Source organism: Flagellimonas oceanensis, from assembly GCF_003992595.1.
GTDB lineage: Bacteria > Bacteroidota > Bacteroidia > Flavobacteriales > Flavobacteriaceae > Flagellimonas > Flagellimonas oceanensis.
The window spans coordinates 79208-136293 of record NZ_RZNA01000048.1 but is presented as its reverse complement, the minus strand read 5'-3'; the positions used below and the strand labels follow the sequence as shown (position 1 = coordinate 136293).

Below are 57086 nucleotides of genomic sequence, written 5' to 3'. Positions count from 1 at the left end.
ATGGCCCTAGACGATTATCAAAAAGGGGAACATACAGAGGACATAAAAACCTATTCATCTTTAGATGAAGAAGATGTGATTCCCGTTCCCTATCTGTTTCGAACCTTTGACGAGATGCCATTAGTAGAGCAAAAAGCCTTGCAAAGGGCTCGTGGAAAAATCCTTGATATTGGTGCTGGAGCAGGAAGCCATGCGCTTTACCTTCAGAACAAGGGTTATAAAGTGACGGCCTTGGACAATTCCGAAGGATGTATCGCTGTCTGCAAGGAAAGAGGGGTGGAATCCACCGTATTGAGCAATATTCTGGATTACTCAGAAGAAAGATATGACACGCTGCTATTATTGATGAACGGCATTGGGTTAGCGGGCAAACTGAAAAATTTAAGTCGGTTTTTACAGCATTTGGCCTCATTATTGCTGCCCAATGGTCAGGTTTTATTGGATTCCAGTGATATTGTTTACATGTTTGAACAAGATGAAGATGGTGGCTATTGGATTCCTGATGATGGGACTTATTATGGCGAAGTAACTTTTGAAATGGAATATAAAGGACATAAAAGCAAACCTTTTGATTGGGTTTACGTAGATATCAATACGTTACAAAATGCTTGTGAATCCAATGGTTTCAACTGTGAACTTGTAATTTCTGGGGAACATTACGACTATTTGGCCAGGCTAACGTTAAAAAAATAATAGATTCCAATATGGAACGTTTTTAGTAGACACTCACTTATTATGAAAAAAATTGCGCTTTACACGCTTCTCAGTTTTGGATTACTGCTAAGCTGTTCCAAGGATTCGGATATCTCTTCCCCGGATTCCAATACAAACCTAAAAGCTGGAAACTTATTATCCACGGGTGCATCGGCAAGGGATATATTGTCCAACGATACGTATGACAAACTTTTGATCGAGATTGATTATGTCACGGGATTTGCTCCTACTGCTGGTGCCATAGCCAATTTTGAAGAATTTTTATTGGCACGCACCCATAAAGAAACCATTGAATTCAACTACACGGCACTTTCATCTCCGAATGAAGAAGCTTTGACCCTGGATGAGGTGGTCGAATTGGAAAGTGAGAATAGGGACGAATATAATGACGGTAGCACCTTGGCCATCCACATCTATTTTGCCGACGCACCTTCGGAAAGTGATGAAGAAGGTGAGAACCTTGTTACCTTGGGAGCTGTTTATCGCAACACTTCCATGGTAATTTATGAACAGACTATAAAAGAGTTGACCCAAAACAGCACCGTTAGTACCGAAGAGGTGGAAACAGCCACTTTATTGCATGAATTTGGTCATTTGTTTGGTTTGGTGAACCTTTCAACTCAGGCAGTTCACCCAGAACATGAAGAGACAATCATTAATGAAAATAATGAGGAAGAAGGAACAAACCATTGCAATGTGGATGGTTGCTTGATGCGTTCTGAGCTTGAATTTGGAGGATCTTTACTGAAGCAAATGGAAAAAAATGCCTCCAAAGGACTAGAGTCCATACCTAACATTGGACCTGAATGTCTTTTGGACCTTCGAAAATATGGTGGACGTTGATTCCTAAGATTTAAGGAATATTCAAATACTTATGCGTTTGTAGGGAAACCTTCCATTTGGGATGTTTCATCACATATTCCACGATTTGCGGCATCATTTTGTCGCGAACACTCCATTCCGGCTGTAGGTAGAGAATGCAATCATCATTCACTTTAGCAGCTTGTTCCTCAGCGAAAACAAAGTCATGCTTGTTGTACACGATTACCTTGAGTTCGTGGGCCTTCTCATAAATATCGTCCACGGGAAGCTTGTTCTTTTTGGGCGATAGGCATATCCAATCCCAGACACCCGTCAACGGATAAGCGCCCGAAGTTTCAATATGAATGGTCATACCCTTGGCCTTGAGACCTTCAGTGAGTGGCCCCATATCCCAAGTAAGTGGTTCTCCTCCCGTAATCACAATGGTGTCCGAGTACTTTTCAGCATTGGCAATAATACGATCTATCTTGGTAGGCGGATGCGTTTCGGCATTCCAGCTTTCCTTCACATCACACCAATGGCAGCCTACATCACATCCGCCGACCCTTATAAAATAAGCGGCCGTACCCTTGTGATAGCCTTCCCCTTGAATGGTATAAAATTCTTCCATCAGAGGCAGCATCAAGCCCTTTTCCACCAAATCCATCACGTTTTCTTCTACCATGGTGCAAAGATAGTGCGAAGAAATTGCATTACCGTGCAACTTCTCGATTATTGCTTTAGGGTAAAGTGTCCCTTTTTTTGATGGACCTCTCCATGGATATCAACCAGTTCCAGAACATACCAATAGTCGGTGGGAGGCAATATTTTACCATTGAAAATACCGTTCCATCCTCCTTTCATTGGGTCCCGTTGTGCAAGCAATTTTCCGTAACGATCAAAAATGTAAAAAACACCCTGTTCGTAAAACTCTTCTGTAACCCCTAAAACCTTGACCTCATCGTTGATACCGTCATTATTCGGAGTGAAGAATTTGGAGACACCAATGACACCTACACTGATCCTATCGATTCCACAACCATTCCTGTCCATGGCATACAGCGTATGTAGACCAGGGGCCACATTCGTGAAAACTGCTTCTTCCTGCATATTCAAGGAGTCGTCCAAGGAAAAGACATAATTGCCAAGACCCAATTCCCCATTTTGATGCATCACTGTGATGGTTCCGCTTTCCCCATCATCTTCCACTTGCACAAACTGCGGCAGCAACTCGGGAGGTCCCGATTCGTCTACCCGAAATAATCGAGGTTCGGAAACACAACCATACTCCGAAGTGGCCACAACAGTATACGAACCTTGCTGTGAAATTCTGATGGTGGCATCAGTTCCTATGGACTGACCGGTTTCATCAAACCATTCATATTGATGGTTCCCATTCGCAGCCGACGGGCTTACCAAAACACTTTGTCCGGTACAATACATATAGTCCTCTCCTATATCAAAAGAAGGAATGGGATACACTTCCAATTTTAAGTGGGGTCCTACTCCATAGCAAGTTCCAGATGCTTCGTCTTCCACCCTAACAAAAAGTGTTTCAGTAAAAGGTATTGAGTTGCTATAATTGTCGGTGTCCATAATCGCATTGCGATTGAAGTAAGCATCATCTTCATTTTGATAAAAGGACACGGACAAATTTTGATTATTGGGAAACTCTGCAAGGATGGCATTCGTTGCTTCTCCCAAATCAAATGCAGCTATTCCATCCGCAGCACCCTGATCACAGGTTTGTTGCTCGTATTGGTAATTGGATGGCAGCGAAGTCGTGCTTACATCCAAAAACAAATTACCTACTGAATAACAGTAAATCCCTGACCCTTCAGCCCTAAAATAAAGTTCACTTGCGACACTGTTGTTGAAAAGCGTATCAGGCAACGGATTGATACTGTTTTCCGCATCACTTTCGGACAAATAAAAAGTAATGTCCAGATTCACATAATCCGCTCGGATCAAATATAAATATGATGTCAAGTCAAAATCCGTAAAACCATCAAGCGTACCATCGGAATCACAATTGGTAATCGTGAAACCTTCGTTGATTACCGGTTTCAACTTTACTTCTGCTTCCACAGCCACTCTTTCGCCCGATAGGCAGCCATTGTATGAGGCCAAAGCGTAAAATGTAGTATTTGACACCAACCATGGTGTTTGAAATGTGTCTCCTGAACCAATTGGACTTCCCCCTGTTTCCGAATCGAACCAAAGAACATCCCCTATAGTTGATGCGGCTTGCAAAGTCACTGTTCCCGGTCCGCAAACAGTCCCTGATACAACATCTGATATTTTAGGCGTAGTGATTTTGGTGCTGGCAGAAAGAGTCAAAGTAGGATCTCCAGGCATTCCACCATATTCAACAATGTAGCCTTGAGGCTCATATATTCCATCGCCACCTGTTATGGGCAAATCGTTCCATGATCCCGTTATCCCCAAACTTGGAGCTGTGATATGGGCATAGTCTTCACCATTCAAATCATTGGGTTCGTTGGTGTTCCAAAAAGCAAAGTTCGGTGTACTTCCATTGCCGGCACCATTCCAAAAAACCGTACCCGCCTCAGGACCTGTCACCCATCTCCATTGCCCCTCTGTCGCTTCATCTGTGCCTCCAATCCAACCCGTTCCCGAAGCCTGCTCCCCTGTGAGTTGGGCCTCAGCATCAGAGGTTATGGTGGCCAAATACCCTTGGAGCCCAAAAAAGCTGCTGTTCTCGGCAGCGACCACAGCATCATCCCATCGTATGCCCAAATCAGGAATATATTCATAGTAGTGACCTGTTTCCGGCAAATAATTGGCGCTACCAATCGTGAATGAAAAATATTTTTCTTCCGTAGGTGATGTTGATGAGCTCTCGAACACCACATCGTTTACAGCAGCGATCAAATCCGAATAGGCCACTGCACTACCAGAGGGCCCTGTAAGAGTTAGTTTGCCCTCTTGGTCATTCCAACTTGTGGCAACATTGGGATGACTTTTCTCCAAACGCAAAATATCCGACCCTCGCTGATAGCCCGTGGAAATTTGGATGTAAAAAGCATCGATTTCCGTATCGTCGGGGTCTATGATGTTAAAGGAAGTGGCAATGGGAATTGACGTTTGCGGACAATACATCTGATCTCCGACCGCAGATACCTCTGGGGCTATATTGGTCTGTGAATGAACCATGCCTGGAATCAACAAAAAGAAGCATACCGCAAAAATGTATAGCCTTCTTTTTTCGACAGCAAACAACCCGAAAAAATATCTGTATTGCATTCCCATAAATCCGTAAGGTTTGAAGATGAAGAAACAGATTGATGCTTCCAATTATTCAAGTCCATTGCCCCATATCTTCGACAAGTCAGTATGATATCCCTATTTTATCGCAATAACGTCAATCTCGATATTTCCATTAGCAGGAACCGCCTTGGCTGCAAAAGTGGTTCGGGCAGGTTTTTTGGTAAAATATTGGGCATAGATTTCGTTGAAAGCTGCAAAATCCTCAATATCGGCCAAGATCACGGTGCATTTCACCACATTGTCCAAAGTCATGCCGTGTTGGGCCAACACAGCTTTAATATTTTCAATGGCCTGTTCCGTTTCCTTTTGAATACCTCCATCAACTACGGTGCGGGTGGTATGGTCCATTCCCATTTGCCCCGCCAAAAAATACATGTTGCCCGCTTGTACGGCATCACTATATGGAGCACTTTGCTTTTTGGGCTCGTGCGATTTATGGAAAATAACATCCGTACTTTCTTGGGCTTGGGATGTGGTCATTGTCCCAATCATTAAAATAAAGAACAACACATACTGGAAAGGTTTCATAATCTGGTTTTTAGTTTTGCCTAAAATTACCCTATTTTTATCGCAAATTGAACAGGATGGGCAACAAAGAAGAATTCTTTGAACATATAGAGCAAGGCTACGCCATGAAAGGCGATTACATTACCGTAGGTGCTGGAATGCTGGATGGCGAAACCATGACCAATGCCTATATTAAGATTCCCCTGAAAACAATGAACCGCCACGGGCTTATCGCAGGCGCCACGGGTACAGGTAAGACCAAGACCCTTCAGGTTTTGGCGGAAAACCTATCCGATAAGGGAATTCCCGTTTTGCTCATGGACCTCAAGGGGGACCTGAGCGGTATTGCCCAGCCCAGCCCTGGTCATCCCAAAATCGATGAGCGCCAAGAAAAAATAGGCCTCCCTTTTGAGGCCAAAGGATTTCCAGTGGAAATTATGTCCTTATCGGAACAGAACGGGGTTCGTTTACGGGCCACGGTCTCCGAATTCGGCCCTGTCCTATTATCCAGAATCTTGGACCTGAGCGTTACCCAAGAAGGTATCGTCGCAGTAGTCTTTAAATATTGTGACGACAACAAGTTGCCTTTGCTGGATTTAAATGATTTCAAAAAGGTTTTGCAATATGCCACTGGCGAAGGAAAGGACGAGTTCCAGAAAGCATACGGGCGGATTTCCACGAGTTCCACAGGAACCATTTTGAGGAAAATCATTGAATTGGAACAGCAAGGGGCCGATCTTTTCTTTGGGGAAAAATCCTTTGATGTGGACGATTTGGTCCGGATTGATGAAAAAGGACGTGGATATGTGAACATCATCCGCTTGACGGACATCCAAGATCGTCCAAAGTTATTCTCAACATTTATGTTGAGCCTATTGGCGGAAATCTATTCCACTTTCCCTGAACAAGGCGATAGCGAACGCCCGGAACTGGTTCTTTTTATTGATGAGGCCCATTTGATTTTTGACAATGCCAGCAAGGCACTTTTGGATCAAATTGAAAGTATCGTAAAGCTGATACGCTCCAAAGGTATTGGGCTATATTTTGTGACCCAGAACCCTACCGATGTGCCCGATGATGTACTGGCGCAATTGGGGTTGAAAATTCAGCATGCGCTACGTGCCTTTACCGCAAAGGATAGAAAAGCCATCAAATTAACGGCACAGAACTATCCTATTTCCGATTATTACGATACCGCAGAGGTATTGACTTCATTGGGAACGGGAGAGGCATTGGTGTCCGCATTGGATGAAAAAGGGCGCCCGACCCCTCTGGCCGCCACCATGATGAGAGCTCCTATGAGCCGCATGGATATTTTGAGCGACTCCGAGATCAAGGACGTATTGGACAATTCCAAACTGATCAAAAAATACAATGAGGAAATAGACCGCGAAAGCGCATACGAAATCCTAACGGAGAAAATAGAAAAGGCCGAAAAAGAGGCCGAGAAAGAAAAAGAAGAAAAAAAATCAACAAGTCGACGGTCATCGAGCCGAAGGAGTACCCGAATGAACCCCGTGGTCAAAGTTTTAACGAGCGCCACATTCATAAGAGGCGTTTTGGGTGTATTGAAAAAAGTGATTCGATAGATATTATATGAAAAAGACAAACAGCCTTATTGCCCTAGTTCTAGGAATGGTATTGATTCATTCTTGCCAAAAGGACACCAAGTTTTTGATTACCGAAACCAGCGTTGGACCGTTGACCAAATCTACATTGGTCAAAGAAGTGCAATCCACTTTTGCCCAGGATTCCGTTGTGGGGGACACTGCGCAAATCAATTTAGGCATTTCGCCTAAAAAAATTGATGTTTTTGAAAAAGGCGGCAATCATCTTTTAATGCTCACAGCGAATTCCGATAGTATCCCCACCATCCAAAACATAAGGATTATGGATCCTAGATATGTCACTGAAAAAGGGGTGGGACTGAAAAGTACTTTTAAGGATATTCAGGCTAAATACGATATTAAAAAAATCGTAACCACTTTGAACAGCATAGTTATTTTCCCAAAGGGAAGCGATGTTTATTTCACGATTGACAAGGAGGAGCTTCCTGAAAATTTGCGTTTTTCAACTTCGGATATCGAAGCGGTTCAAATTCCAGATGATGCCAAGATCAAATATTTGATGCTGGGCTGGGAATAATCTTAAGTACATTCCCCAATGAAAAAATTGCTCAACAAAATAATTCCGCTGGCCTACGGACAGTATTTCAATGCTTACAGCCTCATTGCCCCCAAAAAAGTGGCGGATGATGCTTTTCATGTATTTTGTACTGTGCGAAAAGGGAGAATCAAACCTGAACAAGCTGCCTATTTGGATGATTTTAAGCTAGCCACGGAAGAAGTGGCGGGACACACCATACAATCATACCACTGGCCAGGCAACAAAGAAACGGTATTGCTTGTCCATGGTTGGGAAAGCAACACCTTTAGGTGGCGCAATCTTATCAAAAAACTTCGGGAGGCCGATTTCAACATCATTGCTTTCGATGCACCTTCGCATGGCTATTCTTCAGGAAAGCATTTATATGTTCCGTTATATGAGGAGGCAGTGAACCATATGGTAAAAAAGTACAATCCGAAACACCTTATCGGACATTCAGTCGGAGGAATGACCATTCTTTACAACCAATACAAAAATCCAAATGATACGGTTGATAAAATGGTTACCATTGGTTCTCCATCTGAATTTTATGAGATCATGGAGCACTTTCAAGATTTATTGAAGTTCAATAATCGGGTCATGAAGCATCTGGATGACTATGTGTATGATCGGTTTGGCTTCAAGATTGATGAGTTTTCAACCTCCAAATTTGCACAATCCATCAGCAAGAAGGGATTGCTCTTTCATGATAAGCATGATAAAATCACGCCATACCATGCTTCTGTGGCGGTCAACAAAAACTGGAAAGACAGCAAATTGGTAAGCACAGAAGGGCTTGGACACTCCATGCACCAAGACGATGTAAATGATCAAATCGTCTCATTTTTGGAAGCTTGATAAAGTTGTCCTAATTTTCAGAAAAAATAAACCATGCAAAAAACAACCCCGTTCCATGTTGCCGTTCCCGTCCATAATTTAGATGAATGCCGTACCTTTTATCGGGATGTACTCGGTTGTAAAGAAGGGAGAAGTGCTGAACAATGGGTAGACTTTGACTTTTTTGGGCACCAATTCGTGATTCATTACAAGCCAAAATCCGAAGAGGAAACCCACACCAATCCAGTTGATGGAAAAAATGTACCCGTACCCCATTATGGTGTGGTGCTGCCATGGGAAACCTTTCAAACATTTTCCAAAGAACTGATTGAAAAGGGAGTTGATTTTGTCATCGAACCCTACATCCGTTTCAAGGGAGAGCCTGGGGAACAAGCTACCATGTTCTTTTTGGACCCAGCGGGAAATGCATTGGAATTCAAAGCTTTCAAGGATATGGGACAGCTGTTCGCCAAATAATCCAGGACCATGAAAAAATACAACAAACTAATTGCATTCATCGCCATCTCCGTCACACTATGCTGCCTTTTGTACAGTTTTACCACCAAAAGGGATATAGCCAACAACTCTGGCTGGGTTCAGTTGTTCAACGGAAAGAATCTTGATAATTGGACGGTAAAAATCCATCATTATGAAGTTGAAGATAATTTTGGCAATACATTCAGGGTAGAAGACGGTATTTTAAAAGTACGATACGATGAATATGAAGGTGATTTCAACGATCGTTATGGTCATTTGTACTATGATGAACCCTTTTCCAGCTATCATCTTGCAGTTGAGTATCGATTTGTGGATGGTTGGTATGATACGGCTCCAGAGTATACCTTGTTGAACAGTGGAATTATGTTTCACTCCCAAGACCCGCGTACCATGCCAAAAGAACAAGATTGGCCTATTTCGGTAGAGCTACAATTACTTGCTGGCATTACCGAAGGTGTACCCAGACCTACCGGAAACATGTGCTCTCCGGGAACGGATGTAGTATTTGAGGGCCAAGTAGACCCACGGCACTGCATTGAATCCACCAGTGAAACCTACCCTGTCGACGAATGGGTTCGTGCTGAACTTATCGTACATGGAGATTCTTTGGTCACACATATGATCAATGGCAAAAAAGTGTTGGAATACACTAAACCACAAATTGGGGGTGGTGTGGCCAATGGCTATGATGAGAAAATAAAAATTGATGGTACTCCGCTAAAAAAAGGATTCATCGCACTTCAGAGTGAAGGACAGCCTATAGATTTCAGAAAGGTTGAAATAAAAATCCTAGAGGATTGACCACTTATTCCAAGATAAGTCCTTTTCGCCTTACCCAAAAGTAGGCAAAAACCATGTTGGGCACCCAGCATAGCCAAGCAACTATCTTGTAGGCCAACAAGAATTCGCCAAACACAATGGTCAGGAAAGGCAACCAAATCCGTAAGGTCACTGCTGCAAAACAAGCGGCATAGCTGTAAATCATCATACCTTGATGAAGTGAAAGGTCTTTATTTTTTACCGCGATATAGGCCCTGGCCGTTGTGAAAAGCCAAATTACCCCAAGGCTAATAAAGCCCAAGGATGAAACCAATCCGCCTGTGGCAAAAAACCCAAGGTACACACCGCACAATCCACTTATCAAAGTGGACACCACATATATTTTTCCAATATTTCTATGCCATTTCAGGTGCTGCGTCCTCCACTTTTTCACAAACTGAGACCAACCTACCAACAAGGCCAAGCCTCCAAAACTGATATGACCGTAGAAGGCCGTTTTCCAAAGTACACTGGCCAATAGCTCATTGGACTTGTTCATTAAAAGTCCAAAATCGTCCGAAGCAAACAAGTAAACCAAAGGATAGAGACCTATGCCTATGGCCAGAAAGACGAAAACCACCCAAGCCACTTTGTTTCTTGCCGTTTGAGCCATAATGCTGGATTTAGCAGGAAGTAAGTTATCGATATTTTGATGACAAAAACAAGAAAATAAGCTGTAATTCGTTATAAGTGTACAAATTAGGCTCTTAAGCCATACCCAAATCCTACTGTTATGAAGACAATTTTACTCTTGGTTACCCTTATTTTTTCCGCTATGGCCGTATCCAGTTGCACCAATGATGAAAGTGAAACCGAGTTTGAATACATCAATCCGGATGAGGAGCAACAGACTGCCTTAAAAACCGAAGTGGAACAAGAAAGAAAGTAAAGTTTTATGCATTGTGGCGCTCTCGCGCCAACAAGGTGTTCTTGAGCAACATGGCAATCGTCATCGGCCCTACTCCACCTGGCACTGGGGTAATGTATGATGCTTTTTTGCTTACATTCTCAAAATCCACATCCCCTGTGATGTAATATCCTTTTTCTTTGGATTCGTCAGGTACACGAGTAATTCCCACATCAATGATGGTCACTCCATCCTTGACCATATCCGCCTTTAAAAACTTTGGAACTCCCAAAGCAGAAATCACAATATCCGCTTGAAGTGTCAATTCCTTTAAGTTTTTGGTTCTACTGTGAGCCAAGGTCACGGTCGAGTTTCCTGGATTACCCTTTTGGCTCATTAAAATACTAATGGGCCTACCTACGATATGACTTCTCCCGATTACAACGGTATGTTTTCCTTCGGTATCCACCTTGTATCGCTTCAGTAGTTCCATAATACCAAATGGGGTGGCTGAAATGAAGGTTTCCATATCCAAGGCCATTTTACCAAAATTGGTGGGATGGAATCCGTCCACATCTTTATCGGGGTCCACGGCCATGAGTACTTTTTCCTCATCAATATGCTTGGGCAATGGAAGCTGTACTATATACCCATCAATGGCAGGGTCATTGTTCAATTGGTGTACTTGCTTTAGCAAATCTTCTTCAGTGGTCTCTTCGGGAAGATGAATCAAGGTTGATTCGAACCCTATTTTTTTGCAGGAACGCACCTTGCTGCCCACGTAAGTAAGACTAGCGCCATCGTTACCTACCAATACGGCTGCCAAATGGGGGACTTTTTCGCCCCGCTCTTTCATTTGGGCCACCTCAACGGTGATTTCTTCTTTAATCTGGTTCGATACTTTTTTTCCGTCAAGGATTTCCATGGGTTGTGTTGGTTTTACTTCTGACTTCTGACTTCTGACTTCTGACTTCTGACTTCTGACTAAAGTTATCTCATGTTCTGCATCATCTGCATCATTTTTTTGCCTCCGCCACCTTGCATCATCTTCATCATTTTGCTCATTTGGTTGAATTGCTTGAGCAACTGATTTACTTCTTGGATGGAAGTTCCACTACCTGTGGCAATCCGTTTTTTGCGACTTGCGTTCAACATAGCAGGGGTAGATCGTTCTTCGGGCGTCATGGAATGGATAATGGCCTCAATGTGTTTGAAAGCATCATCATCAATATCCAAACCTTTTAGGGCTTTTCCTGCTCCAGGAATCATTCCCATGAGGTCCTTCATGTTCCCCATTTTCTTGATTTGCTGAATCTGGCTCAAGAAATCATCGAACCCGAATTTATTTTTGGCAATTTTCTTTTGAATCTTACGTGCCTGTTCTTCATCGAACTGTTCTTGGGCACGTTCCACCAAGGATACCACATCCCCCATTCCGAGGATACGATCGGCCATTCGGGATGGATGGAAGACATCAATGGCTTCCATTTTTTCCCCGGTACCGATAAACTTGATAGGCTTATCCACTACGGATTTAATGGAAATGGCAGCACCACCTCGGGTGTCACCATCGAGCTTGGTCAAAATGACCCCGTCAAAATTCAGGACATCGTTAAAGGCCTTAGCAGTGTTCACGGCATCCTGACCGGTCATGGAATCCACAACAAACAAAGTTTCTTGCGGCTCAATGGCCTTGTGGATGTTGGAGATTTCCGTCATCATCTGCTCGTCCACGGCCAAACGACCCGCGGTATCGATAATCACCACATTACATCCCGCACTTTTGGCGTGCGCTATACCTGCTTTGGCAATGGCAACGGGATCGTTGTTATCACGATCGGAATATACTTCCACTCCTATTTGATCGCCTACTACGTGCAACTGATCTATCGCAGCAGGACGGTACACATCACAAGCAACAAGTAAAGGCTTCTTTGTTTTTTTGTTTTTGAGATAATTGGCAAGTTTACCGGAAAAGGTGGTTTTACCCGAACCTTGCAAACCGGACATCAGGATTACCGAAGGGTTTCCGGAAAGGTCGATTCCCTCGGCATCGCCTCCCATAAGCTGGGTAAGCTCGTCCTTGACCAACTTGACCATAAGCTGCCCTGGCTGAAGGGTGGTCAAAACGTTCTGGCCGAGTGCTTTTTCCTTTACCGTGTTGGTAAATTCCTTGGCTATTTTAAAGTTAACATCGGCATCCAACAAAGCTCTTCGAACTTCCTTAAGGGTCTCTGCTACATTGATTTCCGTAATCTGGCCATGTCCTTTGAGGACGTGGAATGCCTTATCTAATTTTTCACTTAAATTATCGAACATGTGTTCTTTGTTTTAAAGGAGGGACAAATTTAAGAATAATATAAAAGAAAAAGGACGGCTTTGGGGAGAGCCGTCCTTCTTTTGGAAAAAAGAGTGGGGAAAATTTTTATGGTTTCTCAAAAACCAGGGTTTCTGTAGTGCCATCGTCACTTTCATCTGAAAGTTCGATTCGGGTGGAAGTGATGGAAACCACCCTCCAGTCTTCGGTCAACTCACCCAGATCATCATCCGAATCAAAATTGATATAGAACTTCAAGCCTTCCTCGGAATCCCGGAGCACTCTCCAGAGGCCGCTGGCCATTGGAGCTGCATTCACGGATACCTCCACTTGATTCATAGTTGCGAAATCAAAATTCATTCCTGCATAGGAGGTCGTCAAATCCGTTTCTTCTTCTTTGTACAAGGCAACATTCCAAGGGCCTTCCATTGCAATGCTTCTAATTTCAGCAACATCACCATCGCTGGCACTATCGTCGCAAACCCGCAACAAAATCATTTCATGGTCTGTCTCATCGATTTCGAACTTTAATCGGGTCTCCAACATTTCCCTGATGGGCCACTCAAAACTAACACCTGGTTCATCCCCTATGGTAATCATAAGCGATAGTTGGAACTGACTATTGAGACCTGTTTCCCAATTACCTTCCATAGTGTTCACTCCATTGGTCAAGGTTACGGTGCCACCGGCTGCAAATTGAAATTTGTAGCCTAACAATCTTTTGATTTCATCTCCTTGATTCTTGACTTTTTTGATGACCCATTCGCAATCGTTAAGCAATGTTACAAATGCGTCCCTATCAATTTCAGTGGAGTCTTCCAGATCACATCGTTTTTTCAGCACAATTCTGTTACCACCATCTATATATAATTTGATGACACCTTCTTCCAATTTGTACACTCTCCATTCGGAAGTAAAGTCTGTGAAGTTTTCAAACTCGAGGTTCAACATAACGCCATTATCAGACATACTGGTGTTCCATGTACCTGTAATTTCATCTGCAGTAAAGGTGGAGAAAACCACGGTTCCGTCTTCATTGAATGTCATTAAACGCTCAACGTATTGTTCGGTATTATCGATTTCATTTCGAATAACCTCTCTTACTTGTAATGGACAGGCCATCAAGTACTCATCCAGCTCCAACTCGGAAAAATCATCGTCGTTATAATCATCGTCGTCATCTTCATCACATTCGTTTTTGGCCATTTCCAGAGCAGCGGCCAATTCTGTATTGCTGTTGATGGTCACTTCTGTGCCATCATATTTTTTTAGGGTGATGGGAAACTCAATACTGATCAATTCATTGTCCTCAATCTCGCCAAAAAACCTTCTCATTTCTTGGTCACTCTTAACCTCAACCTCATTGGCCTGTTGATTATCAACACCGAAAGTGAACAGGGTTATCGGGTATACAAAATCAATACATTCAATATCATCATCATCGCCTCCTTCCAAGCATTCCCTAGCCATAGCCGCAAGCTCATCCTGGTTTTCAATGTTTATTTCGCTAAAATCGGAAAGTGTAATGGTAATCGGGAATACGATATCAAGAATATCATCATCGTCGTCCAATTCATCAAAAATTTCTTCTATAAGGTCTAAATCTTCTTTGGAGTCTATACTGATCTCAACTCCATTAACATTTACGGTGTAGGGAAACTGAACGGCAAAACAACTGGCTCCATCAACAATATTATCGTAAGAACCATCATTGGAAGAGGTGTTTTTAATCAGTGTTGCCGTGGTGGAGCTAGCGGAAATGGATTCGCTTTCAGGTCCTCCACCGATTTCTTCGTACTCTTCTTGACAAGAAGATAAGCTAAGAACAAATACAACCAATGCTGCGCGCATTATGTTGCTAATCAACTTTTTCATAACGTTTGAATTTTGGGGTTATAATTCAACTTTAAAACAACGCTCTCCAAAAAAACCCTACTTTTCCTTAAAATTTTTCAAATATATTTGAGTCCTAAACAAACTTTCTTTCATGAGCAACGTATGTGAAGACCACGTTTTCAGCAAAGTTTTCAAGACCCATTCCAAAACGGTCTTCAATTATATTTTCTACAAATTCGGAAATGAAGAAAAAGCCCATGATGCCGTGCAGGAAGCTTTTGTGAAACTGTGGCAGAACTGTGCAAAGGTAAGTCCCGAAAAAGCCAAGTCCTACGTTTATACCGTGGCCAACAACCTATACTTGAATGTAATCAAGGCTGAAAAAGTAAGGCTAAAGCATGCAGACCGCCATGTAAAAGATAGAACCAATGAGTCTCCAGAGTTCTTAATGGAGGAAAAAGAATACAAGGATAAACTGGACAATGCCCTAAACGCCCTCCCCGAAAACCAACGAACCACCTTTTTACTTAATAGAATTGATGGTAAAAAGTATGCAGAGATTGCCGAAATGGAAGGGGTAAGCGTAAAAGCGATAGAAAAACGAATGCATTTGGCGCTCAAGAGTTTGCGCGAACACATTGATGGAATTTAAAAATTCAATTATTTTGATTTTACGGTAGGGTAAATCAGCAAGTAGTTGTTTGTATAATGTAAAGCAGAACCCATGCAAGAAAATTATTTGGCAAAATGGCTGAGCGGAGAGCTTTCCGGTGAGGAGCTTCGAGAGTTTGAAAATTCCGAAGAATTTGCCTCGTACCAAAAGCTCAAGGATGTCTCAAGCAAATTGATGGCTCCCGATTTTGATTCGGAAAAAGCCTTGATGCGCTTGAAAGATGAGCATATTGCCAATGCCCCAAAAGTGATTTCCTTGAACCCTTTCAAGAAATTCCTCAGGGTCGCTGCGGTTATCGCTGTGCTTCTTACCGGTTCTTATTTCTACATAAACACTTTGAACGAAAAAGTGAGCACTGAATTTGCCGAACGTTCTGAAGTAGTACTCCCAGATGATTCCGAAATTTTCCTGAATGCTGATTCCCAAATATCTTACAGCGAAAAAAAATGGGATAAAAACCGAAACATCGACCTAAAAGGCGAAGCTTTTTTTAAGGTGGCCAAAGGAAAAAAATTCACGGTCTCCACCGACCACGGAACGGTTGCCGTTTTGGGTACACAATTCAATGTGGAAAACAGAGAAGGCTTTTTTGAAGTGACCTGCTACGAAGGCTTGGTCAGTGTTACCCATAAGAATGAGGAAATAAAACTGCCCGCAGGAAACTCTTTTTTGGTCATCAATGGTAAACTAATCAGTACTGGAACACCCAGTGGCACCTTACCATCCTGGATGAACAACGAAAGTAGTTTCGAAAGTATTCCTTTAAAATATGTTTTTGCCGAACTCGAAAGACAGTTCAACGTAAAGGTATCAACAGAAAATATAGACACAAACCTCTTATTTACAGGGTCTTTCAACAACACAGACCTGAATATGGCGTTAAAAAGTATAAGTACCCCCTCCAAAACACATTTTACAATAGACGGAGACAACGTACTTTTTTATGCTGGGAACACACAACAATAAACATTTAGGCTTCGCCCTCGGTTTTATGTTTTTCCTGCTATGCAACATCAATGCACAGGAAAAGCAACGGTCTTCCATTGACCTTGTGTCCTATTTGAAGTCATTGGAAACCCGCTATGATATCAAATTTTCATATATCGATGAGGATTTGGATGGACTTACCATTGTTGTTCCCGAAAACCTCAACTCCATTGAAGAAATTCTGAGCTACATCGAGGATACATTCCGTATCGAAACAGAAAAACTAAACAATCGCTACTACACCCTTTCCAAAAATGATCGAGTGAAAATCTGCGGAATTGTCTTGGACAATTTTGCGGACAACACCGTAATGGGTGCCACAGTAGAGGTTTTGGGTACCGATATCGCAAAAATCACAGATAACAACGGTACATTTTCTTTGGAAAACATCCCCCGTGAAGCATCTCTGCAAATTCGTTATTTGGGATATGTGACCAAATACGTGAAAGTTGAGAGCCTATTGAAGCAAAACGGATGCCCCAAAATACTGATGTCCCCATATTATGAACAGTTGGATGAAGTGTTCGTGTACAAATACCTTACCTCGGGAATTATCAAGGAAACCGATGCAAGCATCACATTGAATACCGCCGAGTTCGGAATTCTCCCAGGGTTGATTGAACCTGACATCCTGCAAACGGTCCAAGCCTTGCCAGGCATCAAAAGTATTGACGAAACCGTATCGGACATCAATGTCCGTGGAGGGACCAACGACCAGAACCTTATCCTCTGGAACGGAATCAAAATGTATCAATCAGGACATTTTTTCGGACTGATTTCCGCTTTCAACCCCTATCAAACCGATAAAGTGACCGTGTACAAAAACGGGACACCCGCCAACTTTGGCGATGGGGTAAGCAGCGTCATCCAAATGGAAACGGGCAACAAAGTGCCAGAATTCTTTAAAGGAGGCGGCGGATTTAATCTAATCAGTGGTGACCTTTACACAGAAGTCCCCATAACAAGGAACTTGGGAGTTCAATTTTCGGCGCGACGTTCCGCTACCGACTTTTTGAGCACACCCACCTACAAACAGTTCATCAACAGGGCCTTTCAGGACAGTGAAATTACCCTTCAAAACAATAGCACCGTTGATGATGAATTCATTAGGGATGAAGAATTTTTCTTCTATGACTTTTCAGGAAAAATACTTTACGACCTCAACGATGACCATAAAATCCGGTTGAGTGCCATCCATATCAAAAACAATTTAAAATTTGAAGAAAACAATGTCTCCGCAGGTGAAACCAACGTCAGTCTACTGAAACAGGATAATATCTCCGTTGGCGGGCAATTACAGAGCAATTGGACAGATAGGTTTTCGACACACCTTAACATCTATTACTCCAAGTACAATTTGGATGCACAAAACATTTTCAGCAATCAGATACAGCAGTTGTTCCAGAACAACCAAGTAACGGAAAATGCGCTCAAATTCAACACAAATTATATCCTAACGGATCAATTCAGTTGGAACAATGGGTATCAATATATAGAAACGGGAATAAAAAACTTTACCGAAATCAATCAACCTGACTTCTTCAGCAAAGTTATAGACGTTGCCCGAATCCATGCCCCATACACAGAATTTGGGTATAGTTCTTTTGAGAACAAATTCATTGGAAAAATCGGTGCCCGCTTTAACTTTATTGAGAACCTGGACACCTTCAAAAAATTGTTGATCGAACCAAGAATCAACCTAAATTTCAAATTGGCCAATTATGTGCGGGCCGAGGTCTTGGGAGAATTCAAAAGCCAGACCACCAATCAAATCATAGATTTGGAGCAAAACTTTTTAGGCATTGAAAAACGACGATGGATTTTATCCAATGACAGCACACTTCCTGTAACCAAGAGCAAGCAAGGATCCGTTGGCATTAACTACGAAAAAAATAATTTATATGTTGGGGTCGAAGGTTTTTACAAAAATGTGGACGGTATCAGTACGAGCACCCAAGGATTTCAAAACCCTTATCAATTTTCGGGAGAAATAGGGAGTTATGATGTAAAGGGAGTTGAACTGCTCATCAACAAAAAAGGAGACAACTACAGCACTTGGTTGAGCTATGCCTACAACAAAAATGATTACACTTTCGATTCGATTGTACCGCAATCTTTCCCCAACAATCTGGACATTAGGCACACGGTTACCTTTGCCAGCACCTACACCTACAAGGACCTGAAATTGAGTATTGGTTTGAACTACAGGACCGGTAAGCCGTTTACAGAGCCTGTTGAAGGAGATGAAGGTTTGGATCAAAATTACTATCCACCTAGAATCAATTTCCAATCTCCGAACAATAGTCGATTACCTGAATATTTTAGAGCTGATGCATCTGCTATCTACAATTTTCAAATAAGCAGGACCATACGAGCCAATGCGGGACTGTCCATTTTAAATTTCACGGATAGAAAAAATACGCTCAACAAATATTATCGGGTCAACGAGGATGATGAAATTGAAACTATTGAAAACTTTTCATTGGGCATTACCCCGAATGTGAGTTTTAGAATTTCATTCCTTTAGTATTATTCTTGAATTATTTGATTGGAAGTTGTTCATAAGGTGGAGTTGGCAAAGTTCCACCCCCACCACCTCCTCCTGTATTGCCACATGCAGGGTCTAAGTTAGGATTAGGGGTCAATGAGCCTATTTTACCATAAGTTCCATAAAATGATGAGATTTCATCTCCCCAATTACTGCAAAACCATGAAGTATTACAGTGAGAAATATTACCACCAGTTCCAGGCTCCTCGTAAAAACTCCTGAACTTCACTGCACCTAAATTTGAATAAGAACCTTCAATATTATAGGTACCATATTGACGGTAATCCAGAATGATTTTCTTTCCTTCATAATTTATATGTTCATAAAGAACTAGATAACAATTTTTTAATTTTAAAGAGCTAATTTTATCATTGAAACTAAACCCAAAGTATTCACAAGTTTTTAAATTAGGGTTTTGAGATGAATACGATTCTGCATTTGAAGAACCACCATTGAGATGAGAAACAAAACTCCTGCCTCCAAATAGCTCATGTTCATAAATAGTAAAATTGGATTCCCAAAAGTAATCATACGGGTTACTTAGAGATTGTTCACCCTTAGATTTAGCTTTAATTAAATAATTATCATTCTTCTGTTCTTTAATCATATACTCATGAAAAGAAATATCATCTTCAAAAATAACTGGAAAATCATTTTTAGGGTTTATATAAACCACCGAGTTGTCTGATGATAGAACCTCATTAATTATTGAAAAATTTTTATTTTGAACATATTCGGGCTCATTGCCATTCAAGTCAACTGTAATTGACAATTTCTCCCCGTTATGGATGAATGAAATTTCTCTTTCAAGATTTAATTCCTGTCCCTGATTTGAAGTACTATCATCGGAACAACCAAAAATGAATAAAGTAATAGAGCATAAAAAAGTAAGATATTTCATAGTGATAATGGTTAGTTAACCTTCCCAAGGTAATATTTTTTCTACAAAAAAAAGAATCCATCCCCTATGTTTTAACACTCTTAGGTTTTAAATACTATAGATTTATTCTTCAAGATATTCGAATAACGCACTATAAATATAATATAACAAAATCCTAAATGGCACCTTGTCTTATATCACATCCTTTCAGGAACATCAATACCCAACAAGCGGAATGCAGATTGAATTACCTCGCCCACTTTTTGCGATAGCTGTACTCTAAAGTTTTTCTTCTGCTCATCGGTTTCCCCCAAAATAGAGACCTGTTGGTAAAACGAATTGAATTCCTTTACCAAATCGTAGGTGTAGTTCGCAATCAAGGCCGGACTATAGTTTTCCGCCGCCAACTGAACCGTTTCCGGAAACAATTGAATCTGCTTCAACAACTCCTTTTCTTTTTCGTGCAAGTCCATAGTGGTCTCAACTGCGCTGGACCTGACCTTGTCAGCCTTCCTTAAAATAGACTGAATCCTAGCGTAGGTATATTGAATAAACGGCCCCGTGTTCCCTTGGAAATCCACCGATTCTTCAGGGTTGAAAAGGATGCGTTTCTTCGGGTCCACTTTTAAAATGTAGTATTTAAGGGCACCCAAACCTATGGTTCGGTACAATTGCTTTTTCTCCTCCTCGGAATAACCGTCCAACTTGCCTAATTCTTGGGAAATGGATTCGGCAGTATCCTCCATATTTTTGATAAGGTCGTCCGCATCCACTACGGTACCTTCCCTACTCTTCATTTTACCACTGGGGAGGTCCACCATACCATAGCTCAAATGGTACAACTGTTCCGCCCAAGAATAACCCAGTTTCTTCAAGATCAAGAATAAGACCTTGAAGTGATAATCCTGTTCATTGCCCACCGTGTACACCATTCCACTAATGTCAGGGTAATCCGTTACCCGTTGAATGGCCGTACCGATATCCTGCGTCATGTACACTGCAGTGCCATCGGAACGCAATACGATTTTTTCATCCAAGCCATCATCGGTCAGGTCAATCCAAACACTACCATCCTCTTTTTTAAAGAAAACCCCGCGTTCCAATCCATCCTTCACTACATCACGACCCAGCAAATAAGTATCGCTCTCGTAGTACAAGGTATCAAAATCAACGCCCAAGTTTTTATAGGTGGCATCAAAACCATCATACACCCAGCCGTTCATTTTTTTCCAAAGACCGACCACCTGATCATCTCCAGCTTCCCATTTACGGAGCATATCTTGGGCTTCCAACAAAATAGGCGCCTCTTTTTCAGCTTTCTCCTTCGGAGCACCTGCCTCAATTAACTCGGCAATCTGTTTTTTGTACGCCTGATCAAAAGCCACATAATATTTTCCCACCAAGTGGTCACCTTTCAAACCGGAAGATTCTGGGGTTTCACCTTCTCCAAACTTCTGCCAAGCCAACATACTTTTACAGATGTGGATACCTCGGTCATTAATGATCTGGGTTTTGTACACTTTCTTGCCCGAAGCCTTCAAAATCTCCGCCACAGAATAGCCCAAAAGATTGTTGCGGATGTGTCCCAAGTGCAATGGTTTATTGGTGTTTGGGGATGAATATTCCACCATTACCGCATCATCGGACTGGGATTTTACATAACCAAAATCTGTTTCATCAAAAATGCCGTTGAAGAAATTAAGGTAGTAACTATCAGCAATAACAATATTCAAAAAGCCCTGTACCACATTGCATTTCAATACCTCATCAACGTTTTCGACCAAGTACTCCCCTATCTTGGTCCCAATCTGAACCGGGTTCCCTTTGATTTGCCGCAACATGGGAAATACCACAACGGTAATATCACCTTCGAAATCCTTTCGGGTAGGTTGAAATTCCACCGTAGGCAGCTCAACTTGGTACAGTTGTTTTACCGCCTCGATTACTTTTTGGGTCAAATCATTCTGCAAACTCATCTATAAAGGGTTTTCAGAGCGCAAAACTACGTATTTTTTGGGCTTTTACCACACCTTGACCAATTGGTCCGCCGTAATTTGATTAATTTTAAATATGCTATTGAACGTCTCCTACAACGACAAAAAAATCATCAAAAAAATTGACGAAGCCGTTGGCAAACCTTTTCCCATCAAAGAGCGCTTTGCCATGGGGGGTATCGGCTCCCCAAAATTGCACATTACCGAAGCCAGTATCGACATCTATAACCTGCTTATTTTGGATAACAGCACCAATACCTGTAATGTTGAAATACGTCCAAACGGCATCATTGTTCGGTTCCGTTCCCGATTGGAAACCTATGGTCTCATCATTCCCTACTATAAATTAAACGTGTACAAGGGGGATATTGGCATTTACTCCATTTATATGGACCATTATTTTATAAAAGTAAAGGCGGACACCAAGGCCATACAACGATTTTTCCGTAAATTAATGGACCACCGTGCGGACAACCTACCCACCAACTTAGAAGATATATGAAAATATTGCTGACAGGGGCCAATGGCTACATCGGTATGCGGTTGTTGCCCAAACTTTTGGATATGGGACATAGTGTTGTTTGTGCTGTTCGAGACGAAAAACGACTTTCTGTCGACGCTAAGACCCGCTCCAAAATTGATATTGTTGAGATTGATTTTTTGGATGATCCAGAAAAACAACAAGTGCCCAAGGATATTGATTCCGCCTACTACCTGATACACTCCATGACATCGTCGGTTACCGATTTTGATGAAAAAGAGGCACAAGCGGCCAAAAACTTCAACACCATTTTAGAGAACACCCAATGCAAACAGGTAATCTACCTCAGTGGCATTGTGAATGATGAAGAACTCTCCAAGCATCTTAGCTCCAGAAAAAATGTGGAAGAAATTCTTTACAAAGGACCTTTTGATGTTACAGTGCTCCGCGCGGGAATCATTGTTGGCTCTGGAAGTTCCTCTTTTGAAATCATTCGTGATCTCTGCGAAAAATTGCCTGTGATGATCACACCTAAATGGGTACTTACCAAAACGCAGCCGATTGCCATTCGCGATGTGATTCAATTCCTTACCGAAGTTTTGGGCAACAAAGAAACCTACGATCAATCTTTTGATATTGGCGGACCCGACATTCTTACCTATAAAGATATGCTCCATGGGTATGCCAAAGTGCGTGGATTCAAAAACTGGATTTTCACCGTTCCTGTGATGACTCCAAAACTTTCATCTTACTGGCTTTATTTTGTGACCTCAACCTCCTATAAATTGGCCATGAACCTTGTGGACAGCATGAAAATGGAGGTCATCGCGCAAGACAATCGCCTACAGGAAATGCTGGGCATAGAAACGCACACCTATGAAGAAGCCATTGATTTAGCCTTCAAAAAAATTGAACAAAACCTCGTGATCAGTAGTTGGAAGGATAGTATTGCTAGTGGACAGATCAAGGAGGATCTCGAAAACTACATCCAAGTACCCAAGTACGGTGTGCTACGGGACAAAAAATCCATCAAAATCAAAAATGAAGAAGCCGTTTTGGAAAATGTTTGGCGTATCGGTGGCGAAAACGGTTGGTACTATGGCAATTGGCTATGGAAAGCGAGAGGGTTCTTGGACAAGCTGGTCGGCGGACCAGGACTGCGGCGTGGACGTACCCATCCCGATAAAATTTTTCCTGGCGATGCATTGGACTTTTGGCGAGTGCTGTTAGCAGATAAAAAAAACAAGCGTCTACTCCTATTTGCCGAAATGAAAACCCCGGGAGAGGCGTGGTTGGAATTTAAAATTGAAGATGGGAAGCTTTATCAAACTGCTACCTTTCGACCCAAAGGTTTGTTGGGACGACTGTATTGGTATTCGGTACTCCCTTTCCATCTCTTCATTTTTGGCAACATGATCAAGAATATTGCTAAAGTGTAAGGTTACCAATTTTTTTGCAAATAAGTCAACAACTGTCACATCGAGCGCAGTCAAGATGTTTTCATTAGTTGGTCATCATTTCTTGGCATAAGATTTCTCGACTGCGCTTGTCCGCCGACAAAGGCAGGCTCGAAATGACAATCTCCCTAACTCCTAACTCCTCCGCTGTTAAAATACTATTAAGCTCCCTCGGGGATTCGGTATTTCTTCGCACTTTGTCACAAAATTGCCCAAAGTTCGTCTAAACCACAGACAACCTTTCCTCCCCCAAAAGGCGTCTTAACAATGAAACCATATTTGCAATTATGTCCGTAAAACAGACTTTATTTCTTACTTATTTTTCGTTTTTGACGGCACTTCCGATGGCTGCCCAGACCATTAGTTCACGTTTGGTGGATGCCAAGACCCAAAAAGGAATTCCCTACGCCACCATACAGTATGGGGAGCATCAAGGTGTGATTACCAACGATGAGGGGCGCTTTAGTTTTGTGCTGGAAGAAGGCACTGCCCTGCCCGATTCCATCTATGTGACTTCCATGGGCTATGAGAAAAAAGGCTTCACGCTGGAACAAATGCAGGATAGTCTGATCGCTTTGAGTGCCAAGGCCATTGAATTGAGTGGCGTTTATGTGTTCGACAAAGAACTAGTGGTAGATGACATTATTGATAAAATGATAGAAAACATTCCCCAAAACATGAATAAAGCTCCAGTAAAGCAGCGCTTTTTCCTTCGGAAATCGGAACTGGCCAATATGCACAAAGTTGATTTTGGGTTTGAAAAATCATCCATCAAAGAACTCAATAAGGAATTGATGGACAGCATTGCCCGATCTATCCCTAAAAATGCATCGCACTATACCGAAAGTTTTGGCGACTTCTACAAAAACAACACGGATTACAAGCTCAACATTATAAAAGCGGCCGACCTCTACGATAAACGCGATGTGAGCTCCTTTGAAGAATTGGCCGAACACATGGAGGACATCTTTGCCGCTAACGTAAAACCAGGTTCCTATCTAAAGATAAAATCAGGAATCTTTAGTGAAAAGATACAAGTGGATTCCATTCTGGATACTATGGATGATGAACGGATGGAGCAAGCCAAAAAATTAAAGGCACAGGTAAAAAAAGACAGTATTTCGGGCTTGACCGATAGCCAACGTTGGCAGTTCAGGGAACTATTGAGCCAATTGTATTATAAAGAGGATACCAAATTGGATTTGGTGGACAAAAACCGCCGTTATGAGTTTCAACTCGCCGGCTATGCCGATATTGGCGATGCTGGGGTGTATGTGGTCGATTTTTGGCCCAAGCGAAGTAGTGCCGATTTTAAAGGCCGACTCTATATCAACATTGAGGACTTTGCCGTAATGCGGTTGGACTTTACCAATACCCAACGCCTGCGCAACTTTAGGTTATTGGGCATTACCTATCGCGAAACGGTGTACAGGGGCACCATGCGATTTGCCAAATTGCCCAATGGCAAGTACGACCTTCAGTTTATGGAATTGGCCGATGGGAAATTCTTTGGGGTGGACCGGCCCTTAAAAGTGGTGGAAAAGAACAAACATGTAAAAGGCCGTCGCAAGCAGAACGAATTGAAGCTGAACATTGACTTCCAAATGAACATAACCGCCAAATGGGAACTCGTGGTTTTCAACCAAGACATTGTTGCCGAGAACGAGTTCAAGTCCTTTAAAGAAGATAAAACGGTACGGGCCACCTATATGCCACGCTACGATGCCGAGTTCTGGAAAGGTTATACCATTATGGAACCCAATCAGGCCATTCGTGGGTTTACAGCCGAGGAAGAAGATTAGTTTTGAGTTAAGAGTTCTGGGTTTCCAGATTATAAATCTGCGATAAAGGGAGTTCCAAGGTTCGCAAAACGAGCAGTTGTCATTTTGTGCTTTACAGGAAATCCAAATCTTCTGGATGGGATGCTGAAACGAGTTCAGCATGACGGGGTGTCATTTCGAAATGAGATGCAGAGTATCGGTTGAGAAACCTTAGCGGTTTTTTAGATTTCTCACACTCCTTCCAGTCGGTTCGAAATGACAAAGTGATTATCATTTATTACCTATTGTTTATTGTTTCGGACGGAGTAGTTTGCTCAAAAAGAATAGAGCGGCCATAATCACACCCATCAACAAAAATACCAACCCAACATTCAATACCGTTGTCCCCCAACCAAGTTTGGTCACGTTAAAGAAAGGATAGGGATAAAACCCAGAAAAATGTCCACGAACCATCACAAAAACAAAATACCCTAAAGGGTATAGCAACCATTTAGAGAGTTGTTTCCAAGAAATGGCAGTCCTAGCACAGAATAGCAGCCAATACACATACATCAACGCAGGGATGATCGTATGCAACAATTCATCCACCACCATTTGCAAACCTGTTGGGTTCCAAATATCACGCAACACCAATTGGTACACCAAGCCCACAACCACAATAAAAACGGTAAGCGCCATGGGCGTTGTCTTTTTATGGAAAAGGGTCAGGCGTTTCTGGTCCGCGGCAAATATGCGTGTGGTAAAGAAAAGGGCCACCAAAGTGTTGGTAAGTATGGTAAAGTAACTTACGAATCGCACCAAACTTTCCGCCACACCGGTCTCCCGGTTTTGAAGCATCAAATACAATTGGGCAAGTACGGCAAACCAAGCTGCACACATCCCTACAATCTCAAAATTTCTGCGCATATACTACTTAATTCCATTCTCAATTGGGCAAATATACCCCTAAGGTCCCCCTCAAGGGGACAATCCAAGTGGCCTTGATCATCTAAAAGAAAACAAACTGTCATTTCGAGATGAGATGCAAAGTAGCGATTGAGAAATCTCTTCCATTCTCAGATTTCCCACACTCCCTTCCGTCGGTTCGAAATGACATTGAGGTTATGCCTTTGGCAAAAACACTTCGGCCATCATGCAACGGGCACTGCCTCCACCACAAGTCTCAATGGTATCCAATGGACTGTGGATAATGGCGCAATGCTTTTCAATATCCTTTATTTGTTGTTCGGTCAGGCTATTGTACGCTTGGGTGCTCATGACCATATAGCGTTGGTCGTTGGCTCCAATCACTTGTAACATATTGCCCGCAAAATGGCACATTTGTTCTTCGGTAATCCGAATGACTTCTTTACCATCCATTTTAATGTGCTCCACCACATTTTTTCGCTCCTTTTTATCGTCAATGGAGTCCAAACAGATGACCGCAAAGGTTTCGGCCATGGCCATCATCACATTGGTATGGTAAATGGGCAGGCGTTCGCCATCCACAGTCTGGTTGGCATGAAATATCACGGGAAAACAATCAAAATCCTCACAGAACTCAATAAACAGTTCCTCGTGGGCGCGTTCGGATAATGCACAATAGGCCTTTTGATTGACCCTATCCTTTAAAATACTACCTGTACCTTCCAAAAACACCCCTTCATCTTCTGCCTCAGTATAGTCCATGATGTTTTTGATGACAAAACCATGCCCCTCCAACAGCTCCAACACATCTTCCCTGCGTTCCTTTCTTCGGTTTTCGGCAAACATGGGATACACACAGACGGTTCCGCTCTCGTGAAAAGAAATCCAATTGTTCGGAAAAATGGAATCTGGCGTGTCCTGTTCCATATTATCATCTATGGTAATCACATTAACACCATGTTCACGAAGCACATCCACAAATTGGTCAAACTCTTGCTGTGCCTTTTTGTTGATTTCGGCATTTTTTAGATGCGGGTCTTCTTGAAAATAATTGTTGACCGCAGTTTGCTCATTCATCCTAAAGTTCACGGGGCGCACCATAAGAATGGTGTTGGTAATCTGCTTTCTCAATACGTTGTCTGTTTTGATGGTACCTGTGGCAGCAGGAAGTTGGGTTAAAAAAATTATGCTCTGATCAACGGCATGGTGCTACAACGCAACAAGCCTTCCTGTTTGGCTATTTCGGCATAGGGAATCTCCTCAACGGTAAATCCCTGGTCGCGAAGCCAATTGTTCAGTCGGGTAAAATTCTTTTCCGACACCACTACTTCGGGGGATATGGAAAAGACATTACTGAACATTTGATACATTTCTTCTTTATCGATCTCAAAGATATTATCCCTACCGAAGAAATCCACCAAATATTGATACTCCTCTTCCACCAAAAATCCATTTTTGTGCAAAATGGCCTTGTCCTTTCCTATAGGTTGAAAGCAACAATCCAAATGCAAGGCATTTTCCTTGGGATTGGTATTGGATTTTCGGAGTTCGAAGGATTTGACTGTTTTATGGGGAAACATATCCCGTATAAATTCCACGGCTTCGATATTGGTCCTGGCTGTGATGTAGCTTGCGTAGTCGGAACCTGTGTATGTTCCTATAAAAATATGGTCGTTCCAAGGCATTACATCCCCTCCTTCAATATGTACCTCTTCAGGCGGGCGGATGATTTTTGTAGGGTCAATTTGATCTAAAACCTCGTGGATGGCCACAAATTCACGTTCCCGGTCGGGCAGAATGTTGGCATGGAACAATTTATCCTCGATCACGAAGGCAATATCGCGTGCAAAGATTTGATTGCAATCTTTCAAGACCTCTGGACGGTATACTTTTACCCCGTACTTCTGGAAAACCTGATCAAAGGCATCCATTTCCTTGATCATGTCTGCCTCCTTGGGGTAGGTCCCCGCTTTTATATGTTCGATGGATTTGGGATCGTAAGCTTCTTTAATTGTAGGAACGGGGCCACTGCTCTCAGCAGTTCCCAAAATCACAGCTTTCAGTGTGCTGGTTTCATCAACTACATTCAGTTCAATCATACAAGGTTTTTTAAAGCCAAAATATCGGCTTTTGAAAGCGTTAAAGGGAAAATCTTACTTATTATGTGGCAAATCTAGTGTTTTTACTATCTATTTCCCACCTACAAAAAGAGGAAAATCTAAACATTAGATAATAAAGACCCCTAAAAATTTAAGGATTACTCAATTCCCATAACCATTTGTTGATCAATTGGTTAAAATGCTTCAATCCATGTAAAATTTACACACAATACGTTTGATATGTTTTCAATATGTATTACATTTGTATTAAGATTTTTCTTACATATGAAAAAATTGCTATTAACATCAGTTCTCCTGGCAACCGTATTCGTGGTGTTGGGCAGCATGGATGCTTTTCAAAGAATCGAAGGCATCAATGTAGCGGAAACAAATTCCAATGCGGGTTTTACCCCGGTTCATTCTATAAAGTACAATGACTGCATTGGGGAGGATGACTTTCCTGAGGGGTATTTGATATTCACGCACGAGATTACCAATCAACATACGGATTGGGATATCATCAAAGTGAACGAGTCCGTCCAGAAGTATGCTAAATCCTTGGATTCCACTTTAAAGAACTTGAACACTGTTGATGCCCATGAGTTTATTCATCAAGCCTTTCAAATATCCAAAGACGCAGTGGATACCGAGCATATTTCGGATATCCAAAAGCACTATCATGGAGAAATCATGAGAATGTGCCTTGCGCGAGACAAACAGTTAAATAAAAACAAAGCAGGTATTCTTTAGTTTATCAGCTTTCCCCTTGTTCCCATAAAAAAAGGGGCGATTCCGCCCCTTTTTGATTCCTTTTCGTCCCAAATTATCTTTTTTCCAATGGAACAAAGTCTCTAAGGTTTTCCCCGATATAGACTTGTCTTGGTCTACCGATTGGTTCTTTTCTCAGTCTCATTTCTCTCCATTGCGCAATCCATCCGGGCAATCTACCCAAAGCAAACATTACCGTGAACATTTCTGTGGGTATGCCCAATGCTCTGTAGATGATTCCAGAATAGAAATCCACGTTGGGATACAGTTTTCTATCCACAAAGTAGCTGTCTTCCAAGGCTTCTTTTTCCAGTCCTTTGGCGATATCCAAAATTGGATCTTCGATACCAAGGTTGCCCAACACTTCGTCGGCTGATTTTTTAATGATTTTAGCTCGTGGGTCAAAGTTTTTGTACACACGGTGTCCAAAGCCCATCAATCTAAAGGGATCGTCTTTATCCTTGGCCTTGGCCATATACTTTTTGGTGTCGCCCCCATCAGCTTCAATAGCTTCCAACATTTCCAATACAGCTTGGTTGGCACCTCCGTGCAATGGTCCCCAAAGTGCGGAAATACCAGCAGAAAGGGAAGCAAAGAGACCTGCATGGGAAGAACCTACGATACGCACGGTGGAGGTAGAGCAGTTTTGCTCATGATCAGCGTGCAGAATCAGTAATTTATCCAATGCATCTATGGCGATTCTGTCTCTTTTGTATTCTTGGTTTGGTCTTTTGAACATCATTTTATGGATGTTCTCCACATACCCAAGGGTATCGTCCCCGTAATCCAATGGAAGACCTTTTTTCTTACGCATGGCCCAAGCCACCAAAACTGGGAATTTTGCCAAAATACGTACTATGGAACCATACATGGCCGATTCTGATGACACATCCACACAAGATGGGTTAAAGGCCACCAAGGCACTGGTCAATGAAGACAACACTCCCATGGGGTGCGCTGATTTTGGAAAACCATCCAAAATTTTCTTCATTTCCTCGTCTACTTGGGATTCTTCCTTGATATCGTTATGGAATTTCTCCAATTGTTCTTTGTTGGGCAGTTCCCCAAAAATCAAAAGGTAGGCTACTTCCAAAAAGTCGGCTTTCTCTGCTAGGTCCTCAATGGAATATCCGCGATATCTTAAAATACCCTGCTCACCGTTCAAAAAGGTAATGGCACTTTCACACGATCCAGTGTTTTTGTAACCGGGATCTATCGTCACCATTCCTGTTGAGGCCCTCAAGGTTTTAATATCTATGGCCAATTCATCTTCAGTACCTTTGATAACGGGGAATTCGTACTTATTTCCCCCGTATTCGAGTATAGCTTTATCCGACATTTTATATTTTAATAGATTAGTAAAAATAGAATGCGAAAATTACGAAAAAGCACAGCCATTAACAATTTCCAGCCACTATTTGTGTTGATATTAACGCTAAATTGATATAGAAAAATTGCCTTAATTCAATTTGTAGAGCAGTTTGTAATATTCGTCCACGGATTTTTGCCATGTAAAACGCTTTTTACGTGCTGCCGCTTGAATTTTTTTCCAGGTCGGCTTATCGTTTTCGAACACATCCAAGGCAACATCCAAGGCTTCCAGCATGTTTTTTATTTTCTCATCATAACTGTCCCCATCAAATGCAAAACCCGTTTCCATGTGTTCAACGGTGTCCTTTAATCCACCGGTGTGATGGACCAGACAAGGATTTCCGTTTCGCATGGCCAACATTTGACTGATACCACAGGGTTCAAAGAGACTGGGCATGAAATAAAGATCGGATTCCAAATACATGGAATCAATCAATTTTTCTGACTGACCATTGGTAAAGATGAAATTCTTGTGTTCGTAACTCAGCTTTCTGAACAGTTCCTCATATTCGGGAGCACCTGTTCCCAATAGCATAAATATGCCATCCACCTTTTCCAGATGCTTCAGGATTTCCACGAATGCCTCAGGCGAACGCATGAAGAAGTAAAACTTTTGCTCCGTCAATCGAGCTACACTGGATGCGATGAATTTCGGTCTCTCATCCACAAAAGCCATGATTTTCTCCCCGGTATGGGCCAGAAAATCAGCTTTGTATTTTTTATCCTCTTGCTGTAGCCAACCGAACAATGCCTTGACCGTATTTCGGTAAATATTGCCTTTCTTTTCCTTGTTGATGTTTTTGTAGTTGCACCCGTTCAAAATACCGAACAATCGTCCCTCCTCATCCGCTGTCTGCAAATCCTTTTCAAGTCCTTCGCCCCCAATGAATTCCGGTGGCGAACTGGGCAGCAACACATCTTCTTTATACGAAGGCGAAACGGTATGTACGGCATCTGCAAAGCGAATTCCCACGGCCATAAGGTTGATACAATCCTGATACCTGTAATCCATTAATTTCTGGTAGTCCAAGGGTACGTTGGGAAACCAATTTTTAACGGACGAATAGTTACCATCAAACGGACGAATCCCTTGTATCGCCAAATTGTGGATACTGTACACAATGCGTATGTCCTTTAAATTGGTATACTCTGGATGATATTCCCTTAAAAACAATAACAAACTGGAGTGCCAATCGTGCAGGTGCACCAAATCCACCTCTCCAAAAGCGCCTTGTTTAATGGCTTCGGCCACAGCTGTACAAAAAATGAAGTATTTGATGGCATCGGTATAAAATGGCTCTTCTGGGTCGTTGTGATAAATATGCGCTATATCTCCAGCTTCTATCTCAGGATGGTGCAGTACATAATGAAAAATGTTCGGGAACTCCTTCTTCGGTTGCACCTCATACAATTCCGCTGTGTAGGTCATCCCTCGTAAAGTGAAATTCAAAGTGGTCCTGGGCAATCCTCCATGATGCAACCTGGAATAAGCCGGAACCACTACGTGCACTTTGTCGCCACGTTCAGAAATTTGTCTGGGAACATCACGGACGACATCGCCCATACCTCCGGCTTTACAGTTTTCCAAAGCATCGTTTTCGGCAGCGACAAAAAGAAAGTTATTCATGCAGGAGAATTTGAATGGTAGTTTAGTGAACCCTTAATTTAACCAAACTTTGTTATTGAAACAAAAAAAAGCCTTTCCCATTTGAGAAAGGCTTTTTGTATGCTAAATAATCATTATGCTTATTTTACCTTGAAGGCTTTTTCTTGTGGATAGTAAGCGATATCGCCCAACTCTTCCTCGATTCTCAACAATTGATTGTATTTGGCCATACGATCACTCCTTGAAGCGGAACCTGTTTTAATCTGACCTGTGTTCAATGCCACTGCCAAATCAGCAATGGTATTGTCCTCTGTCTCACCAGATCTGTGGGACATTACGGAAGTATATCCGGCATTCTTGGCCATGTTCACAGCGGCAATGGTCTCTGTCAATGTTCCAATTTGGTTCACTTTGATCAAAATGGAATTGGCGATTCCGTTCTCGATACCGCGAGACAAACGCTCCACATTGGTCACGAACAAATCATCACCTACCAACTGTACTTTGTCGCCGATTTTCTCTGTCAACAACTTCCAGCCTTCCCAATCGTTCTCATCCATACCGTCTTCAATAGAGATAATCGGATATTTATCACAAAGGTCGGCTAGGTATTGTGCTTGCTCTTCAGAAGTTCTTACCACGCCTTTGCTGCCTTCGAATTTTGTATAATCGTAAGCACCATCCACGTAGAATTCTGCGGAAGCACAATCCAAGGCGATCATTACATCATCCCCTAATTTATATCCTGCCTTTTCAACAGCTTTTCCAATGGTGTCCAAAGCATCTTCAGTACCACCTTCCAAGGTTGGCGCAAAGCCACCTTCGTCTCCTACCGCAGTGCTCAAATTACGTCCGTGCAATACTTTCTTCAGGTTATGGAAGATTTCCGTTCCCATTTGCATGGCATGGCTAAAGTCTTTTGCCTTGACCGGCATTACCATGAATTCCTGGAATGCAATCGGAGCATCGGAATGCGAACCTCCGTTGATAATATTCATCATGGGAACTGGAAGGGTATTGGCACTAACACCACCTACGTAGCGGTACAATGGCATACCCAATTCGTTGGCTGCTGCTTTTGCGGCTGCCAAGGAAACTCCCAATATGGCGTTGGCTCCTAATTTTGATTTGTTCGGGGTACCATCCAATTCAATCATGGTCTGGTCGATATAGTTCTGCTCAAAAACAGAAGTACCGATCAATTCCTCTGCAATGATGGTATTCACGTTGTTCACGGCTTTGCCAACCCCTTTACCCATAAAGGAATCGCCACCATCGCGTAACTCAACGGCTTCATGCTCTCCAGTAGAGGCTCCAGAAGGTACGGCTGCCCTTCCCATAATTCCATTTTCGGTTACTACATCTACTTCTACTGTTGGATTTCCTCTGGAATCCAATATCTGTCTTGCATGAATGTTGATAATGATGCTCATTTTAATTCAATGTTTTATAGTTGTGATTATTTAGGCTAAGATACAAAAGGTGGCGTTTTTAGCTTCATGATATTACTCACAAAACGCACTTAATTGCTTAAAAACAAAACTATAACGTTTTAGTTTTTCCTAGCCTTGATCAAATCGAAGAACTGGTCGAACAAATAGTCTGCATCGTGTGGACCTGGACTGGCTTCCGGGTGATATTGCACCGAGAATACATCCTTGTTCTTCATTTTGATTCCTGCTACGGTTTGATCGTTCAAATGGGTGTGGGTTATCTCCAGCTCCGCATTGGCCTCTGTTTCCTCCCTGTTCACGGCAAATCCGTGGTTTTGGGAAGTGATTTCCCCTTTTCCCGTCATCACGTTGAGGATAGGGTGGTTGATTCCCCTGTGCCCGTTGTGCATTTTATAGGTGGAAACCCCATTGGCCAAGGCCAGTACTTGGTGTCCCAAACAGATTCCGAACAATGGTTTGTCGGAAGCGATCATTTCTTTGGTGGCCGCCACGGCATCCGTTAAAGGCTCGGGATCCCCTGGTCCGTTGGATATAAAATATCCATCGGGGTTCCATCCCTTCATATCCTCATAAGATGAATTGTACGGGAATACTTTGATATAGGCTCCTCTTTTTGCCAAGTTTCTCAAGATGTTCTTTTTGATTCCGATATCCAAAGCAGAAATCTTGAATTCAGAATTCTCGTCTCCATAAAAATAAGGCTCTTTTGTGGATACTTTGGAAGATAGCTCCAAACCTTCCATGCTCGGCACTTGTTTCAACTCTTCCTTCAATGCATCGATATCGTCCACTTTTGTGGAGATCAATGCGTTCATGGCTCCGTTGTCCCTAATGTAGCTCACCAAAGCACGGGTGTCCACATCGGAGATGGCCAAAAGGTTGTTTTTGTCCAAGAAATCCAGAAGGCTCATTTTGGCATCCGGTCTTGAGTATTCGTAACTGAAATTTTTACAGATAAGACCTGCAATCTTTACGGAATCCGATTCCACTTCATCCTCGTGGGCCCCGTAATTCCCGATATGTGCATTGGTGGTCACCATTAACTGTCCGTAGTAAGATGGGTCGGTAAAAATTTCCTGATAACCTGTCATCCCGGTATTGAAACATACCTCCCCTACTGCGGTACCTTCTCTTCCTCCAACGGCCTTACCATAAAAAATGGTTCCATCCGCCAACAAAATCAACGCTTTTTTCTTTGTGTGATACTTCATTTTGTGCTCTAGTTTCAGTTAACAAAAAAACATAAAAAAAGGATAAGTTCTCACTTATCCTTTTTCCTTAAATACAATAGTTAATAACATTCTTCTTATTCTTCAGAATCGTCAGTTTTGGTTTCTGCTGCTGGAGCAGGAGCTTCAGCTTTCTTGGCACCGCCACCTCTTCTACTTCTTCTGGTTGATTTCTTCTTAGGCTTACCTGCGTTGTAAAGCTCATTGAAATCCACCAACTCGATCATTGCCATGTCAGCGTTATCTCCCAATCGGTTACCCAATTTAATGATTCTTGTGTAACCTCCCGGTCTGTCACCTACTTTTTCCGCAACGGTACTGAACAATTCTGTTACAGCTTCCTTGCTTCTCAAGTTACTGAAAACAACCCTTCTGTTGTGTGTACCTTTTTCGGTAGTCTGGTTGTTCTCGGTCTTTGCTTTAGTGATCAAAGGCTCGATGAACTGCTTCAACGCTTTGGCTTTTGCAACCGTAGTGTTGATTCTTTTATGCTCTATTAGGGAACATCCCATGTTGGCCAACATTGCCTTTCTGTGGGCTGCTGTTCTACCTAAGTGATTAAACTTCTTTCCGTGTCTCATTGTTCTAAGTTATCATCTTGCTACCAAATCCTGTTTGAGCAGGAGAGCAAAATATGATTATTAATCTTTATCTAATTTGTATTTGGAAAGGTCCATACCAAATTGTAGGCCTTTGTTGATGACCAATTCTTCCAATTCGGTCAATGATTTTTTACCGAAATTTCTGAACTTCATCAAATCGTTTTTGTTGAAGGAAACCAAATCTCCCAAAGTATCCACTTCGGCAGCTTTAAGACAGTTCAACGCCCTTACGGACAAGTCCATGTCCACCAATTTGGTTTTCAACAATTGACGCATGTGCAATGATTCCTCATCGTATGTCTCGGTCTGGGCAATTTCATCGGCCTCAAGGGTGATGCGCTCATCGGAGAACAACATAAAGTGGTGAATCAAAACCTTAGCGGCCTCGGTCAAGGCATCTTTTGGGTGGATGGAACCATCAGTGATGATTTCGAAAACCAATTTTTCATAATCGGTCTTTTGCTCTACCCTATAGTTTTCGATGCTGTATTTTACGTTCTTTACAGGAGTGTAAACAGAATCAACCGCAATGCTACCCAAAGGTGCATTGGATTTTTTGTTTTCCTCTGCAGGAACATAACCACGACCTTTTTCTATAACGATTTCCAAGTTGATGCTTACCTTAGGATCCATGTTACAGATAACCAAGTCTGGGTTCAGCACTTGATATCCTGAGATGAACTTTTGGAAGTCACCAGCTGTCATTTGTTCTTTTCCGCTTACGGAAACAGATACAGTCTCGCTCTCAACATCATCAATCTGTCTTTTGAACCTAACTTGCTTTAGGTTCAGGATGATTTCTGTAACGTCTTCAACAACGCCTGGTATAACAGAAAACTCATGTTCAACTCCATCTATGCGCACAGAAGTGATGGCAAAACCTTCCAAAGAGGAAAGCAAAACCCTTCTCAGCGCATTCCCAACTGTTAATCCATACCCAGGTTCCAAAGGACGAAATTCGAATTTCCCCTCGAAATCTGTTGAATCGATCATTATAACTTTATCGGGCTTCTGAAAATTAAGTAATGCCATAATTGGATTAATGTTGAATTCTTATTTAGAGTATAATTCGACAATCAGCTGCTCCTTGATATTCTCAGGGATCTGAAGTCTTTCTGGAACGGCAACGTAAGTACCTTCTTTCTTTTCAGAGTTCCAAGTGATCCATTCGTAAACGCTGCTGTTATTGGACAACGAATCCTCAATGGATTGTACGGATTTAGATTTTTCCCTTACACCAACAACATCGCCTGCTTTTAGTGAATAAGATGGGATGTTCACTACCTCTCCGTTTACGGTAATGTGACGGTGCGATACCAATTGGCGTGCCCCTCTTCTTGATGGGCTGATTCCCATTCTGAAAACCACATTGTCCAAACGGGACTCACACAATTGAAGCAATACCTCACCGGTAACGCCTTCTTTTCTTTTGGCCTCGGCAAAAAGGTTACGGAATTGCTTTTCCAAGATACCGTAAGTGTACTTTGCCTTTTGCTTCTCCATCAACTGGATTGCATATTCAGACTTTTTTCCACGGCGTCTGTTGTTTCCGTGTTGTCCTGGAGGGTAATTTTTCTTTTCGAATGACTTATCGTCTCCGAAAATCGCTTCTCCAAACTTTCTAGCGATTTTTGTTTTTGGTCCTGTATATCTTGCCATCTTCTGTTAATTTGAAAGTGCGATTATGAATTAAGGCTTATCCTTCGATAATCTAACTGCACCTTCGGGTGAAGACCCTTTTTAGGGGGCCGTTAAACAATATAATTGATAATTAAACTCTTCTTCTTTTCGGTGGTCTGCAACCGTTGTGCGGAAGTGGAGTAACATCTACGATCTCTGTCACTTCGATTCCCGAGTTGTGAATGGAACGAATAGCGGATTCCCTACCGTTACCAGGTCCTTTTACATAAACCTTTACCTTTCTCAATCCTGCTTCATGGGCAACCTTGGCACAATCCTCCGCTGCAATCTGAGCTGCGTAAGGAGTATTCTTTTTTGAACCTCGGAATCCCATTTTTCCTGCGGAAGACCATGAGATAACATCACCTTTCTTATTGGTAAGGGAAATAATGATGTTGTTGAAAGATGCAACCACGTGCGCCTCTCCGGTAGCATCTACGACTACTTTGCGCTTCTTAGCTGTTTTAGTACTTGCCTTTGCCATACTACCTACTTATTATTTAGTTGCTTTTTTCTTGTTGGCAACTGTTTTTCTTTTTCCTTTTCTGGTCCTAGAGTTATTTTTGGTACGTTGACCTCTCAATGGCAATCCAGATCTGTGGCGAATTCCACGGTAACAGCCAATGTCCATCAAACGCTTGATGTTCATTGAGGTTTCTGAGCGAAGCTCTCCTTCAATGGTGTAAGCTCCCACTGCTTCCCTGATTTTACCGATTTCATCATCGGTCCAATCGGAAACCTTGGTATCTTCACTTACTTGGGCTGCTGCCAAAATTTCTTGCGCCCTACTTTTACCTATACCGAAGATGTAGGTAAGCGAAATAACGCCACGCTTTTGTTTAGGTATATCTACCCCTGCAATTCTTGCCATAATTACCCTTGTCTTTGTTTAAATCTAGGATTCTTTTTGTTGATTACATACAATCTGCCCTTTCTGCGAACAATCTTGCAGTCGGCACTTCTCTTCTTTATTGATGCTCTTACTTTCATGTAACTAGTATCTATACGTAATTCTTGCTTTTGTTAAATCGTATGGGCTCATTTCCAACTTTACTTTATCACCGGGAAGCAACTTGATATAGTGCATACGCATTTTCCCAGAGATGTGCGCCGTTACCACGTGCCCATTTTCCAATTCTACCCTGAACATTGCATTGGACAATGCTTCAATAATAGTCCCGTCTTGTTCTATTGCTGGCTGCTTTGCCATAAATTATGCTACTTTTCTGTTTTTACCGGTTTTCATTAAGCCGTCGTAATGTCTGTTCAACAAATAAGAATTCACTTGTTGTACAGTATCTATCGCTACACCTACCATAATCAATAGTGATGTACCTCCATAAAACAATGCCCATCCGGCCTGTACATCCATCAACTTAACCACAATCGCCGGCAATACCGCCAACAAGGCCAAAAAGATAGATCCAGGTAATGTAATCAAGGACATTATTTTGTCCAAATAATTTCCTGTTTCCTTTCCAGGGCGTATACCTGGGATGAAACCACCACTTCTCTTCAAATCATCGGCCATTTTGTTCGTTGGCACAGTGATCGCTGTATAGAAGTAGGTGAATATGATGATCAATACTGCAAATAGGACGTTGTAAGCCAATCCGAATATATCGGCAAACTGTACTTCCATCCACTGACCTGCAGCAGTATCATTAAATGTCCTACCAATCAAACTTGGTGCGAACATTATTGCTTGCGCAAAGATAATGGGCATTACTCCAGATGCATTCAATTTTAAAGGAATGTACTGACGAGCTCCCATTACGTTCTTTTCGTATCCACCAGAAGCAGTTCTTCTTGCGTACTGAACGGGAATCTGTCTTACAGCCATGGTCAAATACACACTGGCCAAGATCACCAAGAACCAAACAATCACTTCAATCAACATAAACATAATACCTCCAGTGTTGTTGGTCGTCCTTGAAACAAATTCCTGAGCAAACGCTTGTGGCATTGTTGCGATGATACCTACCATAATCAACAAGGAGATACCGTTTCCGATTCCCTTATCGGTAATCTTCTCACCCAACCACATGGCGAACACACATCCTGTTACCAATATAATAACAGCTGGAACGATAAAATCCAAACCTTTGCCCAAAACAAATGCACTATCCGGTACACCTAGGGCACCAAGACCGTACAAATAGGCAGGGGCTTGAACGATACAGATACCTATTGTTAACCAACGGGTAATCTGGTTGATGGTTTTTCTTCCACTCTCCCCTTCTTTTTGTAGTTTTTGAAGATAAGGAATCGCAATTCCCATCAACTGCACCACAATGGAAGCGGAGATGTAGGGCATAATACCCAAAGCGAAGACCGAAGCATTCGCGAAAGCACCACCGGTAAAAGCATTCAGAATACCCAAGATACCATTTTCAGTTTGCGAGGATAATTCCGCCAACTGGGCGGTATCAATACCAGGAAGGACAACTTGGGCACCAAAACGGTACACCAATAACAATCCCAATGTTAGGATAATACGTTGCCTCAATTCATCTATCTTCCAGATATTTGATATGGTCTCAATAAATTTCTTCATGCTATAACTTCTTATAAACTTATTGCTTCACCTCCTGCTGACTCGATGGCAGCTTTTGCGGAAGCAGTAAATTTATGTACAGATACTTTAAGGGAGGCTTTCAATTCACCATTACCCAATATCTTTACCAAATCGTTTTTGTGGGCCAGTCCGTTATCGATAAGCGTTTCCAAAGTAACTTCGTTTTTCACGGTTCCTTTGTCCACCAACTCTTGAAGTCTGCCCAAATTGATTCCTGTGTACTCTTTTCTGTTCATGTTAGTAAAACCGAACTTGGGTACACGTCTTTGCAATGGCATCTGACCACCTTCGAAACCAATCTTTTTGGAATATCCAGATCTAGACTTGGCTCCTTTGTGTCCACGGGTAGAAGTACCTCCTTTACCGGAACCTTCTCCACGTCCTACACGTTTTCCTTCTTTGTGCACAGCGCCATTCGCTGGTTTAAGATTATTCAAATCCATGTGCCTTTATATTTTAAGCTTCCTCAGTGGAAACCAAGTGTTTTACCTTATTTACCATTCCAAGGATACTAGGAGTTGCTTCGTGCTCAACTTCCTGTCCGATCTTTTTCAGTCCAAGAGCCTCCAAAGTCCTTTTTTGGTCCTGTGGCTTTTTAATGCCGCTCTTTACTTGTGTAACTTTAATCTTTGACATAATATCCTCTATTTATCCTTTAAAGACTTTTTCCAAGGAAACTCCTCTTTGCTTGGCAACGGTGTCAGCACTTCTCAATTGCAACAAAGCATCGAAAGTAGCTTTCACCACGTTGTGCGGATTGGAAGATCCTTGCGATTTAGACAGTACATCCTGTACTCCCACTGCTTCCAACACGGCCCTTACGGCTCCACCGGCGATGACCCCGGTACCGTGAGAGGCAGGCTTGATGTAAACTCTCGCACCACCGTATTTTCCTTTTTGCTCGTGAGGAAGTGTTCCTTTGTTCAATGGAATACGAACCAAGTTCTTTTTGGCATCCTCGATAGCTTTGGCGATGGCTGTTGCTACTTCTTTGGATTTTCCCAAACCATGTCCAACAACTCCGTTTTCATCACCAACAACGACTATTGCCGAAAAACCAAAGGCTCTACCACCCTTTGTTACCTTGGTAACCCTTTGTACTCCAACCAAACGGTCTTTCAAATCCAGTCCTCCTGGCTTTACTGTCTCTACGTTTTTGTAATTCTGGTACATAGTTTTCTTAGAATTTTAGTCCTGCTTCCCTAGCTCCTTCAGCCAATGATTTTATTCTTCCGTGATATAGGTTTCCTCCCCTATCAAAAGCTACGGCTTCAACACCAAGCTTAAGAGCTTTTTCAGCTATGGCCTTACCCACGTTGGCAGCAACTTCGGATTTTGAACCTTTGGAGTCCACATCCTTGTCTCTGGATGAAGCCGACGCCAAAGTTACACCTTTATTGTCGTCAATCAACTGGGTATATATTTCTTTATTGCTTCTGAACACAGACAACCTTGGTCTTGCTTCAGTTCCGAAGGATACTTTGCGTATTCTTCTTCGGATGCGTAATTTTCTTTCAGTCTTAGATAATCCCATAGTCTTAATTATTAAGCTGATTTACCTGCTTTTCTTCTTAATTGCTCACCCACAAACTTCACACCTTTTCCTTTGTAAGGCTCTGGCTTACGGAAACCTCTGATCTTAGCGGCTACCTGACCCACCAATTGCTTGTCGTGAGATGTTAGTTTTACAATCGGGTTCTTCCCCTTTTCGGAGATTGTCTCAATCTTCACTTCGGGAGCGATGTCCAGAACAATGTTATGAGAAAATCCTAGGGCCAAATCCAATTTCTGTCCTTGGTTGCTGGCTCTGTAACCAACACCCACAAGTTCCAATTCCTTGGTCCATCCATTGGTCACACCTTCTACCATATTATTGATAAGAGCGCGGTATAACCCATGCTTTGATTTGTGTTTGTTTTCATCGGAAGGTCTTTCCAAAACAACACTTCCGTCCTCGACTTTTATGTCAATCCCTGAAAACTCTTGTGTAAGCTCCCCCAATTTACCTTTTACAGTAACCAAGGAATCCTTCACTTCTACAGTGACTCCCTCAGGAATTTTTACTGGACTGTTACCTATTCTAGACATTTTTCTTCTCTTTTCTCAATTAATATACGTAGCACAATACTTCTCCACCTACGTTCTCTTGCTGAGCTTGCTTGCTCGTCATAACTCCGTGGGAAGTTGAAACGATGGCTATACCCAAGCCGTTCAATACTCTAGGCAAATCATTAGAGTTTGAATACTTTCGCAGACCGGGCTTACTTACCCTCTGCAATTTTTTAATGATAGGCTCCTTGGTGAATTTATCGTACTTAAGGGCGATTTTGATGTTCCCTTGTACTTTATCTTCCTCGAACTTATAGCTCAAAATATATCCTTGATCGAACAATATTTTGGTAATCTGTCTTTTTAGATTGGAAGCAGGGATATCTACTACCCTATGACCTGCCTTGTTGGCATTTCTCAATCTGGTCAAATAATCTGAAATTGGATCTGTAAGCATTTCTTTTCTTTATCTAAATTACCAACTTGCCTTTTTAACTCCAGGAATCAAACCTTTGTTGGCCATTTCCCTGAACATAACCCTTGATATACCAAAAGTTCTCATGTATCCACGAGGTCTACCGGTAAGTTTACAACGGTTTCTCATACGAACAGGAGAAGCATTCTTTGGCAACTTTTGCAAAGCCTCATAATCTCCCGCTTCTTTTAGAGCTTTTCTTTTCTCGGCGTATTTCTCTACCATTTTAGCCCTTTTTCTTTCGCGGGCTTTCATTGATTCCTTGGCCATACTAGTTCTTTTTAAAGGGTACTCCCAGTTCGGTTAACAATGATTTTGCTTCTTTATCAGTTTCAGCGGAAGTTACGAACGTGATGTCCATTCCGTTGATCCTGTTGATTCTATCTATATTGATTTCTGGAAAGATGATTTGCTCGGTAACTCCCAAATTGTAGTTACCTCTACCGTCGAAACCTGTGGCTTTAACTCCTGAGAAATCACGTACCCTTGGAAGGGCACTGGTAATCAATCTATCCAAAAATTCGTACATGCGCTCTCCTCTAAGCGTCACTTTTGCTCCAATTGGCATACCCTTTCTCAATTTGAAAGTAGCAACGTCCTTCTTGGATAGTGTAGCGACAGCTTTTTGACCCGTGATATTGGTCAACTCGTCCACAGCGTGATCGATTAGTTTTTTGTCGGAAACAGCAGCACCGACTCCACGGCTAACCACTATTTTTTGCAACTTGGGAACTTGCATTACGTTTTGGTAACCAAATTCTTCCGTTAGCGCCTTAATCACGCGCTCCTTATATTCTTGCTTTAATCTTGGAATGTAACTCATGACTAAATTACTTCATTGGATTTTTTGGAAAACCTTACTTTTTTCCCGTCCCTTACTTCGTATCCAACACGTGTGGCATCGCCAGACTTTGGATCGATCAAGGATAGATTGGAAATGTGTATTGGGGCTTCCTTTTTAGTTATGCCTCCTTGAGGGTTGTTCGCACTTGGCTTTTCGTGTTTGGACACCTCGTTGACGCCTTCCACGATAGCTTTGTTCTTTTCACGGTCTACTTGAAGCACTTTACCTTCGCTGCCTTTGTGGTCTCCCGCAATGACTTTTACCGTATCCCCTGTTTTTATTTTCAACTTCATCTTTCTGATATTTCTTTTATAGCACTTCAGGCGCCAATGAAACAATCTTCATGAATTGTCTGTCCCTCAATTCTCTCGCAACAGGACCAAATACACGAGTTCCTCTCATCTCCCCGGTCGGGTTCAACAACACACATGCGTTATCGTCGAAACGGATGTAAGAACCATCTGGTCTTCTTACTTCTTTCTTTGTCCTCACAACAACTGCTGTGGACACAGAACCTTTCTTTACAGTACCGTTTGGAGTAGCTTCTTTTACGGTAACAACGATTTTGTCACCCAAGGAAGCGTATCTTCTCTTTGTCCCTCCTAGTACGCGGATGGTCAAAACTTCTTTTGCACCGGTATTGTCCGCAACCCTTAATCTTGATTCTTGCTGTACCATAATTATTTAGCTCTTTCTAGGATTTCTACCAACCTCCAGCATTTTGTTTTGCTCAATGGTCGTGTTTCCATTATTTTGACGGTATCACCTTCGTTGCAATCGTTCTTCTCGTCGTGGGCAACATATTTCTTGGTCTTCAGAACGAACTTCCCGTACATGGGGTGCTTCATTCTTTTTACCTCAGAAACCACTATCGATTTCTCCATTTTGTTGCTGGTAACAACGCCTATTCTTTCTTTTCTTAAATTTCTGTTTTCCATAAGGCAGAACCGATTATTGTAATTCCCTTTTAGTTAATTCAGTTGCAAGTCTTGCTACCGTCCTTCTCGTCTTTCTGATCTGTAAAGGATTTTCCAAAGGAGTAACAGCGTGTGCCATCTTTAGATCGGCGTGCTGCTTTTTGAACTCGGCCAAACGCTCCTTCAGCTCTTCAATTGAAAGTTCTTTTATTTCTGATTGTCTCATCTTTCTTCTCAATTAAAAATTAGGCGGAATAATCCCTTGCTACAACAAACTTGGTCTTTACCGGGAGTTTCTGTGCTGCAAGCCTCAAAGCTTCTTCAGCAATATCCTTTGGTACACCGGCAATCTCGAACATGATTCTACCTGGCTTTACCACGGCTACCCAATATTCCGGAGCACCTTTACCTTTACCCATACGAACCTCAAGAGGTTTTTTGGTAATAGGCTTGTCCGGGAATATTTTGATCCACAACTGACCTTGTCTCTTCATGTATCTTGTCGCAGCGATACGTGCAGCCTCTATCTGACGGGCAGTAATGAAGTGCGAATCCATGGATTTGATACCGAACATTCCATTGGAAAGTTGGTGCCCTCTCTGAGAGTTCCCCTTCATACGCCCTTTCTGGGCTTTACGAAATTTTGTTCTTTTTGGCTGTAACATTTTACCTTACTTTATCTTAATTACTTTCTACGACGTGATTTCTTGTTATCCTTGCCGCCTTTTCCTTGACTCTTGCTCAATCCTACCAACGGGGAAAGCTCTCTTTTACCATAAACCTCTCCTTTCATGATCCATACCTTTACACCCAATCTACCGTAGGTAGTGTGGGCTTCGTGCAAGGCATAGTCCACATCTGCACGGAAAGTAGACAATGGAATCCTTCCTTCTTTGTAAGATTCGGAACGTGCCATCTCAGCACCGTTCAAACGTCCGGAAATCTGAATCTTGATTCCTTCGGCATTCATACGCATTGCTGCTGCAATGGCCATTTTGATGGCTCTTCTGTATGAAATCCTGCTTTCGATTTGTCTTGCAACACTCGCAGCTACTAAATTGGCATCAAGCTCAGGCCTCTTAATTTCATGAATATTGATCTGAACCTCTTTGTTGGTAATTTTCTTAAGCTCTTCCTTAAGTTTATCCACCTCTTGTCCACCTTTACCGATAATGATACCAGGTCTTGACGTGGTAATGGTAATCGTGATCAATTTCAAGGTTCTCTCTATAATTACCCTGGATACGCTGGCTTTTGCCAAACGCGCATAAAGGTATTTTCTGATCTTATCGTCTTCAGCCAGTTTATCGCCGTAATCATTTCCTCCGTACCAGTTGGATTCCCATCCTCTGATAATTCCTAAGCGATTTCCTATTGGATTGGTCTTCTGTCCCATATTCTAATTTCTAGCTTTCAACGTTGTTATTGGCCTCCAAGATCATGGTCACATGATTGGAACGCTTTCTGATTCTATGTGCTCTACCTTGTGGAGCTGGTCTCAATCTCTTCAACATGGTCCCTCCGTCCACACGGATTTCCTTGATGTAAAGATCGGCAGCCTCGATATCGGCACCTTCATTTTTAGCTTCCCAGTTTGCGATTGCAGAAAGCAAAAGCTTTTCCAATTTCCTGGATGCTTCTTTAGGGTTGAACCTAAGGGTTGCCAATGCCATTTCAATTTGCTTACCTCTTACCAAGTCAGCGACCAAACGCATTTTCCTTGGAGAAGTTGGGCAATTGTTAAGCTTTGCAATAGCAAGTTGCTTCTTCTCTTCTTTTAACCTTTCGGCCATTTCTCTTTTACGAACTCCCATAGCTTACTTACTTTTTACCTTTGTTTTTAGCTCCTGCATGACCCCTAAAAGATCTTGTAGGTGAAAATTCCCCTAGTTTGTGACCTACCATGTTTTCAGTAACGAAAACGGGAACAAATTGTCTACCGTTGTGCACTGCGATGGTTTGCCCAACAAAGTCCGGAGTTATCATAGAGGCTCTAGACCACGTTTTGATAACCGATTTCTTACCTGATTCTATATTGGCCTGGACTTTTTTCTCCAGACTAAAATGAACGTATGGTCCTTTTTTTAACGAACGTGCCATTTACTTTTCTTTTATTTCTTTCTACGTTCTATGATATATCTATTGGTGTCCTTAGTTCTAGAACGAGTTCTGAATCCTTTAGCAGGAATACCGTTCTTAGATCTTGGATGACCTCCTGAAGCTCTACCTTCACCACCTCCCATTGGGTGATCGACAGGGTTCATAGCTACAGGTCTAGTTCTTGGTCTCCTACCCAACCATCTGCTTCTACCGGCTTTACCGGAAACGAGCAATTGGTGGTCAGAGTTGGAAACCGCTCCAATCGTAGCCAAACAAGTGGCCAAAACCATTCTTGTTTCGCCTGAAGGCAATTTCAAGGTCACGAACTTACCGTCTTTCGCCATCAATTGGGCAAAAGTTCCAGCACTACGTGCCATGATAGCACCTTGACCAGGTCTCAACTCAATACAAGACACAATAGTACCCAATGGAACTTCGCTCAATGGAAGTGCATTTCCAATTTCAGGTGCAGAACCGGAACCAGACTTGATTGTCTGACCCACCTGCAATCCGTTTTGGGCAACCACATATCTTTTTTCACCATCCCTGTACTCTACCAAGGCGATAAATGCAGTTCTGTTGGGATCGTACTGGATTGAAACCACAGTAGCCTCTTCTCCTTGCTTGTCCCTTTTGAAATCGATGATTCGATATCTTCTTTTATGACCACCACCTTTGTGACGCATGGTCATTTTTCCTTGACTGTTCCTACCACCTGTCTTTTTTATCGGAGCAAGCAAGCTTTTCTCCGGCTTATCAGTAGTAATCGCGTCAAATCCGTTTACTACTCTAAAACGCTGACCAGGGGTTATCGGTTTTAATTTTCTAACTGACATTTCTCGTCTTTATAGATTACTGTAAAAATCAATAATATCACCTTCAGCTACATCAACAATCGCTTTTTTGATTGCGTTTGTCTTACCGTGCTGAATTCCGGTTTTTGTATAACGACTCTTACGCGTTGGACCATAGTTCATGGTTCTTACCTTTTCAACAGAAACACCATAAGTAGCCTCTACCGCTTCCTTGATTTCCAACTTGTTAGCAGCTGGGTTTACAAAGAATCCGTAGCGATTGAAAAGCTCGCTATCAGCGGTCATTTTCTCCGTAATTATCGGTTTTATCAACACACTCATGATACTTTTATTTCTTTAGGTTCGATTCAATTCCTTCCAAAGCGCTTTCGGTCAATACCAAACTTGTTGCGTTAACAATTTTGTAAGTATTTAATTCTGAGCCTGTTACAACTTCGGAGCGTTCCAAATTACGCGACGACAAATATACGTTATTATTTGTATCGCCCAACACAATAAGGGACTTTTTATTTTCTATTCCCAAGGAAGACAAGAAATTAACGAAGTCCTTGGTTTTAGGAGCATCAAAACTGAAGTCTTCCACAACCACCAAAGATTTGTCTTTGGACTTCAAGCTCAAGGCAGATTTTCTTGCCAATCGCTTCATGTTCTTGTTCAACTTTTGGGTGTAATCTTTTGGTCTTGGACCAAAGATTCTACCACCACCTTTAAAAATAGGCGACTTGATGCTACCAGCCCTTGCGGTACCGGTACCCTTTTGCTTTTTGATCTTTCTGGTACTACCGGCGATCTCTGCTCTTTCTTTGGCTTTGTGCGTACCTTGCCTTTGGTGGGCCAAGTATTGCTTTACATCCAAATAAATAGCATGCTCGTTGGGCTCTATCGCGAAAACATCGTCGGAAAGCTCTACTTTCCTTCCTGTTTCTTTTCCTTTGATATCTAAAACTGCTACCTTCATTATTGCCACCTTTGAATTGTTACATAAGCATTTTTGTGACCTGGAACACATCCTTTGACTACCAAAAGATTTTTCTCAGGAACCACCTTCAATACTTTTAAGTTTTGCACAGTCACTCTGTCACCACCCATTCTTCCGGCCATACGAAGACCTTTTACAACTTTGGATGGATAAGAGGCAGCACCAATGGAACCAGGAGCTCTCAATCTGTTGTGCTGACCATGGGTCGCTTGTCCAACTCCACCAAAACCGTGACGTTTAACAACACCTTGGAATCCTTTTCCTTTTGATGTACCTACTACATCAACAAACTCTCCTTCTACAAACAAATCAACACCTACAGTGTCGCCCAATTTGTATTCACCTTCAAACCCTTGGAACTCAACGACTTTCTTTTTAGGAGAAGTACCTGCTTTCTTGTAGTGACCTGTTTCGGCCTTGTTAGCACGTTTTTCTGCCTTGTCATCGAAACCAAGCTGAAGGGCTTTGTACCCGTCTACCTCTTCGGTTCTGACTTGGGTAACCACGCATGGCCCAGCTTCCAATACGGTACATGGAACGTTCTTTCCATTCTCGTCGAAAATGCTGGTCATACCGATTTTCTTACCTATTAACCCAGACATATTTAATTAATTAACAATTATTTACTTTTTATAACTCTAGCCAATTACTTGGCAAAAAAATTGGGTCAAGAAAACAATTCTGTTCTGACCCAGATTCTTTTCTTTCTCCGTTTTTCCCGAACCGTCGTCCGGGACATGTACTCCCGCCTTTTGGCAGAAACTTTATCAGACCTTGATCTCAACCTCAACACCACTTGGAAGCTCAAGCTTCATAAGGGCATCGATGGTTTTTGATGAAGAGCTGTATATATCCAACAACCTCTTGTAAGAGCTCAATTGGAACTGCTCTCTGGCCTTTTTGTTCACGTGCGGCGAACGCAAAACCGTGAATATCTTTTTGCGTGTTGGCAATGGAATCGGCCCAGTTACCACAGCACCTGTTGTTTTTACTGTCTTCACGATCTTCTCAGCAGATTTGTCCACCAAATTGTGATCGTAAGATTTCAATTTTATTCTAATTTTTTGACTCATCTTGCTGAAAAATTAAGCGGTTACTCCTTTAGCTGCTTTGATTACTTCCTCTGCAATGTTGGAAGGCGTCTCTGCATAATGTGAAAATTCCATTGTCGATGTTGCCCTACCTGAAGACAAAGTCCTCAAGGAAGTAACATAACCGAACATCTCTGATAGTGGCACTTCTGCTTTTACAACTTTGGCACCTGCTCTATCCGACATGCTGTTCACTTGACCTCTTCTACGGTTCAAGTCACCAACAATATCTCCCATGTTCTCTTCTGGAGTAAGAACCTCCAACTTCATGATTGGCTCCATGATTACCGCTTTAGCTTTCTTAGCAGCAACTTTGTAACCCAATTTTGCAGCTAGTTCGAAAGAAAGTTGGTCGGAATCCACGGGGTGGAACGATCCATCTTTAAGGGTAATTTTCATGGAATCCATTTCGAAACCTGCCAAAGGACCATTTTTCATAGCCTCTTTGAAACCTTTCTCAACAGACGGAACAAATTCCTTAGGAATGTTACCACCTTTGATCACGTTTACAAACTCAAGTCCGGACTTGCCTTCCTCAGCAGGTTCCATGGTAAATACGATATCCGCAAATTTACCACGACCACCAGTTTGTTTCTTATAAGTCTCTCTGTGATCAGCCGAACCAGTGATAGCTTCTTTGTACTCTACCTGAGGCTGACCCTGAGTAACGTCTACTTTAAATTCACGCTTAAGACGATCACAAATAATATCCAAGTGAAGCTCACCCATACCAGAAATAATGGTCTGACCTGATGCCTCGTCTGTTTTTACCTGGAATGTTGGATCCTCTTCGGCCAATTTTGCCAAAGCCATGCCCAATTTATCAACATCCGCCTTAGTTTTTGGCTCTACGGCGATACCGATTACAGGCTCAGGGAATTGCATACTTTCCAAAACAATCGGGTGTTTTTCATCGGAAAGGGTATCCCCGGTTTTGATATCTTTAAATCCAACCGCTGCTCCAATATCACCTGCCTCGATGTATTCGATGGCGTTTTGTTTGTTGGAATGCATCTGGTAAATACGCGAAATACGCTCTTTGTTTCCTGAACGGTTGTTCAAAACATAAGACCCAGCATCCAAACGACCTGAATACGCTCTAAAGAATGCCAAACGACCTACGAAAGGATCTGTAGCAATCTTAAAGGCAAGCGCAGCAAAAGGTTCTTTTGGGTCCGGCTTTCTTTTTTCTTCTTTTTCAGTATCAGGGTTGACACCTACGATATCATCCTTATCCAAAGGAGAAGGCAAATAACGACAAACGGCATCCAACAAGAACTGAACTCCTTTGTTCTTAAAGGAAGAACCACAGATCATTGGAATAATTGCCCTATCCATCACTGCAGCACGCAAAGCGGCATGCACTTCTTCTTCTGTGATGGAATCTTCATCTTCGAAGAACTTCTCCATCAATTCCTCATCATATTCCGCAACAGCCTCAATCAAGGCAGCTCTATGCTCCTTAACCTCATCTTTCATTTCTTCAGGGATATCAACCACATCGAATGTTGATCCGAAGTTATCCTCGTGCCATACAACAGCTCTGTTCTTGGCCAAGTCAACGATACCTCTAAAGTCAGCCTCATCACCAATCGGCAATACAATCGGCACAGCATTGGACCCCAACATTTCGCGAACCTGCTTACAAACAGCCAAGAAGTTGGAACCTTGACGGTCCATCTTGTTCACAAAACCAATTCTTGGCACTTTATAGTTATCAGCCAATCTCCAGTTGGTTTCGGATTGCGGCTCAACACCGTCAACGGCACTGAACAAGAACACCAATCCATCCAACACACGAAGGGAACGGTTTACCTCAACCGTAAAGTCAACGTGTCCGGGAGTGTCGATAATGTTAAAGTGGTAATCTTTTGTATCAGGCAAAGTTTGCGCATTCTCCATAGGGAACTTCCACGTGCATGTAGTAGCCGCAGATGTAATGGTAATACCACGCTCTTGCTCTTGCTCCATCCAGTCCATGGTTGCCGCACCATCGTGCACCTCACCAATTTTGTGACTCACACCTGTATAGAAAAGAATACGTTCTGTAGTAGTTGTCTTTCCAGCATCAATGTGAGCTGCAATACCTATATTCCTTGTATATTTTAAATCTCTTCCCATTGTATTGTTTAGAATCTAAAGTGTGAGAACGCTTTATTGGCCTCAGCCATTTTGTGTGTATCTACTCTTTTCTTCACTGCCGCACCTTCTTCCTTGGCCGCTGCTAGAATCTCAGCTGCCAATTTTTGCGCCATGGATTTCTCGTTACGCTTTCTTGAAAAGCTGATCAACCACTTCATGGCAGTGGATATTTTTCTGTCTGGACGAATTTGCATCGGAATCTGAAATGTTGCACCACCCACTCTTCTACTTCGAACCTCTACGTGTGGCATAACATTGGAAAGTGCATCTTTCCACAACTCCAATCCAGTTTTCTCTTCGTCAGTGTTTTTCTCGTCAACGATTGCAATTGCATCATAAAAAATCTTGAATGCAACTGATTTTTTACCGTCCCACATCATCATGTTCACAAAACGCGTAACAAGTTGATCGTTAAATTTTGGATCCGGTAATAACGGTCTCTTTTTTGCCTGCTTTTTTCTCATCGCTTCTTCTTAAAGTTGTTTTACTTTTTTGGACGCTTTGCACCATACTTAGATCGTCGTTGCGTTCTATCCGCAACACCTGCGGTATCCAAAGCACCGCGAACGATATGATATCGCACACCAGGCAAATCCTTTACTCTTCCGCCCCTAACCAATACTATCGAGTGCTCTTGGAGGTTGTGACCTTCACCGGGGATGTATGCGTTCACCTCTTTACCATTGGTCAACCTTACCCTTGCAACTTTACGCATTGCAGAGTTTGGCTTCTTAGGCGTAGTAGTATAAACACGCGTACAAACCCCTCTTCTTTGAGGACACGAATCCAAAGCAGCCGATTTACTCTTCTTGGTAATTGTGGCCCTTCCTTTTCGTACTAATTGTGAAATTGTTGGCATTAAATTTCTTTTAAAAAACTAAATAACCCTCATTTTGAGGGCTGCAAATGTAGTGATAATTCCCAATAATTCAAATCCGAAGCAATTAATTTTAATCTGATGCCAAAAAAAGTTTGATCACCCCCTCAAAAACACCTTCAGCATCAACATAAAGTTAAGCAGACCCAGTTCACTGTCAATCAAAAAAAACCAATTGACACCCTATTAAATATTAAGGTATAAGCTCCAAATAAGAAACTAAACAACCATTAACACTTTCATAAGATTTTACAACTAAGACAACTGACAACTACTCAATTTACAATAACATTCAAAAAGCAAACACACAACCTTCTAAAGATTTTGGAGTTCACAATTAAGGAAAACGCATGTAAATCAGTATATAAATGAGTACTTCTCAATCAATTCGATAATTTTTAAAATTATCTCATTTAAAATGAAAGTCTTAAAAATATTATAAAATGAATTTGGATTATTAACATGAATTTATGATTTTAGCCATCAGCTAATTCAAATAATTTAACAATGAAAACAAAACTTAATGGATTGTTAACGCTACTATTGGCGTTTGTTGTGCATATTTCCTATGCACAAGACAAGACGATTTCAGGTACTGTTACGGATTCCGATGGACTTCCGCTACCTGGAGTTAACATTGTCGTTCAAGGGACTACTACAGGTACCCAAACAGATTTTGACGGAAACTACACCATCAGTGCAAGCGAAGGACAAGTGCTCCTCTACACTTATTTGGGACTTAAACCGGCCAGCCGAACAGTTGGCTCGAGCAACATTATCAATGTCCAAATGGAAGAAGATGCGCAAAGTCTTGATGAAGTCGTGGTAACTGCCGCACTTGGTGTGACCCGTGAACAAAAATCACTAGGTTTCGCAGCCCAAAAAGTTGAAGGAGACAATTTGATCAAAGCTCGTGACACTGATGTGAACAATGCTCTTGCCGGTAAGGTCGCAGGGGTTCAATTCCTCGGTGCTCCTAGTTCCGATTTCCGTAACTCCAGCATACGACTAAGAGGTAACACCAATGTGCTGTTTATTGTCGACAACATTAAAGTGAATTCTGTTTCAGATATTAACCCTGATGACATTGCCGACATGACCGTCCTCAAGGGTCTTACCGCAACAGCCCTTTACGGCCCTGAAGGGCGTAATGGTGCAATTGTGATTACCACCAGAAGGGCCAAAGACGGTAAAGGCACAATAACCATAAACCAGAACACCTCTTTGGAAAGTGTTTATCTACTGCCAGAGTATCAAAATGAATACGGAGGTGGTTACACACAAGAATTTCCAACTTTTAACTACAACCCAGCGCAGCACCCTGCTTCTTGGGCTTCTTTCGACGGTCAACCGATGGTTGAGTACTATGCTGATGAGAGTTGGGGACCACGTATGGATGGAACCCTTGTAAGACACTGGGATAGCTGGATTCCTGGCGACCCTGAGTTTGGTCAACTTAGACCTTTCTCTCCCAACCCAAACAACATCCGCAATTTTTATAACACGGGGATGACCAACAGAACCAACCTTACTTTCATGAAAGGTGGAGAAGAATACAGCATACGTACATCGGTTACTCGTACCGAGAAAGAAGGTATTGTACCCAACACAAGACGTACACAATATGATTTCTCCACAAATGCCGACATGAATATCAGCGAAAAGTTCAAGATGTACACCAACATCTCTTTCCAAATTAGGAAAACAAAGAACTTTGCAGCTCTTGGTTATGGTAGCATCGGATCTAACTTCAACCAATGGTGGCAACGTCAATTGGACATGGATCGAGTTAAGGATTACAATAGAAACGGTCAAATCGTTTCTTGGAACCTTAATGGCCCCACCAATCCACGTCCACTGTATTGGGATTCGCCACATTTCTTGCTGAATGAAAGTGTGAACAACGAAACCAAGAACATGTTCAATGGTAGACTTGGTGGAACATACACCTTCAACGACCATCTGAACTTATCCATAGAAGCACGTAAAACGTACAATGCCTATGACTATGACAGCCGTGCCGGATGGGGAGGGCTAAGTCAAGAAGGGTACAGCGAAAACGAAAACACCTCGACCCGAGATGAATTGTTTGGAATAATGAACTACCAAAACAACTTCGGGGATTTTGACATCAGTGGAAAGTTGGGTAGTGAATTCAGTTTTTACAATTTCAAAGACATAAGAGCAAGTACAAATGGTGGTATGACCGTGGACAATTATTACTCCTTGGACACTTCCGTTGACCGACCAAACGTAGACAGTGACCGTAGGAAATCACAGAACAGAGCTGTATTTGCTGCAGCGTCCTTTGGATATGGAGGTTTCTTGTATCTGGACGGTACAGCAAGGTGGGATTGGAGCTCAACTGCCAACCCCGACGACAATAAAGTAGAAACCTATGGAGTCTCTGGAAGTTTTATATTTTCGGAATTCATACCACAGAACGACTTCTTCACATTTGGGAAACTACGTGCAGGTTACGCTGAAGCGCCGATTTTCCCAAATGCGCACAGATTAAACCCTATTTACTCCAACCAAAACCCATATGGTAGCAATGGTGCCATGACCGTACCTAATGGTCTTCGGAACCCTGCACTAACCGGAGGGATCAGAAGCGAAGTCGAACTAGGAGGGGAACTTAAGTTCTTCAGAAACAGAATTGGACTTGACATTACATATTTCGAAAAAACAGACACCAACCTTCCTGTTAGCTTAACTTTGGATTCCTCAACAGGGTACACAGGGGTAAGCACCAACTCAGGTGAACAATTCTATAAAGGTTTGGAAATCGGTTTGACCGGGACCCCAATTAGAACTGAAAACTTCGAATGGGAAGTATCCGCCAACTTAGCAACCCTTTCACGCTGGGTGAACAGTTTGGCTGAAGGTGTTACCGTAAACACGCTTGATGGAACATCTCAAGGATGGGGTGGACTTTTGTTACAAGAGCGTGAAGGCGAGGAATGGGGTGTACTTTATGGTAGAAAAGCCCAAAGAAATGACAATGGAGACCTTTTGTTGTCCTCAACCGGTGCCATACAGTACGACACTAACCAGTTTTTGGGCAATGTCCTACCTGATTTCACTGGTGGTTTTACCAGTAACATGAGGTATAAGAACTTCGATCTCTTCTTAGGATTCGATTTCCAAAAAGGAGGGCAATATTTCTCCGTTACGGATATGTTCATCAATTATTCTGGACTGGGAATAGAATCCGTGGGTGACAACGCTCTGGGCAACCCAAAACGTGATCCATTGACAGGCACCGGTATTGTAGACGGTATAGCCGTTCCTGCTGCTACGGCCGGAAACAATTCCGGAGGTATATTGGTAGAAGGAGTTGATGCCACTAGTGGAAATCCAGCCGCATACTATGTTGACCCTGTTCAATATTATGGAAGGTTGTTTGGATTGTCGGAATTTTATCTCCACGATGCCTCTTACATAAAGTTAAGAACTCTTAGATTAGGCTATAATTTACCCAAGAAGTTCCTGGACCAAACACCATTTAGCAAAGCCAATATCGCTTTTTACGCGAACAACTTGTGGTTGATTGATTCAGACCTAAACTTTGTAGACCCTTCTGAGTTAGAAAACATCGGATGGAGCACTAGTGCCAACAACTACAATTTCATTGAGGGCGGACAGTTACCTCCTGCAAGGACTTTAGGACTAAACGTTAGCTTAACATTCTAAAAGCAAAAATGATGAAACTGAAAAATATAAAACAACTATTAGTTACAATTATTTCCATTTCCATATTATCATGTGACGATGCGGATTTTGGAAGTATGAATATCGATCCCAATAACCCAAGTGATCCCTCAACTGCCTCGTTGTTGACCAGTGCACAAGTATCACTCAGTGGTTATACAACAGCGACAACACCCAATTTGTATGTCCAATACCTAAGCAACGGACAGTACCCAGAGGAATCACAATACTCTACGGTCAACTTCGATTATGGAGCATCCTACACCAACATACTTGTGGTCTTGGATCGTGTAATTGAACTGAATTCAAATGAGGACACCATGGTCGCTGCCTCGTCAAATGGGTCCAATGACAATCAAATAGCCGTGGCGAAAATCCTTACGGCCTACACATATCAATTGATGACGGATCGTTGGGGTATGCTTCCATACACCGAAGCACTTCAAGGATTGGATGACATTTTTGCCACATATGATTCTCAAGAAGTAATCTACGATGGCCTATTCACTGAAATAGATGAAGCTTTGGCTTTAATCGAAAATGGACAACCTGGTCCCACTGGAGATATCATTTTGGGCGGAAATATGGCCAGATGGAGGCAATTTGCCAATACCCTTAAAATGAACATGGCCATCAGAGTTTCCAAGCGTTTCCCAAATGCGGGAGGTTATGCCGCCACCAAGTTCAACGAGGCAATCTCAGGAGCTATCACATCCAATGGCGAAAACCTATACTATACCTTTTTAGCTGAAGAAAACAACGATAACCCTTGGGAAGATCGTTTCCTTGCTCCGAACTATAGATTGGACTATTTGCTAAGTGATACCTTTGTCGGGTTTCTTGTTGGAAGCGGAACACCTTCTGCTCCAGAAGACCCACGACTGGCAGAATATGCTGTCCCAGCAGAAATATCAGGCACCTATGTAGGAGCACCTTATGGAGAAGAAAATGGTAATACACCTGATTATTCATTCATCACTCCGGACGTAATTTACAACCAAGAGGCCCCTGGTTACATGTTCACCTATGCCCAAGTAGCTTTTGCTCAGGCTGAAGCAGTGGAATTGGGTTGGATACCTGGAAGTGCGGCTTCTTACTACGAAGAGGGCATTATGGCATCAATGGAGCAATGGGGAGTTGACCCCGCAGATGCCACTGCGTATATAGCAGCCAATCCCTATACCGGTATTGAAGATATAGCATACGAAAAATACGTTGCCCTATATTTACAAGGTTATGAAGCATGGGCGGAATGGAGACGATTTGGAGACGATGCTCCATCCCTAAGCGCACCAGCTACAGCTTTGAGCGGTAATGGAATTCCACAGAGACAGGCATATGCCACAAATGCAAGTGCCAGCAACGAGGAAAACTATA

The 57086-nt window shown here is 42.3% G+C and carries 65 protein-coding genes (2 of these 65 running past the window's edge); 17 read left to right on the top strand and 48 right to left on the bottom strand.

Translation table 11 applies throughout. The features are described 5' to 3' along the window. Together EO132_RS15555 and EO132_RS15550 are read left to right on the top strand one after the other, a co-directional pair. Window positions 1-693, top strand: the 3' portion of a protein-coding gene (locus EO132_RS15555) for a class I SAM-dependent methyltransferase (protein ID WP_127138734.1). 18 nt of this gene lie to the left of the window's left edge; the window shows 693 of its 711 coding nt (coding positions 19-711); its start codon lies off the left edge, out of view; its stop codon occupies window positions 691-693. 42 nt (window positions 694-735) lie between these two features. Then, window positions 736-1557, top strand: a complete 822-nt coding sequence (locus EO132_RS15550; protein WP_127138733.1) for a hypothetical protein — start codon at window positions 736-738, stop codon at window positions 1555-1557. 10 nt (window positions 1558-1567) lie between these two features. Here EO132_RS15550 and EO132_RS15545 read toward each other — a convergent pair whose 3' ends face one another. The 3 genes from EO132_RS15545 to EO132_RS15535 all read right to left on the bottom strand — a co-directional run bounded on the left by EO132_RS15545 (window position 1568) and on the right by EO132_RS15535 (window position 5334). Continuing rightward, window positions 1568-2200, bottom strand: coding sequence for a 7-carboxy-7-deazaguanine synthase QueE (locus tag EO132_RS15545; protein ID WP_127138732.1), 633 nt, complete (start codon window positions 2198-2200; stop codon window positions 1568-1570). Between the two features lie 47 nt (window positions 2201-2247). Further along, entirely contained in the window at window positions 2248-4692 is a 2445-nt protein-coding gene (locus EO132_RS15540) for a T9SS type B sorting domain-containing protein (protein WP_164732361.1), read from the bottom strand. 189 nt (window positions 4693-4881) lie between these two features. Continuing rightward, on the bottom strand, window positions 4882-5334 hold the full coding sequence (locus EO132_RS15535) for a Rid family detoxifying hydrolase (RefSeq protein WP_127138730.1): 453 nt from the start codon (window positions 5332-5334) through the stop codon (window positions 4882-4884). A gap of 56 nt (window positions 5335-5390) precedes the next feature. On the opposite strand from EO132_RS15535, the gene EO132_RS15530 reads away from it, so the two are divergent. Genes EO132_RS15530 through EO132_RS15510 form a run of 5 tightly spaced genes read left to right on the top strand, consistent with a single transcriptional unit; the run spans window position 5391 to window position 9594 of the window. Beyond that, on the top strand, window positions 5391-6902 hold the full coding sequence (locus EO132_RS15530) for a helicase HerA-like domain-containing protein (RefSeq protein ID WP_127138729.1): 1512 nt from the start codon (window positions 5391-5393) through the stop codon (window positions 6900-6902). A gap of 7 nt (window positions 6903-6909) precedes the next feature. Next, window positions 6910-7458, top strand: coding sequence for a hypothetical protein (locus tag EO132_RS15525; protein WP_127138728.1), 549 nt, complete (start codon window positions 6910-6912; stop codon window positions 7456-7458). Window positions 7459-7476: 18 nt separating this feature from the next. Continuing rightward, complete coding sequence (locus tag EO132_RS15520; protein ID WP_127138727.1) at window positions 7477-8316, top strand: alpha/beta hydrolase; 840 nt, start codon at window positions 7477-7479, stop codon at window positions 8314-8316. A 33-nt stretch (window positions 8317-8349) separates the two neighbouring features. Further along, on the top strand, window positions 8350-8772 hold the full coding sequence (locus tag EO132_RS15515) for a VOC family protein (RefSeq protein WP_127138726.1): 423 nt from the start codon (window positions 8350-8352) through the stop codon (window positions 8770-8772). A 9-nt stretch (window positions 8773-8781) separates the two neighbouring features. Further along, window positions 8782-9594, top strand: a complete 813-nt coding sequence (locus EO132_RS15510; RefSeq protein ID WP_127138725.1) for a 3-keto-disaccharide hydrolase — start codon at window positions 8782-8784, stop codon at window positions 9592-9594. A gap of 4 nt (window positions 9595-9598) precedes the next feature. Here EO132_RS15510 and EO132_RS15505 read toward each other — a convergent pair whose 3' ends face one another. Then, window positions 9599-10225: a DUF2306 domain-containing protein gene (locus tag EO132_RS15505; RefSeq protein WP_127138724.1), complete on the bottom strand. Its 627-nt coding sequence runs from the start codon at window positions 10223-10225 to the stop codon at window positions 9599-9601. A gap of 120 nt (window positions 10226-10345) precedes the next feature. On the opposite strand from EO132_RS15505, the gene EO132_RS19350 reads away from it, so the two are divergent. Then, window positions 10346-10501 (top strand): hypothetical protein, encoded by a 156-nt coding sequence (locus tag EO132_RS19350; RefSeq protein WP_164732360.1) that lies wholly within the window; start codon window positions 10346-10348, stop codon window positions 10499-10501. 4 nt (window positions 10502-10505) lie between these two features. Here the strand turns inward: EO132_RS19350 and folD are convergent, their stop codons facing one another. The 3 genes from folD to EO132_RS15490 all read right to left on the bottom strand — a co-directional run bounded on the left by folD (window position 10506) and on the right by EO132_RS15490 (window position 14651). Further along, complete coding sequence (gene folD, locus EO132_RS15500) at window positions 10506-11384, bottom strand: bifunctional methylenetetrahydrofolate dehydrogenase/methenyltetrahydrofolate cyclohydrolase FolD (RefSeq protein WP_127138723.1); 879 nt, start codon at window positions 11382-11384, stop codon at window positions 10506-10508. A 65-nt stretch (window positions 11385-11449) separates the two neighbouring features. Continuing rightward, on the bottom strand, window positions 11450-12778 hold the full coding sequence (gene ffh, locus EO132_RS15495) for a signal recognition particle protein (RefSeq protein ID WP_127138722.1): 1329 nt from the start codon (window positions 12776-12778) through the stop codon (window positions 11450-11452). Window positions 12779-12884: 106 nt separating this feature from the next. Then, window positions 12885-14651, bottom strand: coding sequence for a hypothetical protein (locus EO132_RS15490; protein ID WP_127138721.1), 1767 nt, complete (start codon window positions 14649-14651; stop codon window positions 12885-12887). Window positions 14652-14763: 112 nt separating this feature from the next. Between EO132_RS15490 and EO132_RS15485 the strand changes: the two genes are divergently transcribed. The 3 genes from EO132_RS15485 (at window position 14764) to EO132_RS15475 (ending at window position 18799) form a co-directional block, all read left to right on the top strand. Then, window positions 14764-15264, top strand: coding sequence for an RNA polymerase sigma factor (locus tag EO132_RS15485; protein WP_127138720.1), 501 nt, complete (start codon window positions 14764-14766; stop codon window positions 15262-15264). 72 nt (window positions 15265-15336) lie between these two features. Continuing rightward, a complete protein-coding gene (locus tag EO132_RS15480) occupies window positions 15337-16251 on the top strand; it encodes a FecR family protein (protein WP_127138719.1) in 915 nt (304 codons plus the stop codon). Beyond that, the gene (locus tag EO132_RS15475; RefSeq protein ID WP_127138718.1) at window positions 16229-18799 is read left to right on the top strand and encodes a TonB-dependent receptor; all 2571 of its coding nucleotides are present in this window, start codon (window positions 16229-16231) and stop codon (window positions 18797-18799) included. The genes EO132_RS15480 and EO132_RS15475 overlap by 23 nt, the downstream gene beginning before the upstream one ends. Before the next feature lie 13 nt (window positions 18800-18812). Here the strand turns inward: EO132_RS15475 and EO132_RS15470 are convergent, their stop codons facing one another. Both EO132_RS15470 and argS read right to left on the bottom strand, forming a co-directional pair. Further along, the gene (locus tag EO132_RS15470; RefSeq protein WP_127138717.1) at window positions 18813-19721 is read right to left on the bottom strand and encodes a beta/gamma crystallin-related protein; all 909 of its coding nucleotides are present in this window, start codon (window positions 19719-19721) and stop codon (window positions 18813-18815) included. Between the two features lie 176 nt (window positions 19722-19897). Continuing rightward, window positions 19898-21676, bottom strand: coding sequence for an arginine--tRNA ligase (gene argS, locus EO132_RS15465; protein ID WP_127138716.1), 1779 nt, complete (start codon window positions 21674-21676; stop codon window positions 19898-19900). Between the two features lie 94 nt (window positions 21677-21770). Between argS and EO132_RS15460 the strand changes: the two genes are divergently transcribed. The 3 genes from EO132_RS15460 (at window position 21771) to EO132_RS15450 (ending at window position 25434) form a co-directional block, all read left to right on the top strand. Further along, entirely contained in the window at window positions 21771-22196 is a 426-nt protein-coding gene (locus tag EO132_RS15460; RefSeq protein ID WP_127138715.1) for a hypothetical protein, read from the top strand. After that, window positions 22193-23614, top strand: coding sequence for an SDR family oxidoreductase (locus EO132_RS15455; protein ID WP_127138714.1), 1422 nt, complete (start codon window positions 22193-22195; stop codon window positions 23612-23614). The genes EO132_RS15460 and EO132_RS15455 overlap by 4 nt, the downstream gene beginning before the upstream one ends. Before the next feature lie 305 nt (window positions 23615-23919). Beyond that, window positions 23920-25434: a peptidase associated/transthyretin-like domain-containing protein gene (locus tag EO132_RS15450; protein ID WP_127138713.1), complete on the top strand. Its 1515-nt coding sequence runs from the start codon at window positions 23920-23922 to the stop codon at window positions 25432-25434. 267 nt (window positions 25435-25701) lie between these two features. Here EO132_RS15450 and EO132_RS15445 read toward each other — a convergent pair whose 3' ends face one another. From EO132_RS15445 to EO132_RS15435, 3 genes are all read right to left on the bottom strand, one after another. Next, window positions 25702-26319 (bottom strand): Pr6Pr family membrane protein, encoded by a 618-nt coding sequence (locus EO132_RS15445; protein ID WP_127138712.1) that lies wholly within the window; start codon window positions 26317-26319, stop codon window positions 25702-25704. 195 nt (window positions 26320-26514) lie between these two features. Further along, window positions 26515-27420: a citrulline utilization hydrolase CtlX gene (gene ctlX, locus EO132_RS15440; protein ID WP_127138792.1), complete on the bottom strand. Its 906-nt coding sequence runs from the start codon at window positions 27418-27420 to the stop codon at window positions 26515-26517. 83 nt (window positions 27421-27503) lie between these two features. Further along, complete coding sequence (locus EO132_RS15435; RefSeq protein ID WP_127138711.1) at window positions 27504-28418, bottom strand: dimethylarginine dimethylaminohydrolase family protein; 915 nt, start codon at window positions 28416-28418, stop codon at window positions 27504-27506. Between the two features lie 285 nt (window positions 28419-28703). Here EO132_RS15435 and EO132_RS15430 point away from each other — a divergent pair, with 285 nt between their 5' ends. Beyond that, window positions 28704-29168: a hypothetical protein gene (locus EO132_RS15430; RefSeq protein WP_127138710.1), complete on the top strand. Its 465-nt coding sequence runs from the start codon at window positions 28704-28706 to the stop codon at window positions 29166-29168. 73 nt (window positions 29169-29241) lie between these two features. On the opposite strand, the gene EO132_RS15425 is transcribed toward EO132_RS15430, so the two are convergent. The 36 genes from EO132_RS15425 to rpsL all read right to left on the bottom strand — a co-directional run bounded on the left by EO132_RS15425 (window position 29242) and on the right by rpsL (window position 51977). After that, entirely contained in the window at window positions 29242-30525 is a 1284-nt protein-coding gene (locus tag EO132_RS15425; RefSeq protein ID WP_127138709.1) for a citrate synthase, read from the bottom strand. A 120-nt stretch (window positions 30526-30645) separates the two neighbouring features. Next, the gene (locus EO132_RS15420; RefSeq protein ID WP_127138708.1) at window positions 30646-32184 is read right to left on the bottom strand and encodes a glycogen synthase; all 1539 of its coding nucleotides are present in this window, start codon (window positions 32182-32184) and stop codon (window positions 30646-30648) included. Window positions 32185-32303: 119 nt separating this feature from the next. Next, window positions 32304-33596, bottom strand: coding sequence for a phosphopyruvate hydratase (gene eno / locus EO132_RS15415; RefSeq protein ID WP_127138707.1), 1293 nt, complete (start codon window positions 33594-33596; stop codon window positions 32304-32306). A 119-nt stretch (window positions 33597-33715) separates the two neighbouring features. Continuing rightward, a complete protein-coding gene (carA, locus tag EO132_RS15410; protein WP_127138706.1) occupies window positions 33716-34828 on the bottom strand; it encodes a glutamine-hydrolyzing carbamoyl-phosphate synthase small subunit in 1113 nt (370 codons plus the stop codon). A 95-nt stretch (window positions 34829-34923) separates the two neighbouring features. After that, a complete protein-coding gene (rplQ, locus tag EO132_RS15405; RefSeq protein ID WP_127138705.1) occupies window positions 34924-35427 on the bottom strand; it encodes a 50S ribosomal protein L17 in 504 nt (167 codons plus the stop codon). 60 nt (window positions 35428-35487) lie between these two features. Further along, window positions 35488-36480, bottom strand: coding sequence for a DNA-directed RNA polymerase subunit alpha (locus EO132_RS15400; RefSeq protein ID WP_127138704.1), 993 nt, complete (start codon window positions 36478-36480; stop codon window positions 35488-35490). 21 nt (window positions 36481-36501) lie between these two features. Then, a complete protein-coding gene (gene rpsD, locus EO132_RS15395) occupies window positions 36502-37107 on the bottom strand; it encodes a 30S ribosomal protein S4 (RefSeq protein ID WP_127138703.1) in 606 nt (201 codons plus the stop codon). Between the two features lie 112 nt (window positions 37108-37219). Further along, the gene (gene rpsK / locus EO132_RS15390; protein ID WP_127138702.1) at window positions 37220-37612 is read right to left on the bottom strand and encodes a 30S ribosomal protein S11; all 393 of its coding nucleotides are present in this window, start codon (window positions 37610-37612) and stop codon (window positions 37220-37222) included. Between the two features lie 12 nt (window positions 37613-37624). Continuing rightward, complete coding sequence (rpsM, locus tag EO132_RS15385; RefSeq protein ID WP_014031990.1) at window positions 37625-37999, bottom strand: 30S ribosomal protein S13; 375 nt, start codon at window positions 37997-37999, stop codon at window positions 37625-37627. 2 nt (window positions 38000-38001) lie between these two features. Further along, a complete protein-coding gene (gene ykgO / locus EO132_RS15380; protein ID WP_010519235.1) occupies window positions 38002-38118 on the bottom strand; it encodes a type B 50S ribosomal protein L36 in 117 nt (38 codons plus the stop codon). Window positions 38119-38122: 4 nt separating this feature from the next. After that, window positions 38123-38338: a translation initiation factor IF-1 gene (gene infA / locus EO132_RS15375; RefSeq protein WP_014031991.1), complete on the bottom strand. Its 216-nt coding sequence runs from the start codon at window positions 38336-38338 to the stop codon at window positions 38123-38125. A gap of 3 nt (window positions 38339-38341) precedes the next feature. Then, window positions 38342-39685: a preprotein translocase subunit SecY gene (secY, locus tag EO132_RS15370; RefSeq protein ID WP_127138701.1), complete on the bottom strand. Its 1344-nt coding sequence runs from the start codon at window positions 39683-39685 to the stop codon at window positions 38342-38344. Window positions 39686-39696: 11 nt separating this feature from the next. Further along, the gene (rplO, locus tag EO132_RS15365; RefSeq protein WP_127138700.1) at window positions 39697-40149 is read right to left on the bottom strand and encodes a 50S ribosomal protein L15; all 453 of its coding nucleotides are present in this window, start codon (window positions 40147-40149) and stop codon (window positions 39697-39699) included. A gap of 13 nt (window positions 40150-40162) precedes the next feature. Continuing rightward, entirely contained in the window at window positions 40163-40342 is a 180-nt protein-coding gene (gene rpmD, locus EO132_RS15360) for a 50S ribosomal protein L30 (RefSeq protein WP_127138699.1), read from the bottom strand. 12 nt (window positions 40343-40354) lie between these two features. Then, window positions 40355-40879: a 30S ribosomal protein S5 gene (gene rpsE / locus EO132_RS15355; RefSeq protein WP_127138698.1), complete on the bottom strand. Its 525-nt coding sequence runs from the start codon at window positions 40877-40879 to the stop codon at window positions 40355-40357. 7 nt (window positions 40880-40886) lie between these two features. Beyond that, complete coding sequence (gene rplR, locus EO132_RS15350) at window positions 40887-41240, bottom strand: 50S ribosomal protein L18 (protein ID WP_127138697.1); 354 nt, start codon at window positions 41238-41240, stop codon at window positions 40887-40889. A gap of 11 nt (window positions 41241-41251) precedes the next feature. Continuing rightward, window positions 41252-41794 carry a 50S ribosomal protein L6 gene (rplF, locus tag EO132_RS15345; RefSeq protein WP_127138696.1) on the bottom strand — a complete coding sequence of 181 codons (543 nt, stop codon included), beginning with the start codon at window positions 41792-41794 and terminating at the stop codon, window positions 41252-41254. Between the two features lie 19 nt (window positions 41795-41813). Beyond that, complete coding sequence (gene rpsH / locus EO132_RS15340; RefSeq protein WP_127138695.1) at window positions 41814-42212, bottom strand: 30S ribosomal protein S8; 399 nt, start codon at window positions 42210-42212, stop codon at window positions 41814-41816. An 18-nt stretch (window positions 42213-42230) separates the two neighbouring features. Beyond that, window positions 42231-42500 carry a 30S ribosomal protein S14 gene (gene rpsN, locus EO132_RS15335; RefSeq protein WP_036379829.1) on the bottom strand — a complete coding sequence of 90 codons (270 nt, stop codon included), beginning with the start codon at window positions 42498-42500 and terminating at the stop codon, window positions 42231-42233. A 1-nt stretch (window position 42501) separates the two neighbouring features. Continuing rightward, the gene (gene rplE, locus EO132_RS15330; RefSeq protein ID WP_127138694.1) at window positions 42502-43053 is read right to left on the bottom strand and encodes a 50S ribosomal protein L5; all 552 of its coding nucleotides are present in this window, start codon (window positions 43051-43053) and stop codon (window positions 42502-42504) included. A 2-nt stretch (window positions 43054-43055) separates the two neighbouring features. After that, entirely contained in the window at window positions 43056-43367 is a 312-nt protein-coding gene (gene rplX, locus EO132_RS15325) for a 50S ribosomal protein L24 (RefSeq protein WP_127138693.1), read from the bottom strand. 16 nt (window positions 43368-43383) lie between these two features. Continuing rightward, a complete protein-coding gene (gene rplN, locus EO132_RS15320; protein WP_014032002.1) occupies window positions 43384-43752 on the bottom strand; it encodes a 50S ribosomal protein L14 in 369 nt (122 codons plus the stop codon). Between the two features lie 2 nt (window positions 43753-43754). Continuing rightward, a complete protein-coding gene (gene rpsQ / locus EO132_RS15315) occupies window positions 43755-44012 on the bottom strand; it encodes a 30S ribosomal protein S17 (protein ID WP_100816200.1) in 258 nt (85 codons plus the stop codon). 13 nt (window positions 44013-44025) lie between these two features. Continuing rightward, a complete protein-coding gene (gene rpmC / locus EO132_RS15310; protein WP_014032004.1) occupies window positions 44026-44217 on the bottom strand; it encodes a 50S ribosomal protein L29 in 192 nt (63 codons plus the stop codon). Window positions 44218-44236: 19 nt separating this feature from the next. Next, window positions 44237-44656 (bottom strand): 50S ribosomal protein L16, encoded by a 420-nt coding sequence (rplP, locus tag EO132_RS15305; protein ID WP_127138692.1) that lies wholly within the window; start codon window positions 44654-44656, stop codon window positions 44237-44239. A 20-nt stretch (window positions 44657-44676) separates the two neighbouring features. After that, window positions 44677-45387 (bottom strand): 30S ribosomal protein S3, encoded by a 711-nt coding sequence (gene rpsC, locus EO132_RS15300; protein WP_100816202.1) that lies wholly within the window; start codon window positions 45385-45387, stop codon window positions 44677-44679. 10 nt (window positions 45388-45397) lie between these two features. Then, a complete protein-coding gene (rplV, locus tag EO132_RS15295; protein WP_127138691.1) occupies window positions 45398-45805 on the bottom strand; it encodes a 50S ribosomal protein L22 in 408 nt (135 codons plus the stop codon). 7 nt (window positions 45806-45812) lie between these two features. Further along, the gene (rpsS, locus tag EO132_RS15290) at window positions 45813-46091 is read right to left on the bottom strand and encodes a 30S ribosomal protein S19 (RefSeq protein ID WP_014032008.1); all 279 of its coding nucleotides are present in this window, start codon (window positions 46089-46091) and stop codon (window positions 45813-45815) included. Window positions 46092-46102: 11 nt separating this feature from the next. Continuing rightward, window positions 46103-46927: a 50S ribosomal protein L2 gene (gene rplB / locus EO132_RS15285; protein ID WP_127138690.1), complete on the bottom strand. Its 825-nt coding sequence runs from the start codon at window positions 46925-46927 to the stop codon at window positions 46103-46105. Window positions 46928-46936: 9 nt separating this feature from the next. Then, the gene (gene rplW, locus EO132_RS15280; RefSeq protein WP_108246811.1) at window positions 46937-47227 is read right to left on the bottom strand and encodes a 50S ribosomal protein L23; all 291 of its coding nucleotides are present in this window, start codon (window positions 47225-47227) and stop codon (window positions 46937-46939) included. A gap of 7 nt (window positions 47228-47234) precedes the next feature. Continuing rightward, window positions 47235-47864 (bottom strand): 50S ribosomal protein L4, encoded by a 630-nt coding sequence (gene rplD, locus EO132_RS15275; RefSeq protein ID WP_127138689.1) that lies wholly within the window; start codon window positions 47862-47864, stop codon window positions 47235-47237. Beyond that, complete coding sequence (gene rplC / locus EO132_RS15270) at window positions 47864-48487, bottom strand: 50S ribosomal protein L3 (RefSeq protein ID WP_127138688.1); 624 nt, start codon at window positions 48485-48487, stop codon at window positions 47864-47866. Before rplC ends, rplD begins: the two co-directional genes overlap by 1 nt. Before the next feature lie 165 nt (window positions 48488-48652). After that, on the bottom strand, window positions 48653-48958 hold the full coding sequence (rpsJ, locus tag EO132_RS15265) for a 30S ribosomal protein S10 (RefSeq protein ID WP_108246808.1): 306 nt from the start codon (window positions 48956-48958) through the stop codon (window positions 48653-48655). Window positions 48959-48970: 12 nt separating this feature from the next. After that, complete coding sequence (gene fusA / locus EO132_RS15260) at window positions 48971-51097, bottom strand: elongation factor G (protein WP_127138687.1); 2127 nt, start codon at window positions 51095-51097, stop codon at window positions 48971-48973. 8 nt (window positions 51098-51105) lie between these two features. After that, entirely contained in the window at window positions 51106-51582 is a 477-nt protein-coding gene (rpsG, locus tag EO132_RS15255; RefSeq protein ID WP_127138686.1) for a 30S ribosomal protein S7, read from the bottom strand. 20 nt (window positions 51583-51602) lie between these two features. Next, a complete protein-coding gene (gene rpsL / locus EO132_RS15250) occupies window positions 51603-51977 on the bottom strand; it encodes a 30S ribosomal protein S12 (RefSeq protein WP_127138685.1) in 375 nt (124 codons plus the stop codon). Between the two features lie 525 nt (window positions 51978-52502). Between rpsL and EO132_RS15245 the strand changes: the two genes are divergently transcribed. Then, window positions 52503-55691 carry a SusC/RagA family TonB-linked outer membrane protein gene (locus EO132_RS15245; RefSeq protein ID WP_127138684.1) on the top strand — a complete coding sequence of 1063 codons (3189 nt, stop codon included), beginning with the start codon at window positions 52503-52505 and terminating at the stop codon, window positions 55689-55691. A gap of 11 nt (window positions 55692-55702) precedes the next feature. Beyond that, window positions 55703-57086 carry the 5' portion of a SusD/RagB family nutrient-binding outer membrane lipoprotein gene (locus EO132_RS15240; RefSeq protein WP_205780375.1) on the top strand. Its footprint extends 62 nt past the window's final position, so the window shows 1384 of its 1446 coding nt (coding positions 1-1384); its start codon is at window positions 55703-55705; its stop codon lies off the right edge, out of view.

Coding starts and splice junctions, on each gene's coding strand:
- EO132_RS15505 (WP_127138724.1), bottom strand. CDS start 10,225: ATGGCTCAAACGGCAAGAAACAAAGTGGCTTGGGTGGTTTTCGTCTTT.
- rplP (WP_127138692.1), bottom strand. CDS start 44,656: ATGTTACAGCCAAAAAGAACAAAATTTCGTAAAGCCCAGAAAGGGCGT.
- EO132_RS15530 (WP_127138729.1), top strand. CDS start 5,391: ATGGGCAACAAAGAAGAATTCTTTGAACATATAGAGCAAGGCTACGCC.
- EO132_RS15450 (WP_127138713.1), top strand. CDS start 23,920: ATGTCCGTAAAACAGACTTTATTTCTTACTTATTTTTCGTTTTTGACG.
- rpsD (WP_127138703.1), bottom strand. CDS start 37,107: ATGGCAAGATATACAGGACCAAAAACAAAAATCGCTAGAAAGTTTGGA.
- rplC (WP_127138688.1), bottom strand. CDS start 48,487: ATGTCTGGGTTAATAGGTAAGAAAATCGGTATGACCAGCATTTTCGAC.
- rplV (WP_127138691.1), bottom strand. CDS start 45,805: ATGGGAGTTCGTAAAAGAGAAATGGCCGAAAGGTTAAAAGAAGAGAAG.
- secY (WP_127138701.1), bottom strand. CDS start 39,685: ATGAAGAAATTTATTGAGACCATATCAAATATCTGGAAGATAGATGAA.
- eno (WP_127138707.1), bottom strand. CDS start 33,596: ATGAGCATCATTATCAACATTCATGCAAGACAGATATTGGATTCCAGA.
- rplO (WP_127138700.1), bottom strand. CDS start 40,149: ATGGATTTGAATAATCTTAAACCAGCGAATGGCGCTGTGCACAAAGAA.
- rplE (WP_127138694.1), bottom strand. CDS start 43,053: ATGAGTTACATTCCAAGATTAAAGCAAGAATATAAGGAGCGCGTGATT.
- rpsJ (WP_108246808.1), bottom strand. CDS start 48,958: ATGAGTCAAAAAATTAGAATAAAATTGAAATCTTACGATCACAATTTG.
- rplR (WP_127138697.1), bottom strand. CDS start 41,240: ATGGGATTATCTAAGACTGAAAGAAAATTACGCATCCGAAGAAGAATA.
- EO132_RS15470 (WP_127138717.1), bottom strand. CDS start 19,721: ATGAAATATCTTACTTTTTTATGCTCTATTACTTTATTCATTTTTGGT.
- EO132_RS15480 (WP_127138719.1), top strand. CDS start 15,337: ATGCAAGAAAATTATTTGGCAAAATGGCTGAGCGGAGAGCTTTCCGGT.
- EO132_RS15475 (WP_127138718.1), top strand. CDS start 16,229: ATGCTGGGAACACACAACAATAAACATTTAGGCTTCGCCCTCGGTTTT.
- rpsN (WP_036379829.1), bottom strand. CDS start 42,500: ATGGCCAAGGAATCAATGAAAGCCCGCGAAAGAAAAAGGGCTAAAATG.
- EO132_RS15435 (WP_127138711.1), bottom strand. CDS start 28,418: ATGATTGAACTGAATGTAGTTGATGAAACCAGCACACTGAAAGCTGTG.
- EO132_RS15515 (WP_127138726.1), top strand. CDS start 8,350: ATGCAAAAAACAACCCCGTTCCATGTTGCCGTTCCCGTCCATAATTTA.
- rpsL (WP_127138685.1), bottom strand. CDS start 51,977: ATGCCAACAATTTCACAATTAGTACGAAAAGGAAGGGCCACAATTACC.
- EO132_RS15485 (WP_127138720.1), top strand. CDS start 14,764: ATGAGCAACGTATGTGAAGACCACGTTTTCAGCAAAGTTTTCAAGACC.
- rpmD (WP_127138699.1), bottom strand. CDS start 40,342: ATGTCAAAGATTAAAGTTACACAAGTAAAGAGCGGCATTAAAAAGCCA.
- ykgO (WP_010519235.1), bottom strand. CDS start 38,118: ATGAAAGTAAGAGCATCAATAAAGAAGAGAAGTGCCGACTGCAAGATT.
- EO132_RS15400 (WP_127138704.1), bottom strand. CDS start 36,480: ATGGCATTACTTAATTTTCAGAAGCCCGATAAAGTTATAATGATCGAT.
- EO132_RS15490 (WP_127138721.1), bottom strand. CDS start 14,651: ATGAAAAAGTTGATTAGCAACATAATGCGCGCAGCATTGGTTGTATTT.
- EO132_RS15425 (WP_127138709.1), bottom strand. CDS start 30,525: ATGTCGGATAAAGCTATACTCGAATACGGGGGAAATAAGTACGAATTC.
- rplB (WP_127138690.1), bottom strand. CDS start 46,927: ATGTCAGTTAGAAAATTAAAACCGATAACCCCTGGTCAGCGTTTTAGA.
- EO132_RS15525 (WP_127138728.1), top strand. CDS start 6,910: ATGAAAAAGACAAACAGCCTTATTGCCCTAGTTCTAGGAATGGTATTG.
- rpsK (WP_127138702.1), bottom strand. CDS start 37,612: ATGGCAAAGGCAAGTACTAAAACAGCTAAGAAGCGCAAAGTAGTCGTA.
- fusA (WP_127138687.1), bottom strand. CDS start 51,097: ATGGGAAGAGATTTAAAATATACAAGGAATATAGGTATTGCAGCTCAC.
- EO132_RS15510 (WP_127138725.1), top strand. CDS start 8,782: ATGAAAAAATACAACAAACTAATTGCATTCATCGCCATCTCCGTCACA.
- EO132_RS15535 (WP_127138730.1), bottom strand. CDS start 5,334: ATGAAACCTTTCCAGTATGTGTTGTTCTTTATTTTAATGATTGGGACA.
- ffh (WP_127138722.1), bottom strand. CDS start 12,778: ATGTTCGATAATTTAAGTGAAAAATTAGATAAGGCATTCCACGTCCTC.
- EO132_RS15445 (WP_127138712.1), bottom strand. CDS start 26,319: ATGCGCAGAAATTTTGAGATTGTAGGGATGTGTGCAGCTTGGTTTGCC.
- ctlX (WP_127138792.1), bottom strand. CDS start 27,420: ATGGTGCGCCCCGTGAACTTTAGGATGAATGAGCAAACTGCGGTCAAC.
- EO132_RS15455 (WP_127138714.1), top strand. CDS start 22,193: ATGAAAATATTGCTGACAGGGGCCAATGGCTACATCGGTATGCGGTTG.
- EO132_RS15245 (WP_127138684.1), top strand. CDS start 52,503: ATGAAAACAAAACTTAATGGATTGTTAACGCTACTATTGGCGTTTGTT.
- infA (WP_014031991.1), bottom strand. CDS start 38,338: ATGGCAAAGCAGCCAGCAATAGAACAAGACGGGACTATTATTGAAGCA.
- EO132_RS15430 (WP_127138710.1), top strand. CDS start 28,704: ATGAAAAAATTGCTATTAACATCAGTTCTCCTGGCAACCGTATTCGTG.
- EO132_RS19350 (WP_164732360.1), top strand. CDS start 10,346: ATGAAGACAATTTTACTCTTGGTTACCCTTATTTTTTCCGCTATGGCC.
- folD (WP_127138723.1), bottom strand. CDS start 11,384: ATGGAAATCCTTGACGGAAAAAAAGTATCGAACCAGATTAAAGAAGAA.
- rplN (WP_014032002.1), bottom strand. CDS start 43,752: ATGGTACAGCAAGAATCAAGATTAAGGGTTGCGGACAATACCGGTGCA.
- rpsM (WP_014031990.1), bottom strand. CDS start 37,999: ATGGCAAGAATTGCAGGGGTAGATATACCTAAACAAAAGCGTGGCGTT.
- rplX (WP_127138693.1), bottom strand. CDS start 43,367: ATGAAGTTGAAAATAAAAACAGGGGATACGGTAAAAGTCATTGCGGGA.
- rpsQ (WP_100816200.1), bottom strand. CDS start 44,012: ATGGAAAACAGAAATTTAAGAAAAGAAAGAATAGGCGTTGTTACCAGC.
- EO132_RS15460 (WP_127138715.1), top strand. CDS start 21,771: ATGCTATTGAACGTCTCCTACAACGACAAAAAAATCATCAAAAAAATT.
- rpsH (WP_127138695.1), bottom strand. CDS start 42,212: ATGCTTACAGATCCAATTTCAGATTATTTGACCAGATTGAGAAATGCC.
- rplD (WP_127138689.1), bottom strand. CDS start 47,864: ATGAAGGTAGCAGTTTTAGATATCAAAGGAAAAGAAACAGGAAGGAAA.
- carA (WP_127138706.1), bottom strand. CDS start 34,828: ATGAAGTATCACACAAAGAAAAAAGCGTTGATTTTGTTGGCGGATGGA.
- EO132_RS15550 (WP_127138733.1), top strand. CDS start 736: ATGAAAAAAATTGCGCTTTACACGCTTCTCAGTTTTGGATTACTGCTA.
- rpsC (WP_100816202.1), bottom strand. CDS start 45,387: ATGGGACAGAAGACCAATCCAATAGGAAATCGCTTAGGAATTATCAGA.
- EO132_RS15545 (WP_127138732.1), bottom strand. CDS start 2,200: ATGGTAGAAGAAAACGTGATGGATTTGGTGGAAAAGGGCTTGATGCTG.
- argS (WP_127138716.1), bottom strand. CDS start 21,676: ATGAGTTTGCAGAATGATTTGACCCAAAAAGTAATCGAGGCGGTAAAA.
- EO132_RS15420 (WP_127138708.1), bottom strand. CDS start 32,184: ATGAATAACTTTCTTTTTGTCGCTGCCGAAAACGATGCTTTGGAAAAC.
- EO132_RS15540 (WP_164732361.1), bottom strand. CDS start 4,692: ATGGTTCATTCACAGACCAATATAGCCCCAGAGGTATCTGCGGTCGGA.
- rpsG (WP_127138686.1), bottom strand. CDS start 51,582: ATGAGAAAAAAGCAGGCAAAAAAGAGACCGTTATTACCGGATCCAAAA.
- rplF (WP_127138696.1), bottom strand. CDS start 41,794: ATGTCTAGAATAGGTAACAGTCCAGTAAAAATTCCTGAGGGAGTCACT.
- rpmC (WP_014032004.1), bottom strand. CDS start 44,217: ATGAGACAATCAGAAATAAAAGAACTTTCAATTGAAGAGCTGAAGGAG.
- rplW (WP_108246811.1), bottom strand. CDS start 47,227: ATGAGTGTGTTGATAAAACCGATAATTACGGAGAAAATGACCGCTGAT.
- rpsS (WP_014032008.1), bottom strand. CDS start 46,091: ATGGCACGTTCGTTAAAAAAAGGACCATACGTTCATTTTAGTCTGGAG.
- rplQ (WP_127138705.1), bottom strand. CDS start 35,427: ATGAGACACGGAAAGAAGTTTAATCACTTAGGTAGAACAGCAGCCCAC.
- EO132_RS15520 (WP_127138727.1), top strand. CDS start 7,477: ATGAAAAAATTGCTCAACAAAATAATTCCGCTGGCCTACGGACAGTAT.
- rpsE (WP_127138698.1), bottom strand. CDS start 40,879: ATGTACCAGAATTACAAAAACGTAGAGACAGTAAAGCCAGGAGGACTG.